We start from the raw sequence: 55726 nt of genomic DNA on the forward strand, positions 1-55726 counted from the left end.
CCCCCGCAGGGGACCGGGGCGCGTCCGCTGCCCCGCCAGGCCACGGGCGCGCACGCCGCGCCGCAGCCCCCCGGCACCGGTGCCCACGGCCGCCCGGTCGCGCCGGTCCAGAACGGCACCGGACCCTACCCCGCGCCCACGCCCGCGCCCTCCTACCCCGCGCCCAACGGCACCGGCGGTCACGACCGCAACGGCACCGGAGGCTACGCCCAGGGCGGCACCGGCGCCCACGCCTCGCCCGGCGGGGTGCCGCAGAAGGCCCCGATCGTCGGCGACGACTGGTTCGCCGCCCCCGCCCCGCCGCCGCGGCCCCAGCCCAGCGGCCCGCACGGGCAGATCGTCGTCTACACCCTCCTGGACGGCCGTGAGCAGGCCTTCGACCGGCTGGCCAACGAGCTGGCCAGGGTCGCGACCCAGAACGAGCCCGACATACTGATCTACACCTTCCACGAGGTGGAGGGCGCTCCCACCCAGCGGATCTCCTACCAGCTCTTCAGTGACCGCGAGGCCCACGACGAGCACCAGCGGCAGCCCTACGTCGCCCGGTTCGCCGCCGACAGCCGCACCCACGTGCTGGCGACCAACGTCATCGACCTGAAGCTGACCGGCGGCAGCCTGCCGTTCCTCCAGGCGCCCCGTTAGGCATGATGAACGCATGATCACGTTGTTGACCCGCCCCGGCTGCCACCTCTGCGACGACGCCCGTACCATCGTGGAACGGGTCGCCTCGGACGTCGGCGAGCCGTGGGAGGAACGCGACATCACCCAGGACGAGAAGGATCTGGCCGAGTACCACGATCACATCCCCGTGACCTTCGTGGACGGCAAGCAGATCGACTTCTGGTTCGTGGACGAGAAGCGCCTCCGCACCGCCCTCGCGTCCCGCTGATCCCCGTCGCAGAGGGTCAGGAGATCTAGAACACAGTTCGGTACTTTGTGCGCATGTTCACAAAGGGGTTAACCTGAAGGAAATACGCCCCTCTCCGGAGGAGCCGCTCAGAGAGGCCGCCCACCCGCGATGAGCCCCCGGCAGACGAATCCCAAGGACCCGGTCTCCGGCCTTCCCCAGAAGGGGATTCCCGAGGCCACGGTCGCCCGGCTGCCGGTGTACCTGCGAGCGCTGCACGGCCTCAAGGACAGGGGTGTGGCGACGGTCTCCTCCGAAGAGCTCGCCTCTGCCGCTGGAGTGAACTCCGCCAAACTCCGTAAAGACCTCTCCCACCTCGGCTCGTACGGCACGCGCGGCGTCGGTTACGAGGTTGAGTACCTCGTGTACCAGATCTCCCGTGAACTGGGCCTGACGCAGGACTGGGTCGTGGCCATCATCGGAGTGGGTAACCTTGGCCGCGCTCTCGCCGGATACGGCGGATTCGCGTCCCGAGGTTTCCGGGTGGCCGGGCTGCTCGACGCCGACTCGTCGATCGTGGGGCAGCACATCTCCGGTCTCACGGTGGAGCACACGGACCAGCTGGAGACGATCATCAAGGACCACGGCGTGTCCATCGCCGTCATCGCGACCCCCGCGGCGGCGGCCCAGCCCCTCTGCGACCGGGTGGTCGCGGCGGGTGTCACCAGCGTGCTCAACTTCGCCCCCGTCGTCCTCAACGTCCCGGAGGGAGTCGACGTCCGCAAGGTGGACCTGTCGATCGAACTCCAGATCCTCGCCTTCCACGAACAGCGGAAGGCCGGCGGGCCGGTCGGCGAACTCCCCAACGGGTACATCGAGGTACATCAATGAGTCTGCTCGTTGTCGGGCTGAGCCACCGCACGGCGCCCGTCAGCCTCCTCGAGGCCGCATCCGTCACCGGTGACGACCTGGTGAAGCTGCTGCACGAGGTCCATCTCTCGGTCCGCGAGGTCATGATCGTCTCGACCTGCAACCGGGTCGAGGTCTACGCGGCCGTGGACAAGTTCCACGGCGGCGTCCAGACGATCTCCGAACTGCTCGCCCGGCACAGCGGCGTCCCGCTGGACGAGCTCGCCAAGTACCTGTACGTGCACTACGAGGAGCGCGCGGTCCAGCACGCCTTCGCGGTGGCGGCGGGGCTCGAGTCGATGGTCATCGGCGAGGGCCAGATCCTCGGCCAGATCCGGCAGGCCTACCTGCTGGCGCAGGACGAGGACACGATCGGCAGGGCGCTCCACGAGGTCGTGCAGAACGCCCTGCGCGTCGGGAAGCGCGCGCACTCCGACACCGGGATCGACCAGGCAGGGCCCTCGCTCGTCTCGGTCGGGCTCGAGGTCGCCGCGCGCCACCTCGGCGAGCTGAACGGCAAGAAGGCGCTGGTCGTCGGGGCGGGCGCGATGAGCGGCCTGGCCGTCGCGACCCTGGCCCGGGCGGGCGTCGCCGAGATCGTCGTCGCCAACCGGACCCACGAGCGGGCGGTGCGGCTGGCGGCCAACGCCGAGGTTCCCGCCCGGGCGATCCCGCTGGAGGACCTCGGCCTGGAGCTCGACCGGGCCGACCTGATCATCTCCTGCACCGGCGCGGCCGGGCTGGTCGTCACCGCGGACCAGCTCGCGCCGGGCCGCAGGTTCCTGCTCGACCTCGCGCTCCCGCACGACATCGACAGGGCCGTCCTGGACGTCCCCGGCGTCGGCCTCGCCGGGCTGGAGGACCTGCGCACCGCGCAGGAGGCCGCCCACGCGATCGGCCCCGAGGCCGTCGAGGCGGTCACCGCGATCGTCGCCCAGGAGGTCGAGGACTTCCTGTCCGCGGCGCGGGCGGCGGCGGTCGCCCCCACCGTGGTCGCGCTGCGCAGCAAGGCCGCCGAGGTCGTCGAGCTGGAACTGGCGCGGCTGCGCGCCAAGCTCCCCGGCCTCGATCCCAAGACAGAACACGAGCTCGCCATGACGGTGAAGCGGGTGGCGGACAAGCTGCTGCACGCCCCGACCGTCCGGGTGAAGGAACTGGCGGCGGCCCCGGGCGGGGACGCCTACGCCGACGCCCTCCGCGAGCTCTTCGACCTCGACCCCACGGCCCCCGAAGCCGTGACGCGCGCCGACATGCGCCAGGAACGGAGCAAGCCGTGACCCGTTTGTCCCTGGGTACCCGGAAAAGCCTGATGGCGATGACCCAGTCGGGCCTGGTCGCGGAGGCATTGACGCAGGCCACCGGGCATGACGTTGATCTTGTCGGGGTAACGACCGAGGGTGATGTATCCAAGGCGCTGCTCGCTCAGATGGGCGGTACGGGGGTATTCGTCAACGGGCTGCGGGAGAAGATCCTCTCGGGGGAGGTGGACTTCGCCGTGCATTCGCTGAAGGACCTGCCCACGGCACCGGCCGAAGGGATCACCCTCGTGGCGATCCCGGAGCGCGACGACCCCAGGGACGCCCTGTGCGGCCCCGGCAAGCTCGCCGAGCTCCCCAGGGGCGCGCGGGTCGGCACGGGATCGCCGCGCCGGGTCTCCCAGCTCCGCGCCCTCCGGCCCGACCTCGACGTCGTCCCGATCCGGGGCAACGCCGACACCAGGCTCGGCAAGGTCACCAGCGGTGAGCTCGACGCGATCGTCCTGGCCAACGCCGGGCTCGTCCGCATCGGCCGCACCGAGTCCATCGGGCAGGTCTTCTCGCCGGACGAGATGCTGCCCGCACCGGGTCAGGGCGCGCTGGCACTGGAGTGCCGCAGCGACCGCACCGACCTGCTCGAGATCCTCGGAGTCCTGGACGACCCCGCGACCCGGGCGGCCGTCACCGCGGAACGCACCGTGCTCGCGGTGCTGGAGGCGGGATGTTCCGCACCGGTCGGGGCCTTCGCGCACCTCGAGGTCGTCCGGCCGGACGAAGGCGAAGTACTCGGCCTGACCGCCGCCGTGATCTCTCACGACGGCACCCGCCAGCTCAGGCTCTCGGCGAGCGGCCATCCCGACCGGGCGGAGGAGCTGGGGCGCGAACTCGCGCGGCGGCTCTTCGAACAGGGGGCCGCACAGCTCATGGAGGAACAGTGACGGACCCATCCGCGACGGAGCAGCGTGTCACGCGCAGGGTGACCTTTGTCGGGCTAGGGCCAGGCGACCCGGGTCTGCTGACCCTGCGGGCCGCCGAGGTCCTCGGCCGGGCCGATGTGGTCATCGTCAATCTCTCGACCTGCCCCGCCGAGGTGCTCACGCACGCCAGGACGGGCGCGGAGATCGTCGACGCCGACGAGCGCGACGCGCTCAAGCTGGTGGCGTCGACCGCCTCCGGCCATGTCGTCCGCCTGGTCGCGGGCGACTCGGGTCTCGGCGGCAAGGTCGCCTACGAGGCCGAGGCCTGTGCCGCCGCCGGGATCGAGTTCGAGATCGTGCCGGGCGTCTCCGCCGTCACCGCGGTGCCGCAGTACGCCGGCATCCCGCTGCGCGACGAGAAGACCCGTGAGGTGCGGGTGATCGACGTCGCCGCCGGGGGAGTGGACTGGCGCTCCTACGCCGACGGCGAGGCCACGCTGGTGATCCTCGGCGCCGAGGGCTCGATCAGCGAGGTCGCCAAGGGCCTGATGGCCGCCGGGCGCCCGGACACCACGCCCGCCGCCTACACCGCGCTCGGCTCGACGACCGAGCAGGAGACGGTCGTCACGACCCTGAACCGGCTCTACGCCGACACCAAGGGCATGGACGCCCCCGCGATGATCATCGTCGGCGACGTCGTGGAGTGGCGCAAGAAGCTGTCCTGGTTCGAGACCAAGCCGCTGTTCGGCTGGCGCGTCCTGGTGCCGCGCACCAAGGAGCAGGCCGGTGACCTGTCGGAACAGCTCCGTTCCTACGGCGCGGTGCCCGAGGAGGTTCCAACGATCTCCGTCGAGCCGCCCCGTACGCCCCAGCAGATGGACCGCGCCATCAAGGGCCTGGTGACCGGCCGGTACGAGTGGGTCGTGTTCACCTCGATCAACGCGGTGAAGGCCGTCCGGGAGAAGTTCGACGAGTACGGCCTCGACGCCCGCGCCTACGCGGGTCTCAAGGTCGCGGCCGTCGGCGACCAGACCGCCGCCGCCCTGTGCGAGTTCGGCGTGACGCCCGACCTGGTGCCCGCCGAGAACCACTCCAGCGAGGGGCTGCTGGAGGTCTGGCCGCCCTACGACGAGGACCTGGACCCGATCAACCGGGTGCTGCTGCCGCGCGCCGACATCGCGACCGACCGGCTGATCTCCGGGCTGACCGAGCTCGGCTGGGAGTGCGACGACGTCACCGCCTACCGGACCGTCCGGGCCGCCCCGCCGCCCCAGCCGATCCGTGAGGCGATCAAGGGCGGCGGTTTCGACGCGGTCCTGTTCACTTCGTCCTCGACGGTCAAGAATTTGATTGGAATCGCCGGAAAACCGCACAATGTGACGGTTATCGCGGTCATCGGCCCGCAGACGGCCAAGACCGCCGAGGAATATGGACTCAGGGTCGACGTGATGGCCGACAAACCATCCGTACCGGCCCTGGCGGCGGCCGTCGCGGAGTACGGTGCGAAGCGTCGAGCCGCCCAGGCGGAAGCGGGCGAGGCATTGCGGAAGCCCAGCCAGATGAGGCGAGGGGCGCGGAAGAAGAGGTTCTCCTGATGACATTCCCGGTTGATCGGCCCAGGCGTCTGCGCCGGTCGGGCGCCCTGCGCCGTCTCGTCTCCGAGACGCGCCTGAGCCCGGCCGACTTCATCCTGCCGATGTTCGTGAAGGAGGGCATCAGCGACGCCGCTCCGATCGGATCGATGCCGGGGGTGTTCCAGCACACCCTCGACAGCCTGCGCAAGGCCGCCCACGAGGCGGTCGAGGCGGGCGTCGGCGGGATCATCCTGTTCGGGATCCCCGCGGTCAAGGACGAGCGGGGCTCCGGCGCCGACGACCCGACCGGGATCGTCCAGAAGGCCCTGCGCGACCTGACCGCCGATCTCGGCGACTCGGCGGTGCTGATGACGGACCTGTGCCTGGACGAGTTCACCTCGCACGGCCACTGCGGCCTGCTCACCGCCTCCGGAGAGGTCGACAACGACTCCACGCTGGAGCGCTACGCCTCGATCGCCGTGGCCCAGGCCGCGGCGGGCTCCCAGGTGATCGCGCCCAGCGGCATGATGGACGGCCAGGTCCGCGCCATCCGCGAGGCCCTGGACGGCGCGGGCCACCTGAACATCCCGATCATGGGGTACTCGGCCAAGTACGCCTCGGCCTTCTACGGCCCGTTCCGCGACGCCGCCGAGTGCGCGCCGCAGTTCGGCGACCGCGCCGCCTACCAGCAGGACCCGGCCAACGCCCGGGAGTCCCTGCGCGAGGTCCTGCTCGACCTCGACGAGGGCGCCGACATCGTCATGGTCAAGCCGGCCGGGGCCTACCTGGACGTCGTCCGGAGGGTCAGGGACGCCGTCGAGGTGCCCGTCGCGGCCTACCAGGTCTCCGGCGAGTACGCGATGATCGAGGCCGCCGCCGCCAACGGCTGGATCGACCGCGACCGGGCCATCATGGAGTCGCTGGTCTCCATCAAGCGGGCGGGCGCCGACCTGACCTTGACCTACTGGGCGACCGAGGTGGCGCGCAAACTAGGGTGATCTTCGAGTAGTCAATTAGGACCGTTTCCGGGGGTCGGTGCGCAACTTTCCCCCGCCCCTCGTCATCATCGGGGGAAAGCGGTTCTCTCCGGGGGGCGATTCATGTTGGCGGTCTCACGCTACGCACGGACGAAGAGCAAGGCCGCGGCCCTCGCGCGAGATTACGCCGCCCGGGGCTGGGCCGTGGTCCCCGGAGTCTCCGCGCCCGTCGCGGGCGACCGCGCCTGCTCCTGCGACCGGATGGGCTGTCCCGACCCGGGCGCCCATCCCGTCTCGACCGGCTGGGCCCGGCTGGCCTCCACCGACGCCGAAGTGATCGCCGCCTGGTGGGCCCGGACCCCCGAGGCGGGCGTCATCCTGCCGACCGGCCGGACCTTCGACGTGATCGACGTACCGGCGGCGCACGGCGTCCTGCGGCTGGCGATGCTGCTGCGGGCGGGCGTCGACGTGGGCCCGGTCGCGGCCGTGGGAGACGACCGCTACCTGTTCTTCGTCGCGACCCGCGGCGCCCCCGAGGACGAGGACGAGTGGTGGTCCTGCCACCTCGACTGCTCGCCCGAGTCGATCGCCGACAACCCCGGCATGCGCTGGCACTGCCGCGACAGCTACGTGGTCGCGCCGCCCTCGGTCCTGCCGGGCGGCCGGGAAGTGACCTGGGTCCGCCCCCCGGACGGCTCCCCGCTCCCCGACCCCCTGCGCATCCTCGAGATCCTGGCCGACTGACCGGCCGGCCCCGGCCCTACTTGGTCGGGGCCTTGATCGTCTGCTTCGCGCCCCAGCCGCCGTAGACCGTGGTGAGGCTGATCCTCGGCTTGCCCGCGGCGGTGATGGTGATCTTGAGCTGTTTGGGCAGGGAGCCCGAGCCCATCACGAGCTCGTAGCCGACCTTGGGCTTCTTGTAGCCGGGCGCGATCGCGCTCAGTCCCGACGGGGTCGGCACGGTGCCGATGAAGCGGCTGCCCTTGCGGTCGAAGGTCTCCGACGCCCCCAGGAGGGCCGTCAGGGCGTCCAGGGAGACTCCCCAGCGCGTCTGCGTGGCCAGGACGCCGTAGCCCTTCGCCTTGGCCCCCAGGGGCAGCTTCTGCCACTTGAGGCCCTGCTGGACGTAGGCGTAGTCGCCGACCACGAACGCCGGGCGCTTCAGGTACGGCTTGGGCCCGGTCAGGTTGACCTTGAGGTCGGTCCCCTTGATCTTGACGCCGCCGCTGGCCGTGGTGACGTTCCGGCCGCTGATGAGCCGGAAGCTGATCGTCGCGTAGCCCTTGGCCGCGGCCGCGCTGCTGATCTTGTCGGCGAGGTCGGGCCCGGTCAGCTCGGCGACGGGAGTGACGGGGGACGGCGTGGTCGTGGGGTCGCCGGTGGCCGGCGGGACGGGGGCGGTCGTGATCGCCATCGTGGGCGAGGGACCGGCCTCGGCGTCCTTGTTCTTGGCCCCGTAGACCGCGGCGGCGACGACGCCCACCGCCACGAGCCCGCCGGCGGCCAGCATCAGCGGGCGCCGCGAGGACGAGGCGGAGGCGGGCGCCGAGGAGACGACCTTGGCCCGCGGCGTGGACGAGGTCGGCGCGGGGGCCGTCGCGGCGCGGTGGGCCAGCTCACGGACCCGGGCGCGGCTGCGCTTCTCCCAGTCCGCGCCGAACACCGGCGAGACGGCCTCGTCCAGCTCGGTCAGGAAGTCGGCCGCCCCTCCGGGACGCTTGTCGGCCTCCTTGGCCAGGCCGCGCAGCACCAGCGGGCGCAGCGGGCCGGGGATGTCGCCGACCGGGATCGGGCTGTTGGCGTGCGCCTTGCCGATCGCGTTGGCGGAGCCGGAGAAGACCGGCCGCCCGGTGAGGCACTCGACGAACACGGCCGTCGCGGCGTAGATGTCGGCCTGGGCGCTCTGCGGCGAGCCCTGCCAGCGCTCGGGAGCCTGGTAGGCGGGGTTGCCCGCGGGCGCGCCCTTGCCGCCGGGCACGGCCAGGCAGAAGTCGGCCAGCTTGGCCCTGCCGTCCGGGGCGATCTGCACCCGGTCGGGGGTGATGTCGCCGTGGATGATGCCCTTGGCGTGCGCCGCCGCGAGCCCGAACAGGACGTCCGAGAGCACGACGACCGCCGACTCCGCGTCCAGCGGGTCGCCGAGCAGCCGCCGCAGCGGCACGCCGTCGAAGTACTCCGCGACGATCGCGGCCTCGCCGCCGTTCTCGATGAGTTCGTAGACCTGGACGAGGTTGTCGTCCTCCAGCTGGCTCAGCCAGGTGATGCGCTGCTGGAAAGCGTCATCCCTGCTGACGGCAGCCGAAAGGTAACGTATTGTGACCTGGGTCTTGGTCATCTCGTCCATGGCGAGCACCTGCCGCCCTGATCCGTCGGTCCCCAGCTCTCTTACGAGCGCGAATCCCGGAACCGCCCAGCCCTCCGCCACGTCAAGCCTCTCCATGCCGCCCATTTGCTTCCATGGGTGGATATCGGCTGGCTGATGCCCACGTCAAGGGCGTTACCGTTTTGGTGCTGGCACACTGTGAGGGTGACTTCCACTGAGCGTTCTCGTGACCTTTTCGACCGTGCGCAGGCAGTAGTCCCCGGCGGGGTGAACTCACCGGTCCGCGCCTTCCGCGCGGTGGGCGGCACGCCGAGGTTCATGGCCTCCGCCCGGGGCCCCTACCTGACCGACGCGGACGGCACCGAGTACGTCGATCTGATCTGTTCCTGGGGGCCGATGATCCTCGGCCACGCCCACCCGGACGTCGTCGAGGCCGTGACGGCCGCCGCCGCCCGGGGCACCTCCTACGGCGCCCCGACCCGGGGCGAGGTGGAGCTGGCCGAGGAGATCGTCTCCCGCACCCCGGTGGACAAGGTCAGGCTCGTCAGCTCCGGCACCGAGGCCACCATGTCGGCGATCCGGCTCGCCCGCGGCTTCACCGGCCGGTCGAAGATCGTCAAGTTCGCCGGCTGCTACCACGGCCACGTCGACTCCCTGCTGGCCGCCGCCGGATCCGGCGTGGTCACCCTCGGCCTGCCCGACACCCCCGGCGTGACCGGCGCGACGACCGCCGACACGATCGTGCTGCCCTACAACGACGCGGCCGCCGTCGAGGACGCCTTCACCGAGCACGGCCACGAGATCGCCTGCGTGATCACCGAGGCCTGCCCCTGCAACATGGGGGTCGTCCCGCCGGTCGCCGGCTTCAACGAGCTCCTGCGCCGCCTGACGGCCCGCCACGGCGCCCTGCTGATCATCGACGAGGTGCTGACGGGCTTCCGGGTCACCCGCTCCGGCTGGTTCGGGCGCGAGGGCGTCCAGGCCGACCTGTTCACCTTCGGCAAGGTCATGGGCGGCGGCCTGCCCGCGGCGGCCTTCGGCGGCCGCGCCGACGTCATGGACCACCTGGCCCCCGCCGGCCCCGTCTACCAGGCGGGGACCCTGTCCGGTAACCCGCTCGCGACCGCCGCGGGCCTCGCCACGCTGCGCGCCTGCACCGACGAGGTCTACGCCAAGGTCGACCGCGCCGCAGAGCTCGTCGGGCGCTGGGCGTCCGAGGCGCTGGAGAAGGAGGGGGTCCCGCACCGCCTCCAGACCGCGGGCAACCTGTTCTCCGTCTTCTTCACCGGCGACCGCGTCCTGGACTTCACGCACGCCCAGCAGCAGAACTCGGCCGCCTACGCCGCGTTCTTCCACGAGGCGCTGAAGCGCGGCGTCTACCTCCCGCCGTCCTCCTACGAGGTCTGGTTCCTGTCCGCCGCCCACGACGACGCCGCCCTCGACCGCATCGCCGACGCCCTCCCGCACGCCGCGAGGGCCGCGGCAGGTGCCCTGTAGGCCGCGGGTAGTCTGACTTCGCGATGACTGAGACGACGATCGTTCACCTGCTGCGCCACGGTGAAGTGCACAATCCGGACGGCATCCTGTACGGGCGGCTGCCCGGCTACCACCTGAGCGAAGACGGCGTGCTGATGGCCAAGGCCGCCGCCGACTTCTTCGCCGGGCGGGACATCACCGTCCTGTACTCCTCGCCCATGGAACGCGCCCGGGAGACGGCCGCGCCCATCGCCGAGGTGTTCGGGCTGACCCCGGTGATCGACGAGCGGCTGATCGAGGCCGCCAACAGCTTCGAGGGCGAGAAGTTCGAGGCCAGGATGCTGCGCAGCCCCCGGATGTGGCCGCGCTTCCGCAACCCGGTCAGGCCGTCGTGGGGCGAGCCCTACGAGGAGATCGCCCGCCGGATGCTGCGTGCCGCCTACGCGGCCCGCGACGCCGCCAGGGGCCACGAGGCCGTCTGCGTCAGCCACCAGCTCCCGATCTGGACGGCCAGGCTCAAGGCCGAGGGCAGGCGCCTGTGGCACGACCCGCGCAGCCGCGAGTGCGGGCTGGCCAGTGTGACCAGCCTGGTGTTCGAGGGCAACGCCCTGGTGCGCACCGAGTACGCGGAGCCGGCCGCGGCGCTGATCCGCAACCCCACCGTCCCGGGCGCCTGAACCGCAGGTAGAGTCGCGTACTACCGCGTGTAGTACCTAGAGGAGCCGTCGCATGAACCCCCGAGTCGCCATCGCGGTCGCGGCTGTCGCCGGGCTGTCCGCAGCGGGCTGCTCGGCCAACGCCTCCGACACGCCCGCCGGGAAGGTCATCCCGGCGGCCGACCGCGGCGGGGCCGTGTCCGCGCAGGGCACCGGCCTCGACGACAAGCCGCTGGACCTCGCCGACCACCGCGGCGAGATCGTCGTGGTGAACTTCTGGGGCTCGTGGTGCGAGCCCTGCCGGACCGAGGCGCCGGTCCTGGAGGCCGCGGCGAAGAAGTACACCGGCGTGCGCTTCCTCGGCGTGGACAGCAAGGACACCAAGGACGGCGGCAGGGCGTTCCTGCGCACGTTCAAGCTGTCCTACCCGAGCTTCTTCGACCCCGAGGCCAAGATCGCCGCGGCGTTCAAAACGGTCAACCCCAACTCGCTGCCCGCCACGCTGATCCTCGACCGGCAGGGACGCGTCGCGGTCAACCTGCCGGGCCAGCTCTCGGCCGCCCGGATCGAACCGGTCCTCGACCAGATGGTCGCGGAGAAGTGAGCCTCGCGGCCGGGGTGGGCGACACCGTCGTCAGCGGTTCGCTGGTGGCGGCCCTTCCGCTGGCCGCCGCCGCCGGGCTCGTGTCCTTCCTCAGCCCGTGCATCCTGCCGCTGGTCCCCGGCTACCTGTCCTACGTGACGGGCCTGACGGGCGTCGACATCGCCGACCAGAGGCGCGGACGGGTCGCGGCGGGCGTCGGGCTGTTCGTGGCGGGCTTCACGGTCGTCTTCATCGCCTACGGAGCGTTCTTCGGCGGGCTCGGCGCCTGGCTGAACGACTACGCCGACGTCGTCACCCGCGTCCTCGGCGTCATGACGATCATCTTCGGCCTCGCGTTCATGGGCTTCGTCCCCGGGCTCCAGCGGACCGTGAAGTCCTCGCGGCTCCCGGCGGCGGGCCTGGCGGGCGCCCCGATGCTCGGCGCCCTGTTCGGCATCGGCTGGACGCCCTGCGCCGGGCCCACGCTCGGCGCGATCCAGTCCCTCGCCTACACCGAGGGCAGCGCGGCGCGCGGCGCGGTGCTGTCCCTCTTCTACTGCGCCGGGCTCGGCATACCCTTCCTGCTGACCGCGCTCGCCTACCGTCGTGCCCTCGGCGTGTTCGGCTGGGTCAAGAAGCACTATCTGCTGGTGATGCGGCTCGGCGGCGGGATGCTCGTCGCGATCGGGGTGCTGCTGGTCACCGGGGTCTGGAACGACATGACGATCGAGATGCGCACATGGTTCGGCAGCGGAACGGGGGTGATCTAGGTGGGGCTCACCGGCTGGCTGCGCTGGACGTGGCGGCAGCTCACCTCGATGCGGACCGCCCTGGTCCTGCTGTTCCTGGTCGCGCTCGGCGCGGTCCCCGGCTCGATCTTCCCCCAGCGCGGCATGAACCCCGAGCGGGTCGTGCAGTACTTCGACGAGCACAAGACGCTCGCGCCGATCCTCGACCGGTTCTCGGCGTTCGACGTGTTCGCCGCCCCGTGGTTCGCCGCGATCTACATCCTGCTGTTCGTGTCGCTCGCCGGCTGCGTGATCCCGCGGACCTGGCAGCTCCTGCAGAACGTCAGGGCGCAGCCGCCGTCCACGCCCCGCAACCTCGGCAGGCTCCCGCAGCACGCGACCTTCACCAGCGCGAAGACCCCGGACGAGGCGCTGGCCGAGGCGCACGCCCTGCTGAAGGGCCGCCGCTTCCGCACCGCCCTCGCCGACGGCTCGGTCGCCTCGGAGAAGGGCTACCTGCACGAGACCGGCAACCTGGTCTTCCACCTGTCGCTGCTGGCCCTGCTGTTCTCCGTGGGCATGGGCGCGCTGTTCGGCTACAAGGGCAACGTTCTGGTCACCGAGGGACTCGGCTTCTCCAACTCGGCCTCCCAGTACGACGAGTTCCGCCCCGGCAAGCTGGTCGACGCCACCGAGCTCGACCCGTTCCGGGTGACCGTCAAGGACTTCCAGGCCGACTACATCACCGAGGGGCCTCAGTACGGGCAGGCCAAGGACTTCGCCGCCAGGCTCGGCTACCAGGGGTCGTCCGGCGCGGCGGAGAAGGACTACACGCTGCGCGTCAACCACCCGCTGGAGATCGACGGCAGCAAGCTCTACCTGCTCGGCCACGGATACTCCCCGACCTTCAAGGTCACCGACGCCAAGGGCGACGTGGCCTTCAACGGGCCCGCCCCCTTCCTGCCGCAGGACCAGGGCAGCCTGACGTCCGAGGGCGTCGTCAAGGCCCTCGACGCCAAGCCCGAGCAGCTCGCCTTCATGGCCGTCTTCTGGCCGACGGCCTCCCGCTCGGCCGACGGCAAGACGATCGTCTCGGTGTTCCCCGGCCCGGAGAACCCCGCGGTGTCGATCGCGGGCGTGTTCGCCGGCGACGTCAGCAAGGGCCCGCGCTCGGTCTACCGGATCGACCCGTCCATGCTGACCCGGCTCAAGACCGAGACCAACGTCCTGACGGTCGGCCAGTCGCTCAAGTTCCCCGACGGCAAGGGCAGCGTCGAGTTCACCGGCTACAAGGAGTGGGTGACCCTGACCGTCACCCACGACCCGGGCCGCCTGCCCGCCCTGATCTCCGCCGCCCTGGCCATCGCCGGGCTCGTCGTGTCGTTCATGACCCGCCGCCGCAGGGTGTGGGTCCGTGCGGCCGCCGCGGACGACGGGTCTACGGTGGTCGAGATCGGCGGACTGACCCTCGGCGCTCCGACCGCGGAGTTCGACGACCTCGTGAAGGCCCTCCGGCCCGACGACGCACCAACCGAGCCCGTCGCGGCCGGTTCGACCAAGGAGTAGTCCGGTGGTGAACACCGATCTCGCCAACACGAGCAACAACCTGCTGCTCGTGACGGTGCTGCTGTACGTGGTGGCGATGCTCGCCTATGCCGCGGACCTGGCCGGGACCAAGGCCCCCGCCGGGAAGAAGGTCCCCACCGGCAAGAAGGTCCTCGAAGGGGTGGGCGCTCCGGCCCCCGCCGAACCGGTGGACCTGGAGAAGGAGCCGGAGGAGGGAGGCCGGGACTGGGGCCGTTTCGCGATCGTCGTCACGGTCTTCGGCTGGCTCGCCCACGCCGGCGGCGTCCTGACCCGAGGTCTCGCGGTCGAGCGCTGGCCGTGGGGGAACATGTACGAGTTCGTCGTCGCGATCTGCCTGGCGGCGGTGACGGGCTACCTGATCCTGCTGGTCCGCCAGAAGGCGAAGTTCCTCGGCGCGTTCGTCATGGTCGCCGTCGTGATCGGCCTGGGCGCCGCCACCATCTGGCTGTACCAGGCGCCGGGGGAGCTCGTCCCGGCCCTGAAGTCGTACTGGATCGCCATCCACGTGACGGCCGCGATCGTCGCCTCCGGCGGGTTCACGGTCGGCTTCGTGGCGACCCTGCTCTACCTGGCGGCCGTGCGGTTCGAGACCAAGGGCAGGCCGGCCTTCATGGCCAAGCTGCCCAAGGCCGAGGAGTTCGACCGGCTCTCCCACAAGGCGATCATGTTCGTCTTCCCGATCTGGACCTTCGCGATCATCGCGGGCGCGATCTGGGCCGACGAGGCCTGGGGCCGCTACTGGGGCTGGGACCCCAAGGAGACCTGGTCCTTCATCGTCTTCGCCATCTACGCCGGTTACCTGCACGCGCGGGCCACGGCGGGCTGGAAGGGCAAGAAGGCCGCGATCGTCTCGCTGGTCGGCTACGCGGCCCTTCTGTTCAACCTCGTGGGCGTCAACGTCTTCCTGAACGGGCTGCACAGCTACTCGGGGATGTGATCTTGGCTCTTCCACGCTTGAATGGGCTCTCAGGTTGTGAGGTCGGGCAAGCGTGGGAGTAGCGCATGCGGTGGGGACGGCACAGGAAGACCTCTGAGGCCTATCGGCCGGCGCCCCCCGAGAAGATGAGACCCGCCGACGCCCAGCCGAGAGACCGCCGCGGGATCTTCCGCGTGGCGGGCCGCGACGACTCCTCCGTGGGACGCCGCTCGCGGTTCGAGGGCTTCGAGCTCGACGACGAGATCAAGCGGGTCGCCGCGCATCCGCCCGATCGCCCGTCGAGGGGCGACGGCAGGGTGCACTGCGGCTCGCTGGAGCGCATCCTCTACCGGCAGTGGGACGGTTCCCCGCCGCCGGAGTCGGTGCGGGCGGTGGAGAGCCTCGCGGCGCTGCCCGACGGCCTCAAGGACAAGCTGGCGCTCGGGCTGGACGGCATCTACGTCGGCCCTGGCGGAGTACCCGACCTCGACGACATGGGTCATCTCAAGGGCCGTCCGCTGCCCTCGGGAAGGGCCACCTGGGACATCTGCGCGGGGGCGTACGGTGACCGGAAGGTCGTCGTGGGAGACCGGCCGTCACCGACGCCGGACGTCATGATGCACGAGGTCGGGCACGCGCTCGACCACGTCGACGAGCCGGGTGCGGGATGGCGAAGCGACGGCGAGGAGTTCAGGGTCCTCTACGAGCGCTGCGCCCCCCACCTCATCTCGGATTTCCACAGCCAGGCCGGGGTGCTCGGGCGGCGCGAGTTCTTCGCCGACGCGTTCGCGGCGATCGCGTCGCGGCAGCGGCCCGCCCTCGTCGACATGCTCGGCGGGAACATCCGGATCGCTCTCGACGTGATGCTCTTCTTCAACCGCCGTTACGGAATCTGAAGGAGTACGGGGATGTACGTGGTCAGACTCGATAACGGAAGACTTCGGGTCCCGCACAGCGAGCTCACCGAGGACGGCGGGATCGCGCAGGCGTATGTCGAGATCGGTCCGGATGACCCGGACTACGAGCGGCTCTCCGAGCAGGCGCTCTCGGAGGCGGAGCTGGCCGAGACCAAGGCGCGGTGGCAGGCCGACGACGAGGCGCTGCGCGTCCAGTTCGAGGAGTGGCGCGACGCCCAGAGCGACTAGCGGGCTTCGACGAGCGGTTCGTCGCCACGCAGCAGGGCGTGGACTTCGGACTCCCGGAAGCGGCGGTGTCCGCCCGGGGTGCGGATGCTGCTGATGCGACCGGCTGCCGCCCAGCGGGTGACCGTCTTGGGGTCCACCCGGAACAGTGCGGCGACCTCACCTGGGGTCAACAGACGCTCACTGGTGCTTTCCACGGATTCTCTCCCCTTTTGTCCCGCTCTGGTGGCGGGTGGATGGATTCCAAGTGTGCCGGGTCAAGACCGATTCGTGCCCTGATTTCGTAAAACATAACTGTGTGTGACGTCGTGACCTGGGCATATAGCCGGAAGTAACCATGACATGTCTCACAGGAGTCCCGGTGATCTCACTGACACCGGTCTTGACCGGCCAGAACATTCGCAGAAGCGGGTTTCGGCAGGTGGTGCGGGCGGACGAAGATCCGATACGGATAAGCTCACTCCATGTCCGATCTGGTGACTTTGGCGGAGATCGAGGCGGCGGCCGTGCGATTGACGGGTGTCGCCGTCCACACCCCATTGGTCGCCTTTCCCGGAAAGCCGCTCCATATCAAGGCGGAGTCGCTTCAGCCGGTCGGGGCGTTCAAGCTGAGAGGCGCTTATGCGGCGCTGACCGCGGGTGCTCCGGTCCAGGGCGTGATCACCCATTCGAGCGGAAACCACGCCCAGGCGATCGCCTGGGCGGCACGCGAGCTCGGCATCCCGGCCGTCCTGGTGATCCCGAACAACGCGCCGAGCGTCAAGATCGACGCCTGCCTGGACCTCGGGGCGGAGGTCGTCCTCGTCGAGCCGACCATCGAGGCTCGGACCGAGACGGCCGACCGGCTGGCCACCGCGCACGGCTACGAGCTGGTCCCCCCGTTCGACGACCGCCGGGTGATCGCCGGTCAGGGCACCATCGGGCTGGAGATCCTCGCCGAGCGTCCGGCCACCGACGTGATCCTGGTGCCGGTGGGCGGCGGCGGGCTGATCGCCGGGATCGCCACCGCGGTGAAGGCGCTGAGCCCGACAACCAAGATCATCGGAGTGGAGCCCTCCCTGGCCGCCGACGCCAGGGACTCCTTCCTCCTCGGCCGCCCCGTCGCCTGGGACCCCAGGGACACCGGCCGGACGATGGCCGACGCGCTCCGCGTGAATCGTGTCGGAGACATCCCTTTCGCGCACATCGCGGAATATGTCGACGACATCATCACGGTCACCGAGGAAGAGATCTTCGACGCCATGCGGCAGCTCGCGGTGAAGACCCACCTGATCGCCGAACCGGGGGGCGCCGTCGCGACCGCCGCCTATCTGCACCACGCCGATGAGCTGCCGGCCGGAAAGCACTGTGCGGCCGTGCTTTCGGGGGGCAATGTGGACCCCGGACTCCTGTTCGGCTGAACCGCGGATAGTCTCATAGGACCATGCGTTCTGTCATCGCCTACACCTCGGCCCGGATCCTGCTCTTCGCAGCGACCGCCGTCATCCTGTACCTGATCGGCCTCACGGGGCTGATCAATCTCGCGCTGGCCGTGCTGATCTCCGGCATCGTCAGCTATGTTCTGCTGTCCCGGCAGCGCGACGCCGTCTCGACGGCGTTCGTGTCGAAGAAGGACCAGCTGACCAAGTCCACCGCGGACGAGGACTAATCTCGACCTCATGACCCGCGCTGATCTTGACAAGAAGCCCGAAGACGTCGCCGCGATGTTCGACCGGACGGCCGAGAAGTACGACCTTCTCAACAGCCTGATGACCGGCGGGCAGGACCGCGCCTGGCGCAGGGCGGTCGCGCGGGCGATCGGCGCCCGTCCGGGGGAGAGGGTCCTGGACCTCGCCGCCGGCACCGGAACCTCCAGCGCGGCGATCGCCGCCGCCGGTGCCGAGGTCGTGGCCTGCGACTTCTCTCTCGGGATGCTCCAGGTCGGCACCCGCCGCCTCGACGACTCGCGGGGCGTCACCTTCGTCGCGGGCGACGCGCTCAGGCTCCCCTTCGCCGACTCCTCCTTCGACGCCGTCACCATCTCGTTCGGCCTGCGTAACGTCGCGGATGTGGATGTGGCACTGAAGGAGATGCTCAGGGTCGCCCGCCCCGGCGGCCGCCTCCTGGTCTGCGAGGTCAGCCACCCCCCGAACAAGCTCCTGGCGGCCGGCCACGCCCTCCACCTGAAGCGCGGGCTGCCCCTCCTGGCGAAGGCCTCCTCGAACCCCGACTCCTACAACTACCTCGCCGAGTCCACGCTCCGCTGGCCTGACCAGGCGGGACTGTCGGCCCTCCTCCGCGACGCCGGCTGGTCCCGCGTCCAGTGGCGCGACCTCACCTTCGGCGTCGTGGCCCTCCACCGCGCCTGGAAGCCCGAACTTTAACTTCAGCCGAGTTTCGGCAGGTGGAGTAAGGTAAGCCTTCATTACTCGCCGGTAGGAACCTCTTCCCCCCATTGCGCTGACGACGGGTGTAGCCTCGCAAAGACAGTGCCTTGTGAAGTAGTTCACAAGGGAACTTGCGTGCGTTTGCGAGGGTTGGAAGTTGAGCGAGCATTCCCCCCAGGCCGCCGATGTGATCGTGGTGGGGGCCGGGCCGGCCGGGTCCACCACGGCTTATTATCTCGCGCAGGCTGGGTTGAAGGTGTTCCTTCTCGAGAAGGCGACCTTTCCGCGGGACAAGATCTGCGGGGACGGGCTGACACCGCGCGCCGTCAGGCAGCTCATCGCGATGGGCGTCGACATCAACGCGCCCGGGTGGATCCGTAACAAGGGGCTGCGGATCTACGGCGGCGGGGTGAAGATCGAGCTGCCGTGGCCGGAGCTGGCGAGCTTCCCCGACTTCGGCCTGGTGCGGCCCCGTATGGACTTCGACCAGCTTCTCGCCGAGCACGCGGCGAAGGCCGGAGCGACCCTGCTCCAGGGCACGAACGTCACCGAGCCCATCATCGACGAGCGCACCGACCGCGTCGTCGGCGTGCGGGCGGTCGACAAGAAGAGCGGTACGGCGCGTGAGTTCCGCGCCCCGCTGGTCGTCGCCGCCGACGGCAACAGCGCCCGGCTCGCCCTCGCCCTCGGGATCCGCAAGCGTGAGGACCGGCCGCTGGGCGTCGCGGTCCGGCGCTACTACGAGACGCCGCGCCACGACGACGACTACATGGAGTCCTGGCTCGAACTCTGGGACGGCGACAAGCTTCTCCCCGGCTACGGCTGGGTCTTCGGGTGCGGCAACGGCACCTCGAACGTCGGGCTCGGGCTGCTCAACACGTCCAAGTCCTTCCAGAACACCGACTACCGCGCGATGCTCCAGCGGTGGACCGCCGGAATGCCCGAGGAGTGGCAGTTCGACGAGGCCCACGCGACGGGACCCATCCGCGGGGCGGCCCTGCCGATGGGATTCAACCGGCAGCCGCACTACTCGCGGGGCCTGCTCCTGGTGGGCGACGCGGGCGGAATGATCAACCCGTTCAACGGCGAGGGCATCGACTACGCGATGGAGTCCGGCCATCTGGCCGCGGGCATCGTCGTGCAGGCACTGGCCCGGCCGACCGCCGCACAGCGGGAACGGGCGCTCTACGAGTACCCGCGCATCCTCAAGGAGGAGCACGGGGGGTACTTCACGATCGGGCGCGTGTTCGTGAAGGCCATCGGCGACCCGCGGGTGATGAAGTTCGCCACCCGGCACGGGCTGCCCCATCCGACGCTGATGCGGTTCACGCTGAAGCTCCTGGCCAACCTCACCGACCCGCGCGGCGGCGACTCGATGGACCGCATCATCAATGCGATGTCGAAGATCGCCCCCGCGGCCTGACCCGTTGTTTCCCAACAGAAACCCCGTTGGTACAGACCAATGACGTATCTCACTAGGATGATGCAGCTCACAAGGGTGAGCTCCATCACGAGCTATGAGGGGGGTGTGTAAACCCGTGGACCTCTACTACCCGATCATCGGTCTCGCGGCGCTGGCAGCGGCCTTCGCCATCGGCTCGGTGGTCATGGCCGCCTTCACCGGGCCCAAGCGCTGGAACCGGGCGAAGCTCGAAGCGTACGAGTGCGGAATCGAGCCGACGCCGCAACCGGTCGGCGGCGGCCGCTTCCCCGTGAAGTACTACCTCACGGCGATGCTCTTCATCGTCTTCGACATTGAGATCATTTTCCTCTATCCCTGGGCCGTCGCCTTCGACCACTTGGGGATTTTCGGTCTCGTCGAGATGGTGCTCTTCATCGTCACCGTCCTCGTCGCGTACGCCTATATCTGGCGTCGCGGCGGTCTGGAGTGGGACTAGAAATGGGCTTGGAAGAGAAACTCCCCAGCGGATTCCTGCTCAGCACGGTCGAGCAGGTGGCGGGCTGGGCGAGGAAGAGTTCGGTGTGGCCCGCCACGTTCGGTCTCGCCTGCTGCGCCATCGAGATGATGGCGACGGGGGACCCGCGCCACGACATGGCGCGCTGGGGCATGGAACGTGCGTCTGCGACCCCTCGGCAGGCGGACCTGATGATCGTGGCCGGCCGGGTGAGCCAGAAGATGGCGCCGGTCCTGCGGCAGATCTACGACCAGATGTCCGAGCCCAAGTGGGTCATCGCGATGGGCGTGTGCGCCTCCTCCGGCGGCATGTTCAACAACTACGCGATCGTCCAGGGCGTCGACCACATCGTCCCCGTGGACATCTATCTCCCCGGCTGCCCGCCGCGCCCGGAGATGCTGCTGGACGCGATCCTGAAGCTGCACGACAAGATTCAGAACACGAAGCTGGGCGCGCAGCGCGAGAAGCAGATCGTCGAGCTCGAGAACGCGAAGCTGCGGCGGCTGCCCCTGCTCGGCCAGTCGGGAGCGATCTGATGTCCGAACGGCACGGCATGTTCGGCGCGAACACCACGGGCGACACGTCCGGATACGGGCGGCTCGTGGTGGCCGCGCCCAAGAAGGCCTCCTCCCCGCGCCCTTACGGGGACTACTTCGACGAGGTCGCCGACGAGCTGGAGCGCTCCGGTCTCGGCGACGCGATCGAGCGGACGGTCGTCCACCGCGGCGAGATCACCTTCCATGTGAAGCGTGAGCGCGTCGTCGAGGTGATGCGGACCCTGCGGGACGAGCCCGCACTGCGCTTCGAGCTCTGCACGGGAGTCTCGGGCGTGCACTACCCGCAGGAGACCGGCGAGGAGCTGCGCGCCGTCTACCACCTGCTGTCGATGACGCACAACCGGCGCGTGCGCGTCGAGGTGTCCGCCCCGGACGCCGACCCGCACATCCCCTCGGTCGTCTCGGTCTACCCGACCAACGACTGGCACGAGCGGGAGACCTGGGACTTCTTCGGCATCGTCTTCGACGGCCACCCGTCGCTGACGCGCATCGAGATGCCCGACGACTGGGTCGGCCACCCGCAGCGCAAGGACTATCCCCTCGGCGGCATCCCCGTCGAATACCGCGGCGCCGAGATCCCGCCGCCCGACCAGCGGAGGTCGTACTCATGACGACGAGTTACGACGCGTACAGCGCCGGTGCGACGGACGACGGCGGGACCGAGGGCAAGGTGTTCAACCTCGCCGGCGCGGACTGGGACGAGGTCGTCGCCGGCGCCAAGGACGCCGAGAACGACGAGCGCCTCGTCATCAACATGGGCCCGCAGCACCCGTCGACCCACGGTGTGCTCCGCCTGATCCTCACCCTCGACGGCGAGTCGGTGGACGAGTGCCGCGTCGGCATCGGCTACCTGCACACCGGCATCGAGAAGAACATGGAGTTCCGCACCTGGACGCAGGGCACCACGTTCTGCACCCGGATGGACTACCTGGCTCCGATCTTCAACGAGACGGCCTACTGCCTCGCGGTCGAGAAGCTGCTGGGCGTCACCGACCAGATCCCCGAGCGGGCCAGCGTCATCCGCGTGATGATGATGGAGCTCAACCGGATCTCCTCGCACCTGGTGGCCATCGCGACCTTCGGCCTGGAGCTGGGCGCGACGACCGTCATGCTGAACGGGTTCGTCGAGCGCGAGTACACCCTCGACCTGTTCGAGGAGATCGCCGGCCTGCGGATGAACATGGCCTACGTCCGTCCCGGCGGCGTGGCGCAGGACATCGGCCCGCCCGCGATCTCCAAGCTCCGCGAGTACCTGGAGCGGATGCCGCAGCGGTTCGCCCAGATGCGCAAGCTGATGGACGCCAACCCGGTCTACCTGGCCCGCACCAAGGACGTCGCCTACCTCGACCTCACCGGCTGCATGGCACTCGGCATCACCGGGCCCGTGCTGCGGTCGGCGGGGCTGCCGTGGGACCTGCGCAAGACGCAGCCGTACTGCGGTTACGAGACCTACGACTTCGAGGTGCACACGCAGGAGTCCTGCGACGTGTACGGCCGCTATCTCGTCCGCATGGCCGAGATGGAGGAGTCGCTGAAGATCGTCGAGCAGTGCGTCGAGCGGCTGACCAAGGGCTCCGCCAAGGACGGCCCGGTCATGATCGAGGACAAGAAGATCGGCTGGCCCGCACAGCTGGCCATCGGCGCCGACGGCATGGGCAACTCGCCCGCGCACATCGGCCACATCATGGGCGAGTCCATGGAAGCGCTGATCCACCACTTCAAGCTGGTGACCGAGGGCTTCCGCGTCCCCGCCGGGCAGGTCTACTCGGCCGTCGAGTCGCCGCGCGGCGAGCTGGGCGTCCACCTGGTCTCCGACGGCGGGACCCGTCCCTACCGGGCCCACTTCCGGGACCCGTCGTTCACCAACCTTCAGGCCACGGCCGCGATGTGCGAGGGCGGATTCGTCGCCGACGTCATCGCCGCGGTCGCGTCCCTCGACCCCGTGATGGGAGGCGTCGACCGATGACCACATTCCTGGGCACACCCGGTTCGGGCAACCCGAACGGGCCCGGAAACCTGCACTTCGAGGCGGGCGAGCCTTACGACGTCGAGACGCGGCAGCGCCTCGAACAGGACGCCAAGGACATCATCTCCCGCTATCCGCAGACACGCTCGGCGCTGCTGCCGATGCTGCACCTCGTGCAGTCCATCGACGGGCGGATCACCGAGCAGGGCGTGAACTTCTGCGCCGCCATGCTCGACATCACCCCCGCGCAGGTGACGGGCGTCGCGACCTTCTACACCCAGTACAAGCGGAAGCCGATGGGCACCTACCACGTGGGCGTGTGCATCAACACGCTCTGCGCGGTCCTCGGCGGCGACCAGATCTGGGAGGAGCTGAGCGAGCACGTCGGCGTCGGCCACGACGAGACGACCGAGGACGGCAAGATCTCCCTCGAACGTCTCGAGTGCAACGCGGCCTGCGACTTCGCGCCGGTCATGATGGTCAACTGGGAGTTCTTCGACAACCAGACCCCTGACAGCGCGAAGGAACTCGTCGACGACCTGCGCTCCGGCAAGGACGTCGCCCCCACGCGCGGCGCCGCGAAGCTCTGCTCGTTCAAGGACGCCTCCCGCGTCCTGGCCGGCTTCGCCGACGGACGCGCCCACGAGGGACTCCAGGCCGGGCCCGAGTCGCTGCGCGGCGTCGAGCTCGCCAAGGAGAAGGGATGGGAGGCGCCATGACGACGCTGACTCCGGTCCTCACCAAGAACTGGGACCAGGCCGACTCCTTCACCCGTGAGGCCTACGAGCGCAACGGCGGCTACGCCTCCCTGCGCACGGCCCTCGGGATGGAGCCGTCGGCCATCGTCGACGCCGTCAAGGACTCCGGTCTGCGCGGCCGCGGCGGCGCCGGCTTCCCCACCGGCATGAAGTGGGGCTTCCTGGCCCAGGGCACCGGCAAGCCCACCTACCTGGTGGTCAACGCCGACGAGTCCGAGCCGGGCACCTGCAAGGACATCCCGCTGATGATGGCCGACCCGCACGTGCTGGTCGAGGGCGTCATCATCTCCTCGTTCGCGATCGGCGCGCACCACGCGTTCATCTACGTGCGCGGCGAGGTCCTGCACGTGATCCGCAGGCTCCAGGAGGCCGTCAAGGAGGCGTACGAGGCCGGATATCTCGGCTCGAACATCCTCGGCAGCGGTTTCGACCTGGAACTGGTCGTGCACTCCGGTGCGGGCGCCTACATCTGCGGTGAGGAGACGGCGCTCCTCGACTCCCTCGAGGGGTTCCGTGGACAGCCCAGGCTCAAGCCCCCGTTCCCGGCGGTCGCGGGCCTCTACGGCGGACCCACCGTCGTGAACAACGTCGAATCGATCGCGTCCGTTCCCTCGATCGTGGGAAAGGGCGCCGACTGGTTCGCGAGCATGGGAACCGAGAAGTCCAAGGGCTTCGGGATCTTCTCGCTGTCGGGGCACGTCACCCGGCCCGGGCAGTACGAGGCTCCCCTCGGCATCACCCTGCGGGAGCTGCTCGACATGGCGGGCGGCGTCCGGGAGGGCCACGAACTCAAGTTCTGGACCCCCGGCGGCTCCTCCACGCCGATCTTCACCGCCGAGCACCTGGACGTCCCGCTCGACTTCGAGTCGGTCGGCGCCGCCGGATCCATGCTCGGCACCCGCGCGCTGCAGATCTTCGACGAGACGACCTGCGTGCTGCGGGCCGTCCTGCGGTGGACCGAGTTCTACGCGCACGAGTCCTGCGGCAAGTGCACCCCCTGCCGGGAGGGCACCTACTGGCTCAAGCAGATGCTGAAGCGTCTGGAGAAGGGCCAGGGCGGCGAAGAGGACCTCACCACCCTCAACGACATCGCCGACAACATCCTCGGACGGTCGTTCTGCGCCCTCGGCGACGGCGCGACCAGCCCGATCCACTCGTCGATCAAGTACTTCCGCGAGGAGTACCTGAGGCACTTCGAGCACGGCGGCTGCCCCTTCGACACCGCCAAGTCCACGAAGTGGGGGGCATGAGCATGACCGCAACTTCTGAGAGCGCGGTCGCACAGTCCGAAGACCTGGTCAAGGTGACCATCGACGGCTTCGAGATCTCCGTGCCCAAGGGCACGCTGATCATCCGGGCCGCCGAGCTCCTGGGCATCCAGATCCCGCGCTTCTGCGACCACCCGCTGCTCGACCCGGTCGGCGCCTGCCGCCAGTGCCTGGTCGACATCCCCGACGCCGGCAACGGACGCGGCTTCCCCAAGCCGCAGGCGTCCTGCACCATCCCGGTCGCGCCGGGCATGGTCATCAACACCCAGCTCACCTCTCCTGTGGCCGACGCGGCGCAGAAGGGCGTGATGGAGTTCCTGCTCATCAACCACCCGCTGGACTGCCCGGTCTGCGACAAGGGCGGCGAGTGCCCCCTGCAGAACCAGGCGATGTCCAACGGGCGCGGTGAGACCCGGTTCGTCGAGCTGAAGCGGACCTTCCCCAAGCCGCTGCCGCTCTCCTCCCAGGTGCTGCTCGACCGCGAGCGCTGCATCCAGTGCGCCCGCTGCACCCGGTTCAGCGACCAGATCGCCGGCGACGCCTTCATCGACCTGTTCGAGCGGGGCGCCAAGGAGCAGGTGGGCACCGCGGACGGCAAGCCGTTCTCGTCCTACTTCTCCGGCAACACCGTCCAGATCTGCCCGGTCGGCGCGCTGACCGGGGCGGCCTACCGGTTCCGGTCCCGGCCGTTCGACCTCGTGTCGACGCCGAGCGTCTGCGAGCAGTGCTCGGCCGGCTGCGCCCAGCGGACCGACCACCGGCGCGGCAAGGTCACCCGCCGCCTCGCCGGTGACGACCCGCAGGTCAACGAGGAGTGGAACTGCGACAAGGGCCGGTGGGCGTTCACCTACGCCACCCAGCCCGACCGGCTCACGCATCCGCTGGTCCGTGACGCCGACGGCGTGCTCCGGCCCGCCTCCTGGCCCGAGGCCCTCGACGCCGCCGCGCGCGGCCTCGCGGGACGGTCCGCGGGCGTGCTGACCGGTGGACGCCTGACCCTGGAGGACGCCTACGCCTACTCCAAGTTCGCCCGCGTCGCCCTCGGCACCAACGACATCGACTTCCGCTCCCGGCCGCACAGCTGGGAGGAGGCCGACTTCATCGCCCACTCGGTCGCCGGTCACGGCATCGAGGTCTCCTACGCCGCGCTGGAGAACGCGCCGGTCGTGCTGCTCGCGGGCTTCGAGCCCGAGGAGGAGTCGCCGATCGTCTTCCTGCGGCTGCGGAAGGCCGCGCGCAAGAACGGCCAGAAGGTCCTGTCGATCGCCCCGTTCGCCACCCGCGGGCTGGAGAAGCTCAACGGCACCCTGATCCAGGCCGGTCCCGGAGCCGAGGCCGAGGCGCTCAGCATCAACGGCAGGGCCGCGGAGGAGCTCAGGGCCGACGGCTCGGTGATCCTCGTCGGTGAGCGCCTCGCCCAGGTCCCCGGCGCGCTCAGCGCGGTCGTCCGCCTCGCGCAGACGACCAACGCCAGGCTCGCCTGGGTGCCGCGCAGGGCCGGAGAGCGTGGAGCCGCCGAGGCCGGCGCGCTTCCGGGCCTCCTGCCGATCGGACGCCCGATCACCGACCCCGAGGCCCGCGCCGAGGTGGCCCGCGCCTGGGGCGTCGCGGCGCTGCCCGAGGAGCCCGGCAGGGATGGCAACGCCATCCTCGCCGCCGCCCTCGCCGGTGAGATCGACGCCCTGGTCATCGGCGGTGTCGAGCTCGACGATCTGGCCGACCCGGCCGCGGCCGCCGAGGCCCTGGCCGGGACCCGGTTCATCGTCTCCCTCGAACAGCGGGTCAGCGCGGTCACCGACCGGGCCGACGTGGTGCTGCCGGTGGCGACCGTCCAGGAGAAGTCCGGGACGTTCGTGAACTGGGAGGGCCGCGGCCGCCCGTTCGAGACCGCGCTGAAGGTTCCGGGCATCATGTCCGACCTGAAGGTGCTGGGCGCGATCGCCGACGAGATGGACGTCCACCTCGGGCTCCCCGACGCGGCGGCCGCCCGGCGTGAGCTGTCCGACCTCGGCTCCTACCGGGGCGACCGCCCGGAGGCTCCGCACCAGCTCGCCGAGTTCACCTTCACGCCCGGCCAGGGCGAGGCGGTGCTCGCCACCTGGCGGCTCCTCCTCGACGACGGCCGGCTCCAGGACGGCGAGCCGCACCTCAAGGGCACCGCGCGTCCGTCGGTCGCCAGGCTGTCGGGCAAGACCGCCGCGGAGAACGGGATCGAGGGCACGGCGACCGTCTCGACGGCCCGCGGCTCGATCACCGTCCCGGTGGAACTCGCCGACCTGCCCGACGGCGTCATCTGGCTCCCCGGCAACTCGTCCGGGATCAACCTGCTCCGTGACCTCGTTGCCACGACGGGCTCGATCGTGAAGATCGATTCAACTGCGAAGATCGGAGGTGTGAGCTAAATGGATCCCACACTTCCCGGCTTCGGCCAGGACCCGTGGTGGCTGGTCCTCGGCAAGGTGCTGGTCGTCTTCGTCTTCCTGGTCCTGACCGTGCTCCTGTCCATGTGGGTGGAGCGGCGTGTCATCGGCCGGATGCAGCTGCGGCTCGGCCCGAACCGGTGCGGGCCGTTCGGCCTGCTCCAGGGCCTCGCGGACGGCGTGAAGCTGGCGCTGAAGGAGGACATCGTCCCCACCGGGGTCGACAAGATCGTCTTCTGGACGGCCCCGGTGATCTCCGCGATCCCGGCGTTCGTGTCGTTCATCATCATCCCGTTCGGCCCGACGGTCTCGATCTTCGGTCACCAGACGCCGCTGCAGGGCACCGACCTCCCGGTGGCGGTCCTGCTGGTGCTCGCGATGAGCTCCATCGGCGTCTACGGGATCGTGCTGGCCGGCTGGTCGTCGATGTCGCCCTACTCGCTGCTCGGCGGGCTGCGCTCCAGCGCCCAGGTGATCTCCTACGAGATCGCGATGGGCCTGTCGTTCGTCGCGGTGTTCCTGTTCTCCGGCACCCTGTCCACCTCGGGCATCGTCGCCGCGCAGCAGGACCGCTGGTTCGCCGTGATGCTGCTGCCCTCGTTCATCGTCTACGTCATCACGATGATGGGCGAGTCCAACCGCATCCCCTTCGACCTCCCCGAGGGCGAAGGCGAGATCGTCGGCGGTTTCCACACCGAGTACTCCTCGCTGAAGTTCGCGATGTTCTTCCTCGCCGAGTACATCAACCTCGCGACCCTCTCCGCCCTCGCCACCACGCTGTTCCTCGGCGGCTGGCGGGCGCCCGCCCCCATCTCCACCTTCTGGCCGGGCGCCAACGAGGGCTGGTGGCCGATCCTGTGGTTCCTGGCCAAGCTGTGGATGTTCATCTTCTTCTTCATCTGGCTGCGCGGCTCGCTCCCGCGGGTCCGCTACGACCAGCTGATGAAGCTCGGATGGAAGATCCTCATGCCGGTCTCGCTCGGCTGGATCCTGCTCGTCGCCACCATCCGCGCGCTGCGCAACGAGGGCCACGACCTGGCCTCGTTCAGCGTCGTCGCGGCGGTGCTCGTCGCGCTGGCCCTGGGCGGCTCGATCGTCTGGGACATGCTCAAGAAGGACAAGCGGCAGCTCGTCCCGGACCTCGAGGCACCGGCCACCGCGAAGGACGCCTTCGCGGGCGGCTTCCCGGTGCCGCCGATGGACGCCCCGCACTACCACGGCGTGGGCGTCACCCCCAGCGCTCCCGCGGCCAAGAAGGAGGTCACCAGTGGGACTCACTGACTTCCTGAACCCGGTCAAGGGGTTCGGAGTCGCCTTCCACCAGATGTTCACGAAGGTGGAGACGGTCCAGTACCCCGAGGTGAAGGTGGCCACCGCGCCGCGCTTCCATGGACGGCACCAGCTCAACCGCTGGCCCGACGGCCTCGAGAAGTGCATCGGATGCGAACTGTGCGCCTGGGCCTGCCCCGCCGACGCGATCTTCGTCGAGGGCGGCGACAACACCGAGGACGAGCGCTACTCGCCCGGTGAGCGGTTCGGCCGCGTCTACCAGATCAACTACCTGCGCTGCATCCTGTGCGGCCTGTGCATCGAGGCGTGCCCGACCCGGGCGCTCACGATGACCAACGAGTACGAGCTGGCCGACGACAGCCGCGAGTCGCTGATCTACACCAAGGAGATGCTGCTCGCCCCGCTGCGCGAGGGCATGGAGCTCCCCCCGCACGAGATGAAGCTGGGCGAGACCGAAGAGGACTACTACCGCCTCGGCCTCGGCACTGAGTCGGCTCCCACCGGGGAAGGTGAGTTCTGATGGTCGCCTTCTGGATCCTCGGCGTCATCGCCTCCACCGCCGCACTGGCGATGATCTTCCAGCGGAAGGCCGTCTACTCGGCGCTGCTGCTGGCCGTCGTCATGCTCAGCCTCGCTGTGCTCTACGCCGTGCAGGACGCGCCGTTCCTGGCCTTCGTCCAGGTGATCGTCTACACCGGCGCGGTGCTGATGCTGTTCCTGTTCGTGCTGATGCTGGTGGGCGTCGCGTCCACCGACTCCCTGGTGGAGACGATCACGGGACAGCGGTTCTGGGCGGCGGTCGCGGGCCTCGGCTTCGGCGGCCTGCTGGTGTTCGGCCTGGGCGGGGCGGTGTTCGACGGCTACACCGGCCTCAAGGACGCCAACTCCCAGGGCAACGTGCTCGGCCTCGCCCGGCTGATCTTCACCAAGTACGTGTTCGCGTTCGAGGTGACCAGCGCCCTGCTGATCACCGCGGCGCTGGGCGCGATGGTCCTGGCCCACAAGGAGCGCGTGTCGCCGAAGGCGACCCAGCGCCAGCTCTCGGAGGAGCGCTTCAAGTCCGGCGTCCACCCGGGCAACCTCCCGGGCCCCGGCACCTACGCGCGGCACAACGCGGTCGACATGCCCGCGCTGCTGCCGGACGGCTCGATCTCCGAGCTGTCCCTCAACCCGGTCATCTCCGGACGCTCCGGTGGAACCGACCGTTCCGAAATCCCGTCCGGGGAGCCCCAGACCTCCTCCGGCAACAAGCAGGTGGAGCAGTGACCCACTATCTGGTGCTCTCGGCGATCCTGTTCACCATCGGCGCGGTCGGCGTGCTCGTCCGGCGCAACGCCATCGTGGTGTTCATGTGCGTGGAGCTCATGCTCAACGCCACCAACCTCGCCTTCGTGAGCTTCTCCAAGCAGCACGGCAACCTCGACGGCCAGATCATCGCGTTCTTCGTGATGGTCGTGGCCGCCGCCGAGGTCGTCGTCGGTCTTGCGATCATCATGACCATCTTCCGATCCCGCAGGTCCTCGTCGGTCGACGACGCGAACCTGCTGAAGTACTAGGGGGCGGGGATGCACAAGGCTGAAGGAATACAGTCCGTCGCCTGGCTGCTGATCGCGCTGCCCCTCGCGGGCGCCGCGATCCTCCTGCTGGCCGGGCGCGCGACCGACAAGTGGGGCCACTACCTGGCCACGCTGCTGTCGGCCGCCTCCGGCGTCATCGGTTTCCTGATGTTCGGGCAGATGCTCGGGTACGGGACCGAGGAGCGTTCACGGAACCTGCATCTTTACGACTACTTCGTGACCGGCAACTTCAACGTCGACATCGGGTTGCAGATCGACCAGCTGTCGATCAGCTTCGTCCTGCTGATCACGTTCGTCGGCACTTTGATCCACATCTACTCGATCGGCTACATGGCGCACGACGAGAACCGTCGGCGCTTCTTCGCCTACCTCAACCTCTTCGTCGCCGCGATGCTCCTGCTGGTGCTGAGCGACAACTACCTCGGGTTGTACGTCGGCTGGGAGGGCGTCGGTCTGGCGTCCTACCTGCTCATCGGGTTCTGGCAGCACAAGCCGACCGCGGCGACGGCCGCCAAGAAGGCGTTCGTGGTCAACCGCGTCGGCGACTTCGGCCTGTCGATCGCGATCATGCTGATGTTCGCGACGTTCGGCACGATCTCCTACGCGGGCGTCTACGCGGCCGCCCCGGAGGCGTCCGAGGGCATCCTGACGGCCATCGGCCTGATGCTGCTGCTCGGCGCGTGCGGCAAGTCCGCCCAGCTCCCGCTGCAGTCCTGGCTGCTGGACGCGATGGAGGGCCCGACCCCGGTGTCGGCGCTCATCCACGCGGCGACCATGGTCACCGCGGGCGTCTACCTGATCGTCCGGTCCGGCCCGATCTTCAACCTGTCGGAGACGGCCCAGCTCGTCGTCGCGATCGTCGGCGCCGCCACGCTGCTCGCCGGTGCGGTCATCGGCTGCGCGAAGGACGACATCAAGAAGGCCCTCGCGGGCTCGACGATGTCGCAGATCGGCTACATGGTCCTGGCGGCCGGGCTCGGCAAGGCCGGGTACGTGTTCGCCATCGCCCACCTGATCACCCACGGCTTCTTCAAGGCCGGGATGTTCCTCGGGGCGGGCTCGGTCATGCACGCCATGAAGGACGACGTGGACATGCGCAAGTACGGTGCCCTGCGCACCGTCATGCTCATCACGTTCGCGACCTTCTTCCTCGGCTACCTCGCGATCATCGGGGTGCCGCCGTTCTCCGGGTTCTTCACCAAGGACCCGATCATCGAGGCGGCCTTCGAGCACAACATCGTGCTCGGGATCTGCGCGATGTTCGGCGCCGCCATCACGGCCTTCTACATGTCGCGGCTGGTCTTCATGACCTTCTTCGGCAAGGCCCGCTGGGACGACGACGCGCACCCGCACGAGTCGCCGCTGGTCATGACCATCCCGCTGATGATCCTCGCGGTCGGCTCCGCCGGCCTCGGCGCGTTCCTCATGCTCGGTCACCGCTTCCAGGACTTCCTGGAGCCGATCACCGGTGCCCCCGAGGAGACGCACTCGCTCGTGTCGGCCAACGGGATCATCACCCTGGTGCTGGTCGCGGCGGGCGTCGCCTACGCGTGGTTCCGCTACGGCGCGGCCACCGTGCCGCGCGAGGCCCCGCGCGGGTCGTTCCTCACGACCTTCGCGCGCAAGGACCTCTACGGTGACGCGATCAACGAGTCGCTGCTGATGCGGCCCGGTCAGTGGATCACCCGCATCGCGGTGTGGTTCGACAACAGGGGCGTCGACGGGGCCGTCAACGGTCTCGCGGCGCTCATCGGAGGAACGTCGGGGCGGGTGCGCCGGGTCCAGACGGGCTTCGTCCGGTCCTACGCCCTCTCCATGTTCATCGGCGCGGGCATCCTCGTGGCCGCACTGCTGGTGGTGAGGGTCTGATGCTGACTCTGCTCATCGCTCTTCCCGCTGTCGGAGCGCTCGTCGTCGGGCTGCTGCCGAAGGCCCAGGAAGAGCTGGCGAAGTACGTGGCGCTGGCCGTCTCCCTGGTGGTCGCGGTCTTCGCGATCGTCATGGCGACGGGCTTCGACACCGACGGCGAACGCTTCCAGTTCACCCAGACGTACTGGTGGATCAAGCAGTTCGGGGTCCACTGGGCGGTCGGGCTCGACGGCGTCTCCCTGACGCTCGTCCTGCTCTCGGTCATCCTCGTCCCCCTGGTCCTGCTGGCCTCCTGGACGCCCGCCGACCGTTACGGCGGCGCCTCGGAGGAGGCACCGCCCGCCCGGTCGGCCAAGCTCTACTTCGCGCTGATCCTCTCGATGGAAGCGATGATGATCGGGGTCTTCGCGGCCACCGACGTCTTCCTGTTCTACGTCTTCTTCGAGGCGATCCTGATCCCGGTCTACTTCCTGGTCGGGACCTACGGCGGTCCGCAGCGCTCCTACGCCGCGGTGAAGTTCCTGCTGTACTCGCTGTTCGGCGGGCTGCTCATGCTGGCCGCCGTGATCGGGCTGTACGTCTACGCCGGCAAGGACTCGTTCCTGCTGAACGACCTCATCGGCGCGAACATCGACCCGGACACCGCCAAGTGGCTGTTCCTCGGCTTCTTCATCGCCTTCGCGATCAAGGCTCCGATGGTGCCGGTCCACACCTGGCTGCCGGACACCGCGTCGCAGGCTCCGGCCGGCGCGCTCGTGCTGATCGTCGGCGTGCTCGACAAGATCGGCACCTACGGGATGATCCGGTTCTGCCTCGAGCTGTTCCCGGGCGCCTCGAAGTGGGCGACCCCGGTCGTCATCACCTTCGCGGTCATCTCGATCGTCTACGGTGCGGTCCTGGCCATCGGCCAGGTCGACCTCAAGCGCCTGATCGCCTACACCTCGGTCTCGCACTTCGGGTTCATCGTCCTCGGGATCTTCGCGATGACGACCACCGCCCAGTCCGGCGCGATGCTGTACATGGTGAACCACGGGTTCTCGACCGGGGCGCTGTTCCTGGCAGCCGGGTTCCTCATCTCGCGGCGCGGGTCGGCCAGGATCGACGCCTACGGCGGCGTGCAGAAGGTGGCTCCGCTGCTGGCGGGCACCTTCCTGGTGGCGGGGCTCTCGGGCCTGTCGCTGCCGGGCCTGTCGTCGTTCGTGTCGGAGTTCCTGGTGCTGGTCGGCACCTTCTCCCGTTACAAGGTTCCGGCGATCATCGCGACCGTCGGCATCGTGCTCGCCGCCGTCTACATCCTCTGGACCTACCAGCGGATCGCCGGCGGCCCGCCCAAGGTCAGCTTCCCCGACCTGGGCGTCCGCGAGCTCGTGGCCATCGGCCCGATCCTCGCGATCATCGTCGCGCTGGGGTTCTTCCCCAAGCCGATCATCGATCTGATCAATCCTTCGGTGGAGCGGACGATGTCGGTGGTCAAGCAGACCGATCCGGCTCCGACCGTCGCTCCGACCGTTGCTGAAGGAGTCAAGCCGTGATCCTCGCAAGCGGGGACATCCCCGCCCCCCATCTGGAGTACGGCCAGCTCGCCCCGATGCTGATCGTGTTCGGGACGGCCATCGTCGGCGTCCTGGTCGAGGCGTTCGCCAGCCGTGAGTGGCGGTCGCCGATCCAGGTGCCGCTGGCCTTCGCGGGCCTGGGCGCGGCGTTCGTCTGGACCGTCATCATGGCGGTCAACGAGAAGACCTTCCACGTGGCGGCCGAAGGGGCCATCGCCGTGGACGGGCCGACCTTCTTCCTGCAGGGCACCATCCTGGTGCTCTCGCTGCTCAGCCTGCTGCTGATCGCCGACCGGCACAAGGACAACTTCGCGGCCCAGGCCGCGGCGATGCCCGGCACCGAGGCGGAGGCGGAGTCGCTGACGGCGGGCGGCGCGCACACCGAGATCTATCCGCTCTCGCTGTTCGCCGTCGGCGGCATGCTGATGTTCCCGGCCGCGAACGACCTGCTCACGATGTTCGTGGCGCTCGAGGTCATGTCGCTGCCGCTGTACCTGCTGTGCGGGCTCGCCCGCCGGCGGCGCCTGCTCTCCCAGGAGGCGGCGCTCAAGTACTTCCTGCTGGGGTCGTTCTCCTCCGCGTTCTTCCTGTTCGGCGTCGCGATGCTGTACGGGTACGCGGGCTCGGTGCGGCTCGGCGACATCGCCAAGGTGATCCAGACCGGGATGACCGTCGTGCCGACGGACGTCGCGGGGAAGGTCCAGCCGCAGGACGCCAACGAGGTGCTGCTGTACGTGGGCGTCGCGCTGCTGGCCGTCGGGCTGCTGTTCAAGATCGGTGCGGTGCCGTTCCACTCGTGGAAGCCGGACGTCTACCAGGGCGCCCCGACCCCGGTCACGGCGCTCATGGCGTCGGGGACCCTGGTCGCGGCCGTCGGTGCGCTGATGCGCGTGTTCTACGTCGCGCTGGAGCAGATGCGCTGGGACTGGCGTCCCATGATGTGGGCTGTGGCGATTATCACGATGCTGGTCGGGGCGGTCGTCGCGATCACCCAGACGGACATCAAGCGGTTGCTGGCCTACTCCTCGGTCGCGCACGCGGGCTTCCTGCTCACGGGCATCATCGCGACCTCGGAGGCCGGTCTGTCGGCCGTCCTGTTCTATCTGGCGGCCTACGGGGCGACCACGGTCGGCGCGTTCGCGGTGATCACGATGGTGCGGGACTCCGGCGGCGAGGCGGGTCACCTGTCGCGCTGGGCCGGGCTCGGCAAGCGGTCGCCGATGGTGGCGGGCATCTTCGCCTTCTTCCTGCTGGCCTTCGCGGGTATCCCGCTGACCAGCGGTTTCACCGGGAAGTTCGCGGTGTTCAAGGCGGCTCTGGAGGGCGGCGCGGCTCCGCTGGTGGTCGTCGGCGTGATCTCCTCGGCGATCGCGGCGTTCTTCTACGTCCGCGTGATCGTGGTCATGTTCTTCAGTGAGCCCGAGCCCGACGGCCCGACCGTCGTCGTCGCCCCGGGCACGGCGGCTGCGGTGGCACTGGGCCTAACGGCTACTGTGATACTTGGTGTGCTCCCGCAACCGCTCCTGGACCTTGCGGGTCAAGCCGCCGGTCAGCTTTTCGTGCGTTAGTTGAGGGGGACAGCCGAAGTGAGTGCTGCCGTTCCGTTCGGTCTGCGAGTGGACGACGCGCTCGCCGCGCAGATGCAGCAGGGGCTCGACGATGTCGAGGCCCTGCTGCTGGAAACGGTGCACAGCGAGGATTCGCTGCTCACCGAGGCGTCCGAGCATCTCGTGGTCGCGGGCGGCAAGCGGTTCCGGCCCATGCTGGTGCTGCTCGCCGCCCAGTTCGGCGACGCCTCGGCCGTCGGGGTCATCCCGTCGGCGGTCGTGGTGGAGCTGACCCATCTGGCGACGCTCTACCACGACGACGTCATGGACGAGGCCCCGCTGCGGCGGGGCCAGGTCTCCGCGAACTCGCGGTGGACCAACACGATCGCCATCCTCACCGGCGACTACCTGTTCGCCCGGGCCTCCGACCTGCTGGCCGATCTCGGCTCCGACGCGGTCAGGATCCAGGCGCGGACCTTCGCCCGCCTGGTGCGCGGGCAGATCCAGGAGACGGTCGGCCCCGAGGCCGACGCCGATCCGCTCAAGCACTACCTGCAGGTCATGGCCGACAAGACCGGCTCGCTGATCGCGACGTCGGGGCAGTTCGGCGCGATGATGGCCGGCGCCCCCTCGCACGTGGTCGACACGCTGACCTCGGCCTGCGAGAAGATCGGGGTGGCGTTCCAGCTCTCGGACGACATCCTCGACATCGCCTCGGAGTCGTTCCAGTCCGGCAAGACGCCCGGCACCGACCTGCGCGAGGGCATCAAGACGCTGCCGATGCTGCACGTCCTGGCCTCGTCGGAGCCCGGTGACGCCCGCCTGCGCGAGCTGCTGGCCGCTCCGATCACCGACGACGACCTGCACGCCGAGGCGCTGAGCCTGCTGCGGGCGCACCCGGCCATGGACCGGGCCCGGGCCGACACCCGGCAGTGGGCCGAGGACGCCCGCGCCGAGCTGCTGACCCTGCCCGACGTGCCCGCGCGCGGCGCCCTCGAGGGCCTGTGCGATTACGTGGTCTCCCGGACGGGCTGAGGCGTCCTGGACGGGCCCTTCGCGGGCCCGTCAGATCCGGGAGATGTAGTAGATCCCGGCGAAGCGGTCGGGGCCGTTGGACTGGGTGGCCTTGGCCAGGGTGTTCAGGGCGATGTCGTGGACCCCGCCGGTGCCGTAGTAGTCGTAGGGGTCCCAGACCCTGATCTTCTTGGCCTTCTTGTCGTAGCCGAAGGCCAGGACCACGTGGCCGGCGTCCTTGGCGACGCGGTTGCGGTGCCAGGGCAGGCGGGCCATGTAGACCTGGATCGGGACGGCCTTGCGCAGGCTCCCGACGTCGTGGACGACCCGCGCGGCCAGCCTGGCCGGCTTGTGGACGTCGTTCTGCCGGGTGTACTTGTAGCCCTTCTTGCGGGCGTAGGTGCTCAGCACGGCCACCGCCCGCGTGTCGAGGGTCCCGGCGATCGCCTCGCTGCTGCGCATCTTCTTGGCCAGGACGTTCTGGCTCACGTTGATCCCCATGGTGCGCAGGGAGATCGCGCCCACGGCGGGGCTGCACCACCACCAGCGCTTCTGGTAGATGCCCTTGATCTTGAGGTTGAGCCGGGCCGGAGTCCCCTTGGCCCTGACCGGCTCGGTGGCGGCCACGGTGCGGACGGGCTGCGCGACCGTGCCGTTGTGGCCGGCCGCGGCGTGCGCGGGCGACGAGACGAGGCCGAGCAGGAGCGTCGCGGGCACGGTGGCGGCGACGATGACCTTCTTCACCTGGGATGACTCCGTGTGTTTCGGGGCGTTTGCCGAAAGCCTGCCCAACGGCGGCGGCGGGTGCAAGGGGGGATCAGGCGGGAACCGGTTCCGAACTCCTGGCCCGGGCCGCGATCCGGGTGCGGTGGGCCGTCCTCAGAGCGTCCCAGGTGAGGAGCGAAAGGGCCAGCCAGACCAGGCCGAAGCCCGTCCAGCGGCTGGCGGGCATGGCCTCGTGCTGGACGACGAGCCCGACGAGGAACTGCAGGACGGGCGCGACGTACTGCAGCAGCCCGATCGTCGACAGCGGGAGCCGGTTGGCGGCCTCGTTGAAGAACATGAGGGGGACCGCGGTGACGGTCCCGAGCAGGATCATGAGCACGAGGTGGCCCGCCCCGGCGTGGCCGAAGGCGGCGCCGCCCTGGAACTGGGTCCAGAGGGCCATCGCGAGCGCGGGCACGAACAGCACGGCCGACTCGAACGCCATGCTCTCGGCCGACCCCATCGCCGCCGACTTCTTCATCAGCCCGTAGGTGCCGAAGGAGAAGGCGAGGATCAGCGCGATCCACGGCGGCCTGCCGTAGTCGACGGCCAGCACGAGCACCGCGGCCCCGCCGACGCCGAGGGCGATCCACTGCGCCCGGCGCAGCCGCTCCCGCAGGAGGAGCACGCCCATGAGCACGGTGACCAGCGGGTTGATGAAGTAGCCGAGCGCGGCCTCGATGGTGTGGCCGCTGTTGACGGCGTAGATGTAGGTGCCCCAGTTGGCGGCGATCGTCACGGCGGCGAAGGTGAGGAGCCCGGCCTGGCGGCGGGAGGTCGTCCGCAGCCAGCCCCAGCCCCTGGTGGCGCTGAGCAGCAGCCCCACCGTGATGAGGGTCCAGAGGATCCGGTGGCTGAGGATCTCGCCGGCCCCGGCGGGCTTCAGCAGCGGGAAGTACAGCGGGAAGGCTCCCCACAGTCCGTAGGCCGCGAGCCCGTAGAGAAGTCCCTTGCGCTGTTCCATAAAAATCAAACTATCAACCAGTAAGCAGTCAAACCAGGCTCACTCCTGTCCTTACAGGGTGAGAACGGACGCACCGAACAGGCCCGCCCGGAAGTACGCTGGCGTCATGTTCGGATTCGCGAAGACCGAGATGGTCGCCCCGGAGAAGGCTCTCCCCGGCCGCGACCACCCCATGCCCGTGGCCCCGCGCCACACCGTCCTGGGCGGCCCCCTGGCGCCGCCCTACCCCGAGGGCGCCGAGATCGCCGACTTCGGCATGGGCTGCTTCTGGGGCGCCGAACGGAAGTTCTGGGAACACCCCGGAGTCCTGTCGACCGCCGTCGGCTACCAGGGCGGCTACACCCCCAACCCCACCTACGAGGAGGTCTGCTCGGGCCGCACCGGTCACACCGAGGCCGTCCGCGTGGTCTTCGACCCCGCCCAGGTCTCCTACGAGCAGCTCCTCAAGCTCTTCTGGGAGTCCCACGACCCGACCCAGGGCATGCGCCAGGGCAACGACACGGGCACCCAGTACCGCAGCGCCGTCTACACCCACTCCGCCGCCCAGCTGGCGGCCGCGAACGCCTCCCGCGAGGCGTTCCAGAAGGTCCTCGACGACGCGGGCCTCGGCCCCATCACCACCGAGATCGCCCCGGCCGGAGACTTCTACTTCGCCGAGGACTACCACCAGCAGTATCTTTCAAGCAGTAAGAACCCCAACGGCTACTGCGGCATCGGCGGCACCGGCCTGAGCTGCCCGATCGGTGTCGCGTCGGCAGAGTAAGGCGATCCGGATCTCAGAGGCTGACCGGACGGCCCTCGTCCCAGAGTTCGGCGACGTGGAACTTGAAGCGGTCGAACAGGCCGTCCGGCTGGTGCCTGCGCAGGTGCAGCATCGGTGAGTCGTGGCCCACGAGGTTCGCCAGATGAGGTGTGACGAGCATCTGCTCATCGAAGGTGAAAACACTCATCGCGATGTGATCATCTCCGAACCTGGCTTCGATGCCCGGGGCGTCGGCCAGTTTGGACAGCTCGTCCAGCGTGATCCGGATTCGGGTGCTGACGGTCAGCGGGACGCCCTCCCGGGCCTCCCGCTGAAGGGTCACGTCGCTGTCAGGGTCTCCCAGCAGAAAGCGGATGCGGCATCCTCGCTCGGCCTTCCTGCGCAGGACGTTCCGCAGGTTGGGGATCTCCAGCCAGAGGAAGTAGTTCGTGTACCCGGCGAAGGTGATCTCTTGTTCGGCGTCGGTGATCAATGATCGCCAGACGGTCTTAGGGCAGACGGACCGGTAGGGGTAGACGCTGATGATCTCCCGGTCGGGCCCTGTCTTGATGTTCTTGCGAATGGATTCCGGCCACAACACGGCCTCATCAACTCCCAACGCCTGACTGGCGGCCCACCGATGTCGCGGGTGCGGCAAACGGCCCTCTTCGGTTACCCAGCGAGCCACTGTTTTCACGTCCACCTCGCAAGCATCCGCGAGGTCCTCCTCGGTCAGTCTCGCACTGGCCATCGCTTCACGGAGAGGGAGGTTCGTCATGGTGGGCGCCTTCGCTAGGACGTCTGGGACGTTTTGGTGCGGGAGCTTAAAAACATCCTAGACGTCCTGGTAACGGCGTACAGACGTTCCGTCAACAGAAGCAATCTCGTTGTCACCAGAGAGGACGACGAGCGGAGCGCGGGCGATGACGGCAGACGGAACGGCACCGACGGAAGAGGTCGGAGGGTGGCTTGACAAGCTGGGCGCGCTGCTGCGGACGGTCGGCTTGGTCGTCGCCATGGGAGAGACCTCGCTGATCGCGAGGAACATCCGCGAACCGGAGGGCGCGACGGCGGCGGGCAGGGCGATGAATCCCGGCCTGCGCCAGGAGGTCGTGTGCCAGCCGGACGCGACGGGAGTGCCGTGGTGGTTCTGGGTCTGGCAGGGTCCGACCCGGGATGCTCCCGGGGAGTTGGAACCGTTGTGTCCGGCGGCCAATCTGGAGTGGGCGGCCGAGCGCATCACTCGGGTGCTGGCGATGCCGGAAGGGCCGCCGTGAGGGGTGCTGATCACCGCTGGCATCCGGATGACGCGGAGGTGCTCGCGGCGTATCTGCGGGCGGTGGTGAACGTGTATGAGCCGTGGACGGAGTCCGATGTGGTCGAGCCGCAGGAGCGGATACGCGCGCGGTACCGCGTGGGTCAGGCCCGTGAGCAGTTGGCGCGCATCGAGGACCACGGGCAGATTCGAGGGCAACCCTGACCCGTACCGGAAGGTCGTTCACGGCCTGAGGAACGGAAGCAGGGGCGGCAGCCCCGTTTGTCCACCGACAGCAGAGGTGAACCGTGCAGGCTGAGGCTCCACAGGATGATCATGAGTGGATCGGACAGGGCTACATCTATTCGCCTCGGGCGGCGGCTGAGGCCGTGGAGATCGGCGCTGGCACGCTGCGTGCCTGGGCCAGGGCGGGTTTGCTGCGGTATTCCGTCGTCGGTCGGCGGTATCTGCTGCACGCCGGTGACGTGGATCTGCTGCTGACGCTGCGGCTGGATCACGGTGTGGCGGTGCCTGAGCTGCGGCTGGTCCTGCTGGAGCGGACGAACGGTGAGCTACGGGGACTCTGCGAGCGGGTGCGTCGTCCGGCCTAGCTCGGCCGGGCCGGCGCAGCGCACGCCCGCCGCTTGCGGCGGGGCGTGCGACTGCGCGGTAGGCCCGGACCGTTGCGACAGCCGGACGGGAAGTACCAACGGGTACTGCGGCATCGGCGGCACCGGCCTGAGCTGCCCCATCGGCGTCGCCTCCGCGGAGGGGTGAGGTCCGGAGAGGATCTGAACCGAAGCGAAGCCGCCCCGGTCCCTGCTGTCAGGGGCCGGGGCGGCTAACGTCGTGGGAGTGGGGATGTGTTGCGCTGACATGCGCTACCAGGTGACGCGGCGGTGTGCGCAGCACGATGATCCGTTCGAGTGTCCTGATCGGGTGATCGTGCACTCGGTGGAGTTCGGCGTCTGGGGGCTGGTCATCCATGACGGAGGCCGGGCCGTGGTCGAGATCAGCTTCTGCCCGTGGTGCGGGGCGAAGCTGGGCTGATCGCGTGGCGTCGTCGCTCGCGGCTCAGTAAGGGAGGACCCGTCCCGAAGGGGTGCGGAGGTCCAGCGGAGTCGGAGGCTGACGGGGGACTCTAGGAAGCTTGACGATCTGCTGCTGCCGTGCCATTTCGATCATCTCCCCTCATCCGGTGGTCTTCAACCAGCCGGGGTGTTCACCCTGGGCGGAATCCACCCGAAGGTTTCGGTGAGCATATGCGACGGGACGGACTCGTTCATCCGATTATCCGGTGACTCGGGTCACACGGAGCGATCGTAGGGTGTCTCGGGGTCATTGCGCATCGAATTCGAGGATGGAGCGATTCGGGGCGAGTCGCATGTGGTGTTATACCCGCGAACACCCCCAGGTCACACCGTCAGGACGTGATGTCTTTCCGGCGGAACACGCGGAAGGCCAGAGCCAGCAGGACGACGCCGTAGGAGAGGGACAGAGCCGTTCCCTTCGCCATTCCCGTCCATTGGATCCTTGGCTGGAGCGCGTCCAGCCAGGAGTACATGAAGTGGACGGGAAGGAGCTCCCGCCAGTCGCCCAGGGCCGTCACGGCGTCGAGGATGTTGGAGACGATGACGAGGCCGACCGCCCCGCCGACGGCGCCCAGCGGCGAGTCGGTGACGACCGACAGCAGGAACGCCAGGGCCGCCACCACGAACTGGACGAGCAGCGAGTAGACGATGATGACCAGCATCCGGCCGAGGGCCTCGGAGGCGGGATAGGTGCCGCCGGTCGGCAGGGAGACGTCCTTCCAGCCGAAGACGACCGTCCCGGCCAGCAGGGCCATCAGCGGGAGCACGATCACCGAGGCGGCGGCGTAGCCGAGCGCGACGATGAGCTTCTGGCGCAGCAGCCGGTCGCGGGGGACGGGCGCGGCCAGCAGGTACCGCAGCGACGACCAGCCGGCCTCGCTGGCCACGGTGTCGCCGCAGAACAGCGCGACCGCGACCACCAGCAGGAATCCCGTCGCCACGAACAGCGTGAACAGGGCGAAGTTGAGGCCGCCGTCGGTGGCGACGTCGACCAGGCTGGGCCGGCCGTCGGGGCCGTCGCCGTCGCCGCCGAGCTGGAAGGCCGCCACCAGCAGCCAGGGCAGCACGAGCAGGAAGCCGAAGGCGATCAGGGTCCGGCGGCGCTTGGCCTGGCGGACGACCTCCACGCGCAGCGGCAGCGTCTTCAGCGGCCGTACGGTCTTCAGCGCGGTCATCCCCCACCCGTCCCGATGATCTCGAGGAACACGTCTTCCAGTCCGCGGCCGCCGACGATGTCGGCGGTGGTCCCGTCGGCGACCTTGCGGCCGCGTGCCATCACGACCACGTGCGTGCAGGTCTGCTCGACCTCGCTCAGCAGATGGCTGGAGACGATCACGGTCCGGCCGCCCGCGGCGTACCGCACCAGGACCTCGCGCATCTCGCGGATCTGGGGCGGGTCGAGGCCGTTGGTCGGCTCGTCGAGCACGAGCAGGTCGGGCAGGCCCAGCATGGCCTGGGCGATCGCCAGGCGCTGCCGCATGCCCTGGGAGTAGGTCCGGACGGCCCGGTCGAGCGCCGCGCCGAGGTCGGCGACCTCGAGGGCCTCCTCGAGCCTGGCCTCCTCGGCGGGACGGCCGGTGGCCTTCCAGTACAGGTCGAGGTTGTCGCGCCCGGTGAGATGAGGCAGGAAGCCGGGCCCCTCGACGAAGCTTCCCAGCCTGGCCAGGACGGGCGCTCCGGGCGTCACGGGGTGACCGAAGATCCTGATCTCGCCCGCGTCGGGGTGGATCAGGCCCATCAGCATCCGCAGCGTCGTGGTCTTGCCCGCGCCGTTCGGGCCGAGCAGGCCGAGGACCTGCCCCTTGTCGACGCCGAACGACAGGTCGTCGACGGCGCGGAAGCCGTTCTTGTACGCCTTGGTCAGCCCGGTGATCCGCAGCGGGACGTCCGCGAGCTCGGGGTCGAAGACGGCCGCCGGCCTGCGCCGGAACAGCAGCCCCGCCGCTATCGCCAGCGCCGCGAGCGGCATGATCCACACCCAGGCCGGCGGCTTCGGCGCGGGGGTCGTCAGCCCGGGGACGGCCGGCACGCTCAGCCCGGACACCGCCTGGATCCTGTAGGTCGCGGGCTTCACCGGCGAGGAGAAGCCCATGTCGGTCGTGACCAGGACGACCCGCAGCCGGTGCCCGCGGGCGAACTCGTAGTCGAGCGAGGGCAGCGCGATCTCGGCCTCGCCGTTCACCTTGACGGGCTGGGCCAGCAGCCGGGCGGGCGCCGCCCCGCCGGGCCCGACGTCGTACAGCTTGGCGAACAGGGTCGCCTCGCGGTCGGTCCTGATCCGCACCTTCGGCTGCCCCGTGACCCGCAGCGCCGTGGTGAGCGGCGCGGTCTGGAACGTCGCCGCCTGACCGGGCATGTCGAGCGCCGGCCCGCCCCCCGCGAGGCCGCTCAGCCCGCTCAGCGCGCCGAGCCCGGGCACCGCCGATATCGAGGCAGGGACGCCCCCCGCCGGGTTCTGGACGGCCTGCTCGCGCCCCTCCAGGGGCAGTTCGGCCGGATCCGAGCCCAGCTCCGGGTACCGGTCGTCGGTCGCGGCCTGGATCGAGAGCTGCCCGTTCGCGGAGTCGAGCCCCGCCGCCCGGGTGACGGTGAAGGCGGGCGCGGTCTCCACGTCGCGGCCCTTGAGGTACCGGTCGAACCAGTTCACGGTCAGCCCGCTCAGCCGCGTGGACTCCGCGGGCCCGCCGTCGTGCCCGCCCTGGAACCAGACCACCGACACGGGGCCCTCGGCCGCGCGGGCGTTGGCGTCGGCCTGGTCGAGCGGGAACAGCGAATCGGCCTGCCCCTGGACGAGCAGGGTGGGAGCCTTGATCCCCGGAGCGGTCACGGGCGACCGGCGGCGCAGCACCTCGAGATCGGCGGGGGTGGCGATCCCGGTCTCGGCGACGCGCTGGTACATCGTGCAGAGCTCGGGGAGGAACCGTCCACAGGCTGTGGATCCCTTCGACTCCCCGGTGAAGAACAGCCCGGCCCAGAGCTTCTTGAACACCCCGCCGGGCACCAGCGCCGTGCTGAGATCGTTCCAGGTGATCGACGGGACGATCGCGTCCACCCGCGGGTCGTAGGCGGCGGTCAGCAGCGAGATCGCCCCGCCGTAGGACGGCCCGGCCATCCCGACCTTCGGGTCCCCGGCCCTGTCGAGGACGACCTCGGGCCGCCGCGCCACCCAGTCGATGAGCTGGGAGGTGTCCTTGACCTCGTAGTCGGGGGAGTTCAGCGCGATCTCGCCGCCCGACTTCCCGAAGCCGCGTGCCGACCAGGTCAGAACGGCGTAGCCCCGGCGCGCGAGGGTCCGCGCCTGCCCGGCCATGTCGTCCTTCTCGCCGCCGAACCCGTGGGCGAGCAGCACCGCGGGGCCCTTGGCCGTGCCGACGGGCTTGAAGAACGTCGCGTCCAGCTCGACGTGCTGATCGTTCTTGGGCCCGTCCACGACCCCGACGCGCACCTGTTCGCTCTGGACGTCCGGTTCGCCGCCGAGCCCCCACAGGAGCCCCCCGCCCACCGCGATCACGCCCACCGCAGCCCCGCCCGCCACCCACCGCCGCTTCACGGACGCGACACTACTCAATCCCTGATCACCTCCGGATAAAACCCGCCCCCCGCGGACGGCCGGATGCCCGGCCCCGGCGATCGAATGATCGTTATTGATCTCTTCCTGGTTGTTGTGTGATGGAGCGCACAGGGAATATCGTTCGGTCACTCCCGATCGGGGAAAACGCTTTCCGAAAGGTGGACCCGTGACGCTGTCCCGCCGGATGTTCCTGGGATCCTCGGCCGCGGTGGCCGGGACGATGATGGTCGCCCCGCCCGCCCGGGCCGCCGACGAGTTCGACGCCCTCCGCGCCCGCTACCGCTCCCTCGTGCTCGGCACCGGCTTCGACGCGGCCGCCGAGCCGTTCAAGGGGAGGCTCGCGGCCCTCGGCGCGTCGGCGGCGGCGCTCCGCTCGTCCATGGCGCCCGCGACCGGCTCGCTCTGGCCCGACCTCGGTTACGCCGATCCGGAGCCCGACACCGACACCGAGTCCTACGGATACTCGGCCGCCCTCGGCAGCAGTTTCTCCCGTCTGACGACCCTCGCGACGGCCTGGGCCCAGCCCGGCACCGGCCTGACCGGCGACGCGACCCTCCTCGCGGAGATCATCACCGGCCTCGACCACCTCCACGACGAGGTCTACAACGCCGGCCGGGCCCGCTACGGCAACTGGTACAACTGGCAGATCGGCGTCCCCCGCGAGCTGATGACCCTCTGCGCGCTCCTGCACGACCACCTCGGCGCCGCCCGGCTCGCCGACTGGGTCGCGGCCGTCACGCACTTCGTGCCCGACGCGGCGGTCGCGAGCTACACCGGCACCAGCACCGGTGCCAACCGGGTCGATCTGGTCCGCTCGATCCTCTTCACCGGGATCTTCGGCCGGGACGCCGCCCGCATGGCCCTGGCCCGCGACGCCGTCACGCCCGTCTTCCCCCTGGTCGCCTCCGGCGACGGCTTCTACGCCGACGGCTCGTTCGTCCAGCACACCTGGGTGCCCTACACCGGCACCTACGGCTCCGAACTGCTCGGCGGGCTCGCCGCGCACTTCGCGCTGCTGGCCGGATCGACCTGGGCGATCACGACCCCTGGCCGTCAGCTCTTCCTCGACGCGGTCGAGCGGTCCTACGCCCCGTTCCTGTTCAACGGCCTGGTCATGGACGGGGTCTCCGGGCGGGGGGTGAGCCGAGGGCTTGCTGCGGGTGACCCCCTGGCCGTCCAGGACGACGACCATGTCCGCGGCCACTCGATCATCGCCGGGATCGCGCTGCTGGTGGGGGGAGCCTCGGCCGCCGAGGCCGCCCGCTGGAAGGGCATGATCAAGGGCTGGGCGGCCCGCGACTCCTGGGCCCCGCTGCTCGCCGACCCGCGGATGAGCGTCGCCGCGCTCGCCCGGGTCAAGGCGATCGTCGACGATCCGGCCGTCCCCGCGACGCCCGAGCCCACAGGCCACCTGCAGTTCCCCGGGATGGACCGGCTGACGCACCGCGCGCCCGGCTGGGCCGGGTCGCTGAGCATGTCCAGCGCCCGGATCACCCACTACGAGAACGGCAACGGCGAGAACGTCAGGGGCTGGCACACCGGCGCGGGGATGCTCTACCTGTGGGGCGCGACCACCGGCAACGGCCAGTACTCCGACGCTTTCTGGCCGACGGCCGACCCCTACCGGATGCCCGGCACGACCGTGTCGAAGAAGGTCCTCGCCGACGGCGAGGGCGGCACCTGGGGCGCGGCCAGACCGGCGACGCTCTGGGTCGGCGGCGCCACCGACGGCCGGTACGGCGTCGCCGGGATGGACGTCAAGGGGCTGTCGAGCACCCTGACGGCCAGGAAGTCCTGGTTCTTCCTCGACGACGCCGTGGTCTGCCTCGGCGCGGGCATCACCTGCACCGACGGCACCGCGGTCGAGTCGGTCTACGACAACCGGAACCTCGGCGCGTCCGGGACGCACGCCCTGACCGTCGACGGGACGGTCCAGCCCGCCACCCCGCCCTGGTCGGCGACGTTCACCGGCGCCTCCTACGCCCATCTCGCGGGCTTCGCCGGCTACGTCTTCCTCGACCCCCGCGCCGTCGTCATCAGGCGGGAGGCCCGCACCGGCTCCTGGCACGACGTCAACGCGGGGGGCTCCACCACCCCGATCACCCGCCGCTACCTGACGATCTACCGCCACCACGGCACCGACCCCGCGGGCTCCGGCTACGCCTACCTGATCATGCCGGGGGCCTCCCTCGCCGCCACCCAGGCCAGGGCCGCCGCGACGGCCTGGGCGACCGTCCTGGCCAACAGCGCCGACCGTCAGGGGATCAGGGTGGCCTCGCTCGGCGTCACGGCCGTCAACTTCTTCACCGCGGGCGGCCTGGGCGGCCTCACCGTCAGCGACCCCTGCTCGGTGCTGGTCCGCGAGAGCGCGTCCGGCACGACGATCGCGGTCTCCGACCCCCGCCGCTCCGCCACGACCGTCGACGTCACCTGGAACGGCACCACCCACGCCTTCGCCCTCGCGGGGAAGGCGGGCGTCACGGTCACCAAGACCGTCTGACGCCCTAGAGACGCGTCTCCGGGCCGGGTTCGGGCTCGACCTTGCCAGGGACGGCCTTGCGCTTGCGCATCTGGGAGCCGACCACGCTGATCGCGATCGGTGCGAGCACGGCCAGGACGCTCTTGATCTGGGCGTGCGGAAGACCCGTCTTCTGGGCGAGCTTCCGGGCGAGCGGGTCGAGCGCCTTGGTGAGGACCGCGCCGCCGATCATGCCGCCGCCCGCGACGGCGGCGGCCCCCTTGACGGTCTGCCGCGGCGGCTCCTGGACCTGGATCTCCTCGATGATCGAGGGGAGCGCGGTGCGGACCGTGCTGCGGGCGGTCTCGGTGTCGGTGCCCAGCAGCGTGGCGATCTCGCCGAGCTGACGGTCGCCGAGCCGTCCCATGATCTGGTCGTCCAGTTTGTCGCTCATGGGGGCTTCGTTCCTGCCCGCGGCTGTGGGCAAGCCCAAGGAACGGTCAGGTTCCGGTGAGGTCGTGGGCCAGCTTGTCCGCTGCGGGCCTGGTGAACTGGCCGGTGATCAGCAGCCCGCCCCCGGTGATCGGCGAGTCGACCTTGGGCGCGGTCACGACCCGCCCGTTGACGACCAGGGCGAGCTGCTTCTGCAGGTTCGACCGGGTGATCTCGCCGAACTTCTTCTTGTCGGCCCCGATGAGCTGGACCGAGAGCCCGAAGGTGTCGTCGGGCAGCCGCTTCACCTTCACGTCGCCGACCTTGGTGACCTTCAGGCCCTCTTCGTTGATCTGGTAGCAGGCCGGTTCGGGGCCGTCGAAGCCCGCGACGCCCACCTGCTGGCAGGTCCGCCCCGACGTCGCCCCGGCGACCGGGTAGATCGACAGCGGGGTGGCGAGGGTGGTCTGGCTGCTGCGGGCCACGGCGATCAGCACACCGGTCATCACGACGGCGGCCGAGCACAGCCCGATCACGATGATCGAGGCCAGGAGGGTCGTCTTCGCGGGTCTGCGCACGCGGACAGTCTTCCAGAAATGCGGCGGGCCCTCCGCACTCGCGGAAGGCCCGTCGTGGAACAGGGTGGTGCGGGGAAGGAACTAGTCGACGCGCCAGGTGTCGCCGCCCTGGAGCAGGTCGGTCAGGCTGCCGCGGCCCTTCTGGGCCTTGGCCTCGCCGACCTGGCCGTTGAGGAGTTCGTCGTAGGCCGGGCGGGGGGCCGAACGGAACACCCCGATCGGGACGTGGGTGAAGGCCGGCTGGTCGAGCCGCGACAGCGCGAACGCCAGCGACGGGTCGGTGGTCTCGGCGTCGTGGACGACGACGTCGGCGTCGCCCGGCGCTCCGACCTTGAAGCCGAAGCCGTCCCTGACCAGGGCCTTCTCCCGCTCCTTGCCGAACAGGATGGGCTGACCGTGCTCGAGCCTGATCGTGACGTCGTCGCGGACGTCGGGGTCCTTCATCGGCTCGAACGCGTTGTCGTTGAAGATGTTGCAGTTCTGGTAGATCTCGACCAGCGCCGCGCCGCGGTGCTGGGCCGCCTGCCGCAGCACCGACTGGAGGTGCTGACGGTCGGAGTCGAGGGTCCGCGCGACGAACGAGGCCTCGGCGCCGATGGCGAGTGAGATCGGGTTGAACGGCGAGTCGACCGAGCCCATCGGAGAGGACTTGGTGATCTTGCCGGTCTCGGAGGTGGGCGAGTACTGGCCCTTGGTCAGGCCGTAGATCCGGTTGTTGAACATCAGGATCTTGATGTTCACGTTGCGCCGCAGCGCGTGGATCAGATGGTTGCCGCCGATGGACAGCGAGTCGCCGTCGCCCGTCACGACCCACACCGACAGGTCCTCGCGCGCCGAGGCGAGCCCGGTCGCGATCGCCGGGGCGCGCCCGTGGATCGAGTGGAACCCGTAGGTGTTCATGTAGTACGGGAACCGCGACGAGCAGCCGATGCCCGAGATGAACACGGTGTTCTCGCGCTTGATCCCCAGCTCCGGCATGAAGCTCTGCACGGCCGCGAGGATGGCGTAGTCACCGCATCCGGGGCACCAGCGCACCTCCTGGTCGGTCTTGAAGTCCTTCAGACCGAGCTTGACCTCGGACTTCGGAACCAGTGCGAGTGCCTCACTCATTGCCCATCACATCCCGGATCACGTCGGCGAGCTCTTCGGCCTTGAACGGCAGGCCGCGCACGCGGTTGTAGCTGATGACGTCGACGAGGTACTTGCCGCGCAGCAGCAGGGCGAGCTGACCGAGGTTGATCTCGGGCACGATCACCTTGTCGTAGGACTTCAGCACTTCCTCGGTGTTGGCCGGGAAGGGGTTGAGGTGGCGCAGGTGGGCCTGGGCGACCTTCCCGCCGGCCTTGCGGACCCGGCGGACGGCCGCCGAGATGGCGCCGTAGGTGCCGCCCCAGCCGAGGACCAGGACCCGGGCGTCGCCGTCGGGGTCGTCGACCCGCAGCGGGTCGACGTCGTTGGCGATGCCGTCGACCTTGGCCTGGCGCAGGCGGGTCATCAGGTCGTGGTTGGCCGGGTCGTAGGAGATGTTGCCCGAGCCGTCGGCCTTCTCCAGGCCGCCGATCCGGTGCTCCAGACCGGCCGTGCCCGGGATCGCCCAGGGGCGGGCCAGGGTCTCGGGGTCGCGCTTGAAGGGCTGGAAGTCCTCCTGGTTGGCCTCCGCGAAGTTCGCCTCGATGATCGGCAGATCCTCGACCTCGGGCAGCTTCCACGGCTCGGAGCCGTTGGCGAGGTAGCCGTCGGAGAGGATGAACACCGGGGTGCGGTACTTGACCGCGATCCGGGCCGCCTCGACCGCCGCCGCGAAGCAGTCCGCGGGGGACAGCGGAGCGATCACCGGGACGGGCGACTCGCCGTTCCGGCCGAACAGGGCCTGGAGCAGGTCGGCCTGCTCGGTCTTGGTCGGCAGGCCCGTGGACGGGCCGGAGCGCTGCACGTTGACGATCAGCAGCGGCAGCTCGACGGCCACCGCGAGCCCGATCGTCTCGGCCTTCAGCGCCACACCGGGACCGGAGGTCGTGGTGAGGCCCAGGGCCCCGCCGAACGAGGCGCCCAGCGCCGCGCCGACGGCCGCGATCTCGTCCTCGGCCTGGAAGGTCCGGACGCCGAAGTTCTTGTACTTCGACAGCTCGTGCAGGATGTCCGAGGCCGGGGTGATCGGGTAGGAGCCGAGGAACAGCTCCAGGCCGGACCGTTCCCCCGCCGCGATCAGGCCCCACGCGAGCGCGGTGTTGCCGGTGATCTGCCGGTAGAGGCCGGGGGCGAGCGCGGCGGGCTTCACCTCGTAGGAGGTGGAGAAGTCCTCGGTGGTCTCACCGAAGGACCAGCCCGCCTGGAAGGCCGCGATGTTGGCCTTCATGATCTCGGGCTTCTTCGCGAACTTCTTCTCGAGGAAGGAGACGGTCGACTCGACCGGCCGGTGGTACAGCCAGGAGAGCAGGCCGAGGGCGAACATGTTCTTCGCGCGCTCGGCGTCCTTCTTGGAGAGCTCGAAGTCCTCGAGGGCCTTGACGGTCATGGAGGTGAGGGGGAGGGCGTGGACCCGGTAGTCCGACAGCGAGCCGTCGTCCACGGGTGAGCCGTCGTAGCCGACCTTCGCCAGATTCCGCTTGGTGAACTCGTCGGTGTTGACGATCACGTCGGCGCCCTTGGGCAGGTCGCTGATGTTCGCCTTCAACGCGGCCGGGTTCATGGCGACCAGCACGTTCGGCGCGTCACCCGGGGTAAGGATGTCGTGGTCGGCGAAGTGCAGCTGGAAGCTGGAGACACCCGGGAGGGTGCCGGCGGGAGCGCGAATCTCGGCAGGGAAGTTGGGCAGCGTCGAGATGTCGTTGCCGAACTCCGCCGTCTCGGCGGTGAAGCGGTCGCCGGTCAACTGCATTCCGTCACCGGAGTCACCGGCGAAGCGGATGATGACGCGGTCGAGCTGCTGGACCTGTTTGGTCACAGAGGATTCAACCTCCTCGACGCGCAACCCAGCTGGCCCCGGGGGTTTGGACCTGGGACAGGAGGGCTACTAGGGCTTTGTGCTTATGTTACGTCCGAGCTGACGTGCGCTTTCACGCCGTCTCGGACTGTGAGACCCCGCGCCGTGAACCTCTGGTGGCCCAGTAGATCAGGAGGGCCGCCAGAGGTGAGAGCCCCGTGCAATACCGGATGTATCACAAATGTCTCCCGTCCACTCGCCAGGGGCGTTTACGGACGGGCGACAATGTACCCAACCGGAATCAGGGGTTAATTACGCACCCTGCTGTTCCTGGTCGAGCTTCCCGATGAGGTCGTCCACCTTGGCTCCGTCGACGGCCTGGACGGTGATCGACGGGTCGACCCAGTAGCTGGACTTCCCGCGGATGCTCTTCACCCAGTTCTGCCAGGCCTTGTCGGTCACCCGGCAGCTGATCTTGACCGAGGTGCCCGGCTTGATGGACTTGGCGCCCGCCTTGCAGGTGCCCAGGCGGGGGCCGCCGGCCTTGCCGCCCTTGGTGAGCACGACCTCGTAGATGACCAGGGCGTTGCTGGAGCCGGTGTTGCGGTAGGTCGACTCGATGGTGCAGCCGTTCGGGTTGCAGCTCTTGGCCAGGAACTTGCCCTGGAAGACGACGCGCGCCGTCGGGTCGGGGGCGCCGGACAGGCCGTTCTTGACCTTGTCCTTGAGCTGGGTGAAGACGTCGCCCATCTGGGCCGCGGTGAGTTCCGTCACATCGAGGTCGAAGGTCTGGGCGCCGCCGCCCTTGATCTTGACGAGCTTGTACGGCGCGGCGTCGGAGACGTAGTACTGGTAGTCGGTGCCCTCGAAGCCGATCGCCTGGGTGCCCGCGATCGCCTCGGCCGTCGGCTGGCCGGTCGGCGGGACGAGCGGCTGCGCCTTGGAGACACCGTCACCGAGCTGGGACGGCAGCAGCTTGCCGCGCAGGTCGAATCCCGACAGCGCGGCCGGCGCCTTGGCCCAGCGGTCGGCGTAACCGGCCGATCCGGCCTCGCCGACGTCGCTCTGCTTGCGCCAGTAGGAGCGGGGAGCCTTCACGTACGTGCCGCCGTCGACGACCATGAGCTCGACCTGGTCGCCGTCGATGGTGAGCTGGCCCGCCACCGAACCCGACCGGGTGATCGAAACGTCAGCCTGGATGGTGTCGCCACCGGACTCGAAGGTGCCGACGTAGTGCAGGCCGGGGACGGTCTTGAGGGTCGTCGCCGCGGCCGCGCTCTTGTCCTGCGGCGGGACGATCTTCACCGGGGTCTTCTCGTCACCGCTGAATGCGACGAAGACCACAGCGGCCACGAGGGCGAGAACCGCCACGCCCGCGATCGCCACCGCGATGACCGCGCCCTTGTTCTTACGGCCCGGCTGGGCGAACTGACCCTGCGGGAGGTAACCGGGAGGCTGCGGGCCGTAGTGCTGGCCGGGCGGCTGCCAGGCGCCCGGCGGCGGGGTCTGCGGACCCTGCGGGGCCCATCCCGGCGGCGGGGTCTGCGGGGTCTGCGGCGCCCATCCGGGCGGCGGCGTCTGGGGTCCCGGACTCCAGCCCTGCGGCGGATTCTGGCCACCCTGCGGCTGCTGGAGCGGCGTCTGCGGGGCCCAGCCCGTCGGCTGGTTCTGCTGGTCCCAACCCTGCTGCCCCTGCGCCGGCTGCTGGGGCTGTCCCCAGCCCGGCGGGTTCGGCTGGTCCTGCCCCTGAGCCTGCGGTGCCCACCCCGGAGGTGGTGTCTGCGGACCCTGAGGCCAGTCCTGCTGGGTCTCCGGGTCCTGCCCCGGAGGCTGCCAGTTCTGGTCCTGACTCATCTACCGCACCACCCCGTATAACGCTTGTACTTGGCGAGACCTTATGTTTGTCCGCGAGATCCGTAAAGACGGACGCAAGCCGCACGATGATGGTTCCGCACGCTGGTCTACTCTCTCCCGTGTGCGCGACTACTACAGCTCCTATGTACTCGTCGCCGTCCTGTTCGCCATCGGCGGCGCGATCGTCGCGGGCGGTCTGACGGCCAACCGCCTGCTGCGGCCCACAAGGCCCACGCGCGAGAAGCTCCTGACCTACGAGTGCGGGATCGATCCCGTCGGTGAGGGCTGGGCTCAGTCTTACGTCCGCTACTACGTGTTCACCTATCTGTACGTGGTGTTCGCCGTGGACGCGGTCTTCCTTTTCCCCTGGGCCACGATCTTCAGTGCCGAGGGTTACGGAGGTGTGACTCTCGGGGAGATGTTCGTCTTCCTCGGGTTCCTCGCGGTCGGGTTGCTGTACGCGTACAAGAAGGGAGTGCTCTCGTGGGTGTAGTCGACCTTCCGGAGCCGACGCTCGGCCCGCTGTCGAAGGTCGCGCCGAAGCCGGTCAGGTTCGTCCTCAACTGGGGGCGGCGGTACTCGCTGTGGGTGTTCAACTTCGGCCTCGCCTGCTGCGCGATCGAGTTCATCGCGACGTCCATGGCGCGGCACGACTTCATCCGTCTCGGCGTCATCCCCTTCGCGCCGGGGCCGCGCCAGGCCGACCTCATGGTCGTCTCCGGGACGGTCAGCGACAAGATGGCGCCCGCGGTGAAGCGGCTGTACGAGCAGATGCCCGAGCCGAAGTACGTCATCTCCTTCGGGTCGTGCGCCAACTGCGGCGGCCCCTACTGGGACTCCTACTGCGTGACCAAGGGCGTCGACCAGCTCATCCCCGTCGACGTGTACGTGCCCGGCTGCCCGCCGCGGCCCGAGGCGCTGCTGCACGGGATCGTCCGGCTCCAGGAGAAGATCGCGGCCGAGAACCTGTCGGACCGCTACCTCAAGGACGACGCGCCGGCTCCGGGCGTCTGGGAGCACAGGGCCTCGGTGCTGACCCGGCCGCTGGTGCCCGCGCCCGCGCTGCTGGCCGAGGCGGACCAGCCGACCGCGGTGCTGCATCCGGTCGAGACCCGGCCCACCCAGATCTACGACAACTCCATCGTCCCGGGGTTCGGCGACGACGAGGGTCCGGAGTCGGAACGGTGACCACCGAGGAACTGGCCGAGGCCTGGGCCGACCGCTTCGGCGCCGACGCCGCGCAGGCCGAGGGATTCGGCGAGCTGACCGTGGACGTCCCGGTCGCCCGCTGGATCGAGGCCCTGACGTTCGGCCGCGACGAGCTCGACTGCGCCTTCTTCGACTTCCTGACCGGGGTGGACGAGCTGGAGGAGGGCTTCCGGATCGTCGTCCACGTGTTCTCCCTCGACGGCCGTCACCACCTTCTGATCAGGACCCTGGTGCCCCGTGACACCCCGGTGCTGCCGTCCGCTGTCTCTGTGTACAGGGGGGCCGGCTGGCACGAGAGGGAGACATTCGAGATGTTCGGCGTCGTCTTCGAAGGGCATCCGGACCTGAAGCCGCTGCTGCTGCCCGACGGCTTCGAGGGCAACCCGCTGCGCAAGGACTTCGTCCTGGCCGCGCGGGTCGCCAAGGCGTGGCCGGGCGCCAAGGAACCGGGCGAGGGCGGCGACCACGGAGCCCCGTCGCGGCGCAAGAACCTGCCGCCGGGCGTGCCCTCCCAGTGGGGCCCCCAGCCGGGAGGGGAGGAGCATGCGTGACGTCATCGCGCTCGCCCTCGTCGCCGTCGCGTTCCTGACGCTGCCGCTGCTGATCGGGCAGGCCGAGCACAAGGTGATGGCGCACATGCAGGGGCGGCTCGGGCCCATGTACGCCGGCGGCTTCCACGGGTGGGCCCAGCTCGTCGCCGACGGGGTCAAGTTCGCGCAGAAGGAGGACACCGTCCCGGCCGCGGCCGACCGGCGGATCTTCCTGCTGGCGCCGGGCGTCGCGCTGGTGCCCTACCTGGTGGTGCTGGGCGTGATCCCGGTCGGCCCCGGGCAGGTCGCGGTGGACCTGTCCCTCGGCGTGTTCTTCGCGCTGGCCGTGATGGGCGTCGGCGTGATCGGCTCGATCATGGCCGGGTGGGCGTCGGCCAACAAGTACTCGCTGCTGGGCGGGATGCGGGTGGCGGCGCAGCTCGTCTCCTACGAGCTTCCGATGGTGCTGGCGGCGGCGTCGGTGGCGATGGCCGCCGGGACGCTCTCGCTGTCGGGGATCGTCGAGGAGTGGCGCTGGTGGTGGCTGTTCTGGCAGGCCGGCGCCGCGGTCGTGTTCTTCGTCGCGGGGCTCGCCGAGCTGAAGCGGCCGCCGTTCGACATGCCGGTGGCCGACTCGGAGATCATCTTCGGCCCGTACACCGAGTACGGAGGCCTGCGGTTCGCGTTCTTCCTGCTCGCGGAGTACGCCGGGATCCTCGTGCTGTGCTCCCTGACGACCGTCATGTACCTCGGCGGCTGGAAGGGCCTGTTCCTCGACGGGTTCGGCTGGACCCTGGTGAAGATCTTCGCGCTGTCCTTCGTGGTGATCTGGTTCCGGGTCGCCTATCCCCGGCTCAGGGAGGACCAGCTCCAGAAGCTGGCCTGGGTGTACCTCGTGCCGATCTCGCTCGCCCAGCTCGCGCTGACGGGCGTCGTGAAGGTGGCGATCTCATGAAGCTGGGTTTGGCCAAGGGCCTGGCCGTCACCCTCCGGACGATGACGCGGCGGAGCGTCACCCGGCAGTACCCGGAGGTCGCTCCGGACCTGCCGCCGCGCTCCCGCGGGGTCATCGCGCTGTTCGAGGAGAACTGCACGGTCTGCATGCTGTGCGCCCGCGAGTGCCCCGACTGGTGCATCTACATCGACTCCCACAAGGAGACGATGCCCGCCGAGGGGTCGGCCAGGGCCCGTTCGCGGAACGTCCTCGACCGGTTCGCCATCGACTACTCCCTCTGCATGTACTGCGGGATCTGCATCGAGGTCTGCCCGTTCGACGCGCTGTTCTGGTCGCCGGAGTTCGAGTACGCCGCCTATGACGTCGCGGAGCTGACCCACGAGAAGGAGCGGCTGCGCGAGTGGATG

General features: G+C 69.6%; 58 protein-coding genes (1 of these 58 cut by a window edge). 46 read left to right on the forward strand and 12 right to left on the reverse strand.

All coding sequences use genetic code 11. The annotated features are described in order from the left end of the window. The 8 genes from ABD785_RS33400 to ABD785_RS33435 form a co-directional block, all read left to right on the forward strand. Positions 1 to 642 (forward strand): putative quinol monooxygenase (locus tag ABD785_RS33400; RefSeq protein WP_344836398.1); only part of this gene is annotated, 642 nt, incomplete at its 5' end. 13 nt (positions 643 to 655) lie between these two features. Further along, a complete protein-coding gene (locus tag ABD785_RS33405) occupies positions 656 to 889 on the forward strand; it encodes a glutaredoxin family protein (protein WP_344836400.1) in 234 nt (77 codons plus the stop codon). Positions 890 to 1018: 129 nt separating this feature from the next. Further along, positions 1019 to 1738 (forward strand): redox-sensing transcriptional repressor Rex, encoded by a 720-nt coding sequence (locus ABD785_RS33410; protein WP_344836403.1) that lies wholly within the window; start codon positions 1019 to 1021, stop codon positions 1736 to 1738. Beyond that, entirely contained in the window at positions 1735 to 3033 is a 1299-nt protein-coding gene (locus ABD785_RS33415; protein ID WP_344836406.1) for a glutamyl-tRNA reductase, read from the forward strand. The genes ABD785_RS33410 and ABD785_RS33415 overlap by 4 nt, the downstream gene beginning before the upstream one ends. Further along, positions 3030 to 3950, forward strand: coding sequence for a hydroxymethylbilane synthase (gene hemC / locus ABD785_RS33420; RefSeq protein WP_344836408.1), 921 nt, complete (start codon positions 3030 to 3032; stop codon positions 3948 to 3950). Before ABD785_RS33415 ends, hemC begins: the two co-directional genes overlap by 4 nt. After that, entirely contained in the window at positions 3947 to 5524 is a 1578-nt protein-coding gene (locus tag ABD785_RS33425; protein ID WP_344836409.1) for a bifunctional uroporphyrinogen-III C-methyltransferase/uroporphyrinogen-III synthase, read from the forward strand. Before hemC ends, ABD785_RS33425 begins: the two co-directional genes overlap by 4 nt. After that, on the forward strand, positions 5524 to 6501 hold the full coding sequence (hemB, locus tag ABD785_RS33430; RefSeq protein ID WP_344836410.1) for a porphobilinogen synthase: 978 nt from the start codon (positions 5524 to 5526) through the stop codon (positions 6499 to 6501). The genes ABD785_RS33425 and hemB overlap by 1 nt, the downstream gene beginning before the upstream one ends. Before the next feature lie 102 nt (positions 6502 to 6603). Then, on the forward strand, positions 6604 to 7224 hold the full coding sequence (locus ABD785_RS33435; protein WP_344836412.1) for a bifunctional DNA primase/polymerase: 621 nt from the start codon (positions 6604 to 6606) through the stop codon (positions 7222 to 7224). A gap of 16 nt (positions 7225 to 7240) precedes the next feature. Here the strand turns inward: ABD785_RS33435 and ABD785_RS33440 are convergent, their stop codons facing one another. Further along, a complete protein-coding gene (locus ABD785_RS33440) occupies positions 7241 to 8920 on the reverse strand; it encodes a serine/threonine protein kinase (protein ID WP_344836414.1) in 1680 nt (559 codons plus the stop codon). 39 nt (positions 8921 to 8959) lie between these two features. Here ABD785_RS33440 and hemL point away from each other — a divergent pair, with 39 nt between their 5' ends. The 8 genes from hemL to ABD785_RS33480 all read left to right on the forward strand — a co-directional run bounded on the left by hemL (position 8960) and on the right by ABD785_RS33480 (position 15894). Then, positions 8960 to 10300, forward strand: coding sequence for a glutamate-1-semialdehyde 2,1-aminomutase (gene hemL, locus ABD785_RS33445; protein ID WP_425547853.1), 1341 nt, complete (start codon positions 8960 to 8962; stop codon positions 10298 to 10300). A 23-nt stretch (positions 10301 to 10323) separates the two neighbouring features. Continuing rightward, positions 10324 to 10956: a histidine phosphatase family protein gene (locus ABD785_RS33450; protein WP_344836417.1), complete on the forward strand. Its 633-nt coding sequence runs from the start codon at positions 10324 to 10326 to the stop codon at positions 10954 to 10956. Positions 10957 to 11008: 52 nt separating this feature from the next. Continuing rightward, positions 11009 to 11539: a TlpA family protein disulfide reductase gene (locus ABD785_RS33455; protein ID WP_344836418.1), complete on the forward strand. Its 531-nt coding sequence runs from the start codon at positions 11009 to 11011 to the stop codon at positions 11537 to 11539. Then, on the forward strand, positions 11536 to 12288 hold the full coding sequence (locus ABD785_RS33460) for a cytochrome c biogenesis CcdA family protein (RefSeq protein WP_344836420.1): 753 nt from the start codon (positions 11536 to 11538) through the stop codon (positions 12286 to 12288). The genes ABD785_RS33455 and ABD785_RS33460 overlap by 4 nt, the downstream gene beginning before the upstream one ends. Beyond that, positions 12289 to 13812, forward strand: a complete 1524-nt coding sequence (gene resB / locus ABD785_RS33465; RefSeq protein ID WP_344836423.1) for a cytochrome c biogenesis protein ResB — start codon at positions 12289 to 12291, stop codon at positions 13810 to 13812. Between the two features lie 4 nt (positions 13813 to 13816). Then, on the forward strand, positions 13817 to 14770 hold the full coding sequence (ccsB, locus tag ABD785_RS33470; RefSeq protein ID WP_344836426.1) for a c-type cytochrome biogenesis protein CcsB: 954 nt from the start codon (positions 13817 to 13819) through the stop codon (positions 14768 to 14770). Positions 14771 to 14895: 125 nt separating this feature from the next. Continuing rightward, a complete protein-coding gene (locus tag ABD785_RS33475) occupies positions 14896 to 15645 on the forward strand; it encodes a hypothetical protein (protein WP_344836429.1) in 750 nt (249 codons plus the stop codon). 12 nt (positions 15646 to 15657) lie between these two features. Further along, positions 15658 to 15894, forward strand: coding sequence for a hypothetical protein (locus ABD785_RS33480; protein ID WP_344836431.1), 237 nt, complete (start codon positions 15658 to 15660; stop codon positions 15892 to 15894). Here ABD785_RS33480 and ABD785_RS33485 read toward each other — a convergent pair. After that, complete coding sequence (locus ABD785_RS33485; protein ID WP_344836433.1) at positions 15891 to 16088, reverse strand: BldC family transcriptional regulator; 198 nt, start codon at positions 16086 to 16088, stop codon at positions 15891 to 15893. The genes ABD785_RS33480 and ABD785_RS33485 overlap by 4 nt on opposite strands. A 267-nt stretch (positions 16089 to 16355) precedes the next feature. Here ABD785_RS33485 and ABD785_RS33490 point away from each other — a divergent pair, with 267 nt between their 5' ends. The 19 genes from ABD785_RS33490 (at position 16356) to ABD785_RS33580 (ending at position 36013) form a co-directional block, all read left to right on the forward strand. Beyond that, positions 16356 to 17291 carry a threonine ammonia-lyase gene (locus ABD785_RS33490; RefSeq protein ID WP_344836435.1) on the forward strand — a complete coding sequence of 312 codons (936 nt, stop codon included), beginning with the start codon at positions 16356 to 16358 and terminating at the stop codon, positions 17289 to 17291. A 23-nt stretch (positions 17292 to 17314) separates the two neighbouring features. Next, positions 17315 to 17539, forward strand: coding sequence for a DUF4229 domain-containing protein (locus tag ABD785_RS33495; protein WP_344836437.1), 225 nt, complete (start codon positions 17315 to 17317; stop codon positions 17537 to 17539). Between the two features lie 10 nt (positions 17540 to 17549). Continuing rightward, complete coding sequence (locus tag ABD785_RS33500; protein ID WP_344836440.1) at positions 17550 to 18254, forward strand: demethylmenaquinone methyltransferase; 705 nt, start codon at positions 17550 to 17552, stop codon at positions 18252 to 18254. A 160-nt stretch (positions 18255 to 18414) separates the two neighbouring features. Continuing rightward, entirely contained in the window at positions 18415 to 19680 is a 1266-nt protein-coding gene (locus tag ABD785_RS33505; RefSeq protein ID WP_344836443.1) for a geranylgeranyl reductase family protein, read from the forward strand. 115 nt (positions 19681 to 19795) lie between these two features. Next, the gene (locus tag ABD785_RS33510) at positions 19796 to 20155 is read left to right on the forward strand and encodes an NADH-quinone oxidoreductase subunit A (RefSeq protein WP_344836446.1); all 360 of its coding nucleotides are present in this window, start codon (positions 19796 to 19798) and stop codon (positions 20153 to 20155) included. A gap of 2 nt (positions 20156 to 20157) precedes the next feature. Then, positions 20158 to 20709: a NuoB/complex I 20 kDa subunit family protein gene (locus ABD785_RS33515; protein WP_344836449.1), complete on the forward strand. Its 552-nt coding sequence runs from the start codon at positions 20158 to 20160 to the stop codon at positions 20707 to 20709. Then, positions 20706 to 21341 carry an NADH-quinone oxidoreductase subunit C gene (locus tag ABD785_RS33520; RefSeq protein WP_425547854.1) on the forward strand — a complete coding sequence of 212 codons (636 nt, stop codon included), beginning with the start codon at positions 20706 to 20708 and terminating at the stop codon, positions 21339 to 21341. The genes ABD785_RS33515 and ABD785_RS33520 overlap by 4 nt, the downstream gene beginning before the upstream one ends. Further along, entirely contained in the window at positions 21338 to 22696 is a 1359-nt protein-coding gene (locus tag ABD785_RS33525) for an NADH-quinone oxidoreductase subunit D (protein WP_344836452.1), read from the forward strand. Before ABD785_RS33520 ends, ABD785_RS33525 begins: the two co-directional genes overlap by 4 nt. Further along, on the forward strand, positions 22693 to 23415 hold the full coding sequence (gene nuoE / locus ABD785_RS33530; RefSeq protein ID WP_344836454.1) for an NADH-quinone oxidoreductase subunit NuoE: 723 nt from the start codon (positions 22693 to 22695) through the stop codon (positions 23413 to 23415). Before ABD785_RS33525 ends, nuoE begins: the two co-directional genes overlap by 4 nt. Next, complete coding sequence (gene nuoF, locus ABD785_RS33535; RefSeq protein ID WP_344836456.1) at positions 23412 to 24704, forward strand: NADH-quinone oxidoreductase subunit NuoF; 1293 nt, start codon at positions 23412 to 23414, stop codon at positions 24702 to 24704. The genes nuoE and nuoF overlap by 4 nt, the downstream gene beginning before the upstream one ends. A gap of 2 nt (positions 24705 to 24706) precedes the next feature. After that, positions 24707 to 27124, forward strand: coding sequence for an NADH-quinone oxidoreductase subunit G (locus tag ABD785_RS33540; RefSeq protein WP_344836459.1), 2418 nt, complete (start codon positions 24707 to 24709; stop codon positions 27122 to 27124). Continuing rightward, entirely contained in the window at positions 27125 to 28423 is a 1299-nt protein-coding gene (gene nuoH / locus ABD785_RS33545) for an NADH-quinone oxidoreductase subunit NuoH (protein WP_344836462.1), read from the forward strand. It begins immediately after the preceding gene. Beyond that, the gene (gene nuoI, locus ABD785_RS33550) at positions 28410 to 28952 is read left to right on the forward strand and encodes an NADH-quinone oxidoreductase subunit NuoI (protein WP_344836465.1); all 543 of its coding nucleotides are present in this window, start codon (positions 28410 to 28412) and stop codon (positions 28950 to 28952) included. The genes nuoH and nuoI overlap by 14 nt, the downstream gene beginning before the upstream one ends. Beyond that, positions 28952 to 29698 carry an NADH-quinone oxidoreductase subunit J gene (locus ABD785_RS33555; RefSeq protein WP_344836467.1) on the forward strand — a complete coding sequence of 249 codons (747 nt, stop codon included), beginning with the start codon at positions 28952 to 28954 and terminating at the stop codon, positions 29696 to 29698. Before nuoI ends, ABD785_RS33555 begins: the two co-directional genes overlap by 1 nt. After that, positions 29695 to 29988 (forward strand): NADH-quinone oxidoreductase subunit NuoK, encoded by a 294-nt coding sequence (nuoK, locus tag ABD785_RS33560; protein WP_344836470.1) that lies wholly within the window; start codon positions 29695 to 29697, stop codon positions 29986 to 29988. The genes ABD785_RS33555 and nuoK overlap by 4 nt, the downstream gene beginning before the upstream one ends. Before the next feature lie 9 nt (positions 29989 to 29997). After that, a complete protein-coding gene (nuoL, locus tag ABD785_RS33565) occupies positions 29998 to 31878 on the forward strand; it encodes an NADH-quinone oxidoreductase subunit L (RefSeq protein ID WP_344836473.1) in 1881 nt (626 codons plus the stop codon). Continuing rightward, positions 31878 to 33410: an NADH-quinone oxidoreductase subunit M gene (locus tag ABD785_RS33570; RefSeq protein ID WP_344836476.1), complete on the forward strand. Its 1533-nt coding sequence runs from the start codon at positions 31878 to 31880 to the stop codon at positions 33408 to 33410. Before nuoL ends, ABD785_RS33570 begins: the two co-directional genes overlap by 1 nt. 56 nt (positions 33411 to 33466) lie before the next feature. Next, positions 33467 to 34999 (forward strand): NADH-quinone oxidoreductase subunit NuoN, encoded by a 1533-nt coding sequence (gene nuoN / locus ABD785_RS33575; RefSeq protein ID WP_425547855.1) that lies wholly within the window; start codon positions 33467 to 33469, stop codon positions 34997 to 34999. An 18-nt stretch (positions 35000 to 35017) separates the two neighbouring features. After that, positions 35018 to 36013 carry a polyprenyl synthetase family protein gene (locus tag ABD785_RS33580; RefSeq protein ID WP_425547850.1) on the forward strand — a complete coding sequence of 332 codons (996 nt, stop codon included), beginning with the start codon at positions 35018 to 35020 and terminating at the stop codon, positions 36011 to 36013. A 30-nt stretch (positions 36014 to 36043) separates the two neighbouring features. Here the strand turns inward: ABD785_RS33580 and ABD785_RS33585 are convergent, their stop codons facing one another. Further along, complete coding sequence (locus ABD785_RS33585) at positions 36044 to 36736, reverse strand: C39 family peptidase (RefSeq protein ID WP_344836480.1); 693 nt, start codon at positions 36734 to 36736, stop codon at positions 36044 to 36046. 73 nt (positions 36737 to 36809) lie between these two features. After that, entirely contained in the window at positions 36810 to 37721 is a 912-nt protein-coding gene (rarD, locus tag ABD785_RS33590; RefSeq protein ID WP_344836482.1) for an EamA family transporter RarD, read from the reverse strand. Positions 37722 to 37827: 106 nt separating this feature from the next. Between rarD and msrA the strand changes: the two genes are divergently transcribed. Next, on the forward strand, positions 37828 to 38484 hold the full coding sequence (msrA, locus tag ABD785_RS33595) for a peptide-methionine (S)-S-oxide reductase MsrA (RefSeq protein ID WP_344836485.1): 657 nt from the start codon (positions 37828 to 37830) through the stop codon (positions 38482 to 38484). Positions 38485 to 38497: 13 nt separating this feature from the next. Here the strand turns inward: msrA and ABD785_RS33600 are convergent, their stop codons facing one another. Further along, positions 38498 to 39241 (reverse strand): helix-turn-helix domain-containing protein, encoded by a 744-nt coding sequence (locus ABD785_RS33600; RefSeq protein ID WP_344836488.1) that lies wholly within the window; start codon positions 39239 to 39241, stop codon positions 38498 to 38500. 145 nt (positions 39242 to 39386) lie between these two features. Here ABD785_RS33600 and ABD785_RS33605 point away from each other — a divergent pair, with 145 nt between their 5' ends. The 4 genes from ABD785_RS33605 to ABD785_RS41405 all read left to right on the forward strand — a co-directional run bounded on the left by ABD785_RS33605 (position 39387) and on the right by ABD785_RS41405 (position 40768). Further along, positions 39387 to 39740 (forward strand): hypothetical protein, encoded by a 354-nt coding sequence (locus ABD785_RS33605; protein WP_344836490.1) that lies wholly within the window; start codon positions 39387 to 39389, stop codon positions 39738 to 39740. Beyond that, positions 39737 to 39943 carry a hypothetical protein gene (locus tag ABD785_RS33610; protein ID WP_344836492.1) on the forward strand — a complete coding sequence of 69 codons (207 nt, stop codon included), beginning with the start codon at positions 39737 to 39739 and terminating at the stop codon, positions 39941 to 39943. The genes ABD785_RS33605 and ABD785_RS33610 overlap by 4 nt, the downstream gene beginning before the upstream one ends. A gap of 83 nt (positions 39944 to 40026) precedes the next feature. Beyond that, positions 40027 to 40329 carry a hypothetical protein gene (locus tag ABD785_RS33615; RefSeq protein ID WP_344836494.1) on the forward strand — a complete coding sequence of 101 codons (303 nt, stop codon included), beginning with the start codon at positions 40027 to 40029 and terminating at the stop codon, positions 40327 to 40329. Between the two features lie 265 nt (positions 40330 to 40594). Beyond that, positions 40595 to 40768: a DUF6980 family protein gene (locus ABD785_RS41405; protein ID WP_425547851.1), complete on the forward strand. Its 174-nt coding sequence runs from the start codon at positions 40595 to 40597 to the stop codon at positions 40766 to 40768. Between the two features lie 373 nt (positions 40769 to 41141). Here the strand turns inward: ABD785_RS41405 and ABD785_RS33620 are convergent, their stop codons facing one another. Both ABD785_RS33620 and ABD785_RS33625 read right to left on the reverse strand, forming a co-directional pair. After that, the gene (locus ABD785_RS33620; protein ID WP_344836497.1) at positions 41142 to 41984 is read right to left on the reverse strand and encodes an ABC transporter permease; all 843 of its coding nucleotides are present in this window, start codon (positions 41982 to 41984) and stop codon (positions 41142 to 41144) included. After that, a complete protein-coding gene (locus ABD785_RS33625) occupies positions 41981 to 44359 on the reverse strand; it encodes an alpha/beta fold hydrolase (RefSeq protein ID WP_344836502.1) in 2379 nt (792 codons plus the stop codon). The genes ABD785_RS33620 and ABD785_RS33625 overlap by 4 nt, the downstream gene beginning before the upstream one ends. A 187-nt stretch (positions 44360 to 44546) precedes the next feature. On the opposite strand from ABD785_RS33625, the gene ABD785_RS33630 reads away from it, so the two are divergent. Beyond that, on the forward strand, positions 44547 to 46880 hold the full coding sequence (locus tag ABD785_RS33630; protein WP_344836505.1) for a polysaccharide lyase 8 family protein: 2334 nt from the start codon (positions 44547 to 44549) through the stop codon (positions 46878 to 46880). A 4-nt stretch (positions 46881 to 46884) separates the two neighbouring features. Here ABD785_RS33630 and ABD785_RS33635 read toward each other — a convergent pair whose 3' ends face one another. The 5 genes from ABD785_RS33635 to ABD785_RS33655 all read right to left on the reverse strand — a co-directional run bounded on the left by ABD785_RS33635 (position 46885) and on the right by ABD785_RS33655 (position 52625). Further along, entirely contained in the window at positions 46885 to 47292 is a 408-nt protein-coding gene (locus ABD785_RS33635; RefSeq protein ID WP_344836508.1) for a DUF937 domain-containing protein, read from the reverse strand. A 46-nt stretch (positions 47293 to 47338) separates the two neighbouring features. Further along, positions 47339 to 47848, reverse strand: a complete 510-nt coding sequence (locus ABD785_RS33640; RefSeq protein WP_344836511.1) for a SecDF P1 head subdomain-containing protein — start codon at positions 47846 to 47848, stop codon at positions 47339 to 47341. An 81-nt stretch (positions 47849 to 47929) separates the two neighbouring features. Next, positions 47930 to 48958: a 2-oxoacid:ferredoxin oxidoreductase subunit beta gene (locus tag ABD785_RS33645; protein ID WP_344836513.1), complete on the reverse strand. Its 1029-nt coding sequence runs from the start codon at positions 48956 to 48958 to the stop codon at positions 47930 to 47932. Then, complete coding sequence (locus tag ABD785_RS33650) at positions 48951 to 50792, reverse strand: 2-oxoacid:acceptor oxidoreductase subunit alpha (RefSeq protein WP_344836515.1); 1842 nt, start codon at positions 50790 to 50792, stop codon at positions 48951 to 48953. The genes ABD785_RS33645 and ABD785_RS33650 overlap by 8 nt, the downstream gene beginning before the upstream one ends. A gap of 291 nt (positions 50793 to 51083) precedes the next feature. Beyond that, entirely contained in the window at positions 51084 to 52625 is a 1542-nt protein-coding gene (locus ABD785_RS33655; protein ID WP_344836517.1) for a hypothetical protein, read from the reverse strand. A 121-nt stretch (positions 52626 to 52746) separates the two neighbouring features. On the opposite strand from ABD785_RS33655, the gene ABD785_RS33660 reads away from it, so the two are divergent. The 5 genes in view from ABD785_RS33660 to ABD785_RS33680 are tightly spaced (each overlapping or abutting the next) and all read left to right on the forward strand, a layout consistent with a single transcriptional unit that may run on beyond the window. Then, positions 52747 to 53118 carry an NADH-quinone oxidoreductase subunit A gene (locus tag ABD785_RS33660; protein WP_344836520.1) on the forward strand — a complete coding sequence of 124 codons (372 nt, stop codon included), beginning with the start codon at positions 52747 to 52749 and terminating at the stop codon, positions 53116 to 53118. Beyond that, positions 53109 to 53813: an NADH-quinone oxidoreductase subunit B gene (locus tag ABD785_RS33665; RefSeq protein ID WP_425547852.1), complete on the forward strand. Its 705-nt coding sequence runs from the start codon at positions 53109 to 53111 to the stop codon at positions 53811 to 53813. Before ABD785_RS33660 ends, ABD785_RS33665 begins: the two co-directional genes overlap by 10 nt. Next, complete coding sequence (locus ABD785_RS33670) at positions 53810 to 54385, forward strand: NADH-quinone oxidoreductase subunit C (RefSeq protein ID WP_344836523.1); 576 nt, start codon at positions 53810 to 53812, stop codon at positions 54383 to 54385. Before ABD785_RS33665 ends, ABD785_RS33670 begins: the two co-directional genes overlap by 4 nt. Then, positions 54378 to 55319, forward strand: a complete 942-nt coding sequence (locus ABD785_RS33675) for a complex I subunit 1/NuoH family protein (protein ID WP_344836525.1) — start codon at positions 54378 to 54380, stop codon at positions 55317 to 55319. Before ABD785_RS33670 ends, ABD785_RS33675 begins: the two co-directional genes overlap by 8 nt. Beyond that, positions 55316 to 55726: the 5' portion of a NuoI/complex I 23 kDa subunit family protein gene (locus ABD785_RS33680; RefSeq protein WP_344836527.1), read on the forward strand. The gene runs 63 nt beyond the window's last position; only the first 411 of its 474 coding nucleotides appear in the window; its start codon is at positions 55316 to 55318; its stop codon lies beyond the right edge, outside the window. The genes ABD785_RS33675 and ABD785_RS33680 overlap by 4 nt, the downstream gene beginning before the upstream one ends.

The sequence above is a fragment of the Actinocorallia longicatena genome, assembly GCF_039534125.1.
Taxonomy (GTDB): domain Bacteria; phylum Actinomycetota; class Actinomycetes; order Streptosporangiales; family Streptosporangiaceae; genus Actinocorallia; species Actinocorallia longicatena.

Excerpts from the sequence above, each read along its gene's own strand:
- ABD785_RS33490 (WP_344836435.1), top strand. The coding sequence starts at position 16,356 with ATGTCCGATCTGGTGACTTTGGCGGAGATCGAGGCGGCGGCCGTGCGA.
- ABD785_RS33675 (WP_344836525.1), top strand. The coding sequence starts at position 54,378 with ATGCGTGACGTCATCGCGCTCGCCCTCGTCGCCGTCGCGTTCCTGACG.
- msrA (WP_344836485.1), top strand. The coding sequence starts at position 37,828 with ATGTTCGGATTCGCGAAGACCGAGATGGTCGCCCCGGAGAAGGCTCTC.
- nuoH (WP_344836462.1), top strand. The coding sequence starts at position 27,125 with ATGGATCCCACACTTCCCGGCTTCGGCCAGGACCCGTGGTGGCTGGTC.
- ABD785_RS33435 (WP_344836412.1), top strand. The coding sequence starts at position 6,604 with ATGTTGGCGGTCTCACGCTACGCACGGACGAAGAGCAAGGCCGCGGCC.
- nuoL (WP_344836473.1), top strand. The coding sequence starts at position 29,998 with ATGCACAAGGCTGAAGGAATACAGTCCGTCGCCTGGCTGCTGATCGCG.
- hemL (WP_425547853.1), top strand. The coding sequence starts at position 8,960 with ATGCCCACGTCAAGGGCGTTACCGTTTTGGTGCTGGCACACTGTGAGG.
- ABD785_RS33555 (WP_344836467.1), top strand. The coding sequence starts at position 28,952 with ATGGTCGCCTTCTGGATCCTCGGCGTCATCGCCTCCACCGCCGCACTG.
- ABD785_RS33495 (WP_344836437.1), top strand. The coding sequence starts at position 17,315 with ATGCGTTCTGTCATCGCCTACACCTCGGCCCGGATCCTGCTCTTCGCA.
- ABD785_RS33455 (WP_344836418.1), top strand. The coding sequence starts at position 11,009 with ATGAACCCCCGAGTCGCCATCGCGGTCGCGGCTGTCGCCGGGCTGTCC.
- ABD785_RS33450 (WP_344836417.1), top strand. The coding sequence starts at position 10,324 with ATGACTGAGACGACGATCGTTCACCTGCTGCGCCACGGTGAAGTGCAC.
- ABD785_RS33540 (WP_344836459.1), top strand. The coding sequence starts at position 24,707 with ATGACCGCAACTTCTGAGAGCGCGGTCGCACAGTCCGAAGACCTGGTC.
- ABD785_RS33405 (WP_344836400.1), top strand. The coding sequence starts at position 656 with ATGATCACGTTGTTGACCCGCCCCGGCTGCCACCTCTGCGACGACGCC.
- nuoF (WP_344836456.1), top strand. The coding sequence starts at position 23,412 with ATGACGACGCTGACTCCGGTCCTCACCAAGAACTGGGACCAGGCCGAC.
- ABD785_RS33620 (WP_344836497.1), bottom strand. The coding sequence starts at position 41,984 with ATGACCGCGCTGAAGACCGTACGGCCGCTGAAGACGCTGCCGCTGCGC.
- ABD785_RS33500 (WP_344836440.1), top strand. The coding sequence starts at position 17,550 with ATGACCCGCGCTGATCTTGACAAGAAGCCCGAAGACGTCGCCGCGATG.
- ABD785_RS33480 (WP_344836431.1), top strand. The coding sequence starts at position 15,658 with ATGTACGTGGTCAGACTCGATAACGGAAGACTTCGGGTCCCGCACAGC.
- hemB (WP_344836410.1), top strand. The coding sequence starts at position 5,524 with ATGACATTCCCGGTTGATCGGCCCAGGCGTCTGCGCCGGTCGGGCGCC.
- ABD785_RS33415 (WP_344836406.1), top strand. The coding sequence starts at position 1,735 with ATGAGTCTGCTCGTTGTCGGGCTGAGCCACCGCACGGCGCCCGTCAGC.
- ABD785_RS33515 (WP_344836449.1), top strand. The coding sequence starts at position 20,158 with ATGGGCTTGGAAGAGAAACTCCCCAGCGGATTCCTGCTCAGCACGGTC.
- ABD785_RS33525 (WP_344836452.1), top strand. The coding sequence starts at position 21,338 with ATGACGACGAGTTACGACGCGTACAGCGCCGGTGCGACGGACGACGGC.
- ABD785_RS41405 (WP_425547851.1), top strand. The coding sequence starts at position 40,595 with ATGCGCTACCAGGTGACGCGGCGGTGTGCGCAGCACGATGATCCGTTC.
- ABD785_RS33635 (WP_344836508.1), bottom strand. The coding sequence starts at position 47,292 with ATGAGCGACAAACTGGACGACCAGATCATGGGACGGCTCGGCGACCGT.
- ABD785_RS33605 (WP_344836490.1), top strand. The coding sequence starts at position 39,387 with ATGACGGCAGACGGAACGGCACCGACGGAAGAGGTCGGAGGGTGGCTT.
- ABD785_RS33440 (WP_344836414.1), bottom strand. The coding sequence starts at position 8,920 with ATGGAGAGGCTTGACGTGGCGGAGGGCTGGGCGGTTCCGGGATTCGCG.
- ABD785_RS33410 (WP_344836403.1), top strand. The coding sequence starts at position 1,019 with ATGAGCCCCCGGCAGACGAATCCCAAGGACCCGGTCTCCGGCCTTCCC.
- rarD (WP_344836482.1), bottom strand. The coding sequence starts at position 37,721 with ATGGAACAGCGCAAGGGACTTCTCTACGGGCTCGCGGCCTACGGACTG.
- ABD785_RS33475 (WP_344836429.1), top strand. The coding sequence starts at position 14,896 with ATGAGACCCGCCGACGCCCAGCCGAGAGACCGCCGCGGGATCTTCCGC.
- ABD785_RS33600 (WP_344836488.1), bottom strand. The coding sequence starts at position 39,241 with ATGACGAACCTCCCTCTCCGTGAAGCGATGGCCAGTGCGAGACTGACC.
- ABD785_RS33655 (WP_344836517.1), bottom strand. The coding sequence starts at position 52,625 with ATGAGTCAGGACCAGAACTGGCAGCCTCCGGGGCAGGACCCGGAGACC.
- nuoN (WP_425547855.1), top strand. The coding sequence starts at position 33,467 with ATGCTGATCGTGTTCGGGACGGCCATCGTCGGCGTCCTGGTCGAGGCG.
- ABD785_RS33645 (WP_344836513.1), bottom strand. The coding sequence starts at position 48,958 with ATGAGTGAGGCACTCGCACTGGTTCCGAAGTCCGAGGTCAAGCTCGGT.
- nuoE (WP_344836454.1), top strand. The coding sequence starts at position 22,693 with ATGACCACATTCCTGGGCACACCCGGTTCGGGCAACCCGAACGGGCCC.
- ABD785_RS33570 (WP_344836476.1), top strand. The coding sequence starts at position 31,878 with ATGCTGACTCTGCTCATCGCTCTTCCCGCTGTCGGAGCGCTCGTCGTC.